Source organism: Bacillus sp. ISL-45 (assembly GCF_018613195.1).
Classification (GTDB): domain Bacteria; phylum Bacillota; class Bacilli; order Bacillales; family Cytobacillaceae; genus Mesobacillus.
Window position 1 is genome coordinate 1 of record NZ_JAGGQQ010000021.1, and the last position, 57671, is coordinate 57671.

Here is a 57671-nt window from a genome sequence, read left to right on the forward strand (position 1 = left end):
AGTAACGTCTTCTTCAGTGACATCTTCTTCAGTGACATCTTCTTCAGTGACATCTTCTTCAGTGACGTCTTCTTCAGTAACGTCTTCATCAGTGACATCTTCATCAGTGACGTCTTCATCAGTGACATCTTCTTCAGTAACGTCTTCTTCAGCAACTTCTTCTTCACTGACTTCAACAGACAAAGCAACAGCAGAATTTTCGTTAGCTTTCTCTTTAGCAACATCGCTTGCATTGAAAGCACTTGACTTCATTTTGTTAGCGATAGAAGGAGATTCCTTATCTTCTGTATCCTCTTCCTCTTCGTCTTCTTCTTCAGTTTTCACTGTTGCATCTGTATCAAGATCGATGTCTTCAGAATCAGAGTCATTTTCTTCGTCTTCTTCAGTTTTTACAGTTGCTTCTGAATCAAGGTCAATGTCTTCAGAATCCTCATCAGATTCTTCTTCATCTTCCTTTTTCATTTCAGTGTCAGCGTCAAGCTCAGCTTCATCTTCTTCTTGTTTTGTTGCTGTATTTTCTTCAAGCTCAGCAGTTTCTTCTGATTCAGCATCTTTTTCAGTGCCATCAGTCACAACTGGGTCTGCTTCAACAACTTCTTCAACAACCTCTTCAACGACTGGCTCCTGAGTAACAACTTCTTCAGTTGGAACTTCCTCAGCAGGTGCTTGCTGAACAGTTGAATGAACTGCTGCGTTTGGTGATGCGTGCTTTTTAGCCGTTTCACTTGCATGAGTGCTAGCCTGAGATTTCGCTGCTTTTTCCTTAGCTTCAGCTTTTGGTGCTTTTACTTGAGGCTTGGCAGCAGGCTTTGCTGGAACTGCCGGTTTTGCTTTTACATCAGCTTTTTTAGCAGACTGAACCTTTGCTGGTTTCACTGCGTGAGATTGTTCAACCTTAACTTTTTCAGGTCCTGCAGCTTGAGTAAATTGCCCTCCAGTCAGTACCCCGATTGACAATACTCCAGCTAACATAAAAGACTTCACAACTTTGGATCCATTCATATAGTTATTCATTTTAATAATTCGCTCCCTTTTAATTAACGTTATCCGTGGCTATTCCGTCGGTATACGGTAAAAAAGCAGGAGCTTTGTGCGGTGGCGGTGATGGCGGGGCATTGACCCATTGGCTTTGAAAAACAGCAACTCGCGATGTATATGGCTGCAGGAGATTTAAATTATATGATTCATCCCAAACAAACCACTTATCGTTAATGAAAGTGCTCGCGTTTCCATAACTTGTCCTGTCACTTGACGGCCCCCCTGAAGCCTTTGTGCGTGAAGGAGGGGTTGGAATGTTGTCACCCTTAGGATACCTCTCGTTTTTGGATGAATCCTTTTCATCATCTTTAACTAAAGGCATCTCTTTGCTTGCCGTCTTTGCTGTAGCTTTAACTACTGACGGGGTCGCTGCTGACTCCTTGGATGGCTCAACCTTTTCCTTTAACCCAGGTGATCTGCGCTGTGTTTCTTTTGCGTAATTACCCTTATTATGTATGGATTTTAAAGCATCTTTATTGCTATGTTTATTGCTTTGTTTATTGCTATGCTTTGTTTTATGTTTTTCCTGTTTTAACTTCTCGTTGATCAAGGCCTTAGCCTTTTGAGGCAGGGCCGCTTTCTCATTTTTCTTGAATGATTGAGCTTTCCTATTGGATTTCACTGCATCAGCGGGCTTCTCTTTCGGTATTGCCTCGTCTGGTTTTTGAACGCCTGGCTTCTCCACCGGCTGGTTTTTGACATCAGGTTTGGCTGGAGTTTTTTCAGGAGATTGTGCATTCTCAGCCTTATCTGGCAGAGTAACTTGTTCAGCCGCCACAGGCTTTTGAAGTTTTCCGGCATTTGGCCCTTTTTCAGCAAAAGCGATGTCAGGTACCAACATAGCTGCACCCGCAATAAAGCCAGTAATAATCAGTTGTCGGAAGTGCATTCTTTTTCACCTCCTTTCATAACGGTATTCTAACTTTCCGAAATAGCATTCTGGTTTTCAAACCTCTTTTTGTCGGTTTTTGAAGGATTTTATAATAAACCATTCTTTTAACCTACCAGGTTATTCAAAAAGATGCATAAAGACCTGGTACAATTTACCTTTCTTATAGGCACTTATTAATTGGGATGGAAAATTAATGGGATTATTCTTGCCCTTTTATAAAAAAGGAGTAGAATGTTAGTTATGCTTTAATCGTTTAAATGAAAGAAGGAAACATCATGAAAAACCTTAAAATCTATTTGATTCTTACTGGTGTCATGTTTTTGTGGGGATTGAATGTAACGGCTCTAAAGATTATAGTAGGGAATTTTCCGCCAATCACCATCACCTCGCTCCGCGTCTTCACAGCTGGGGTCTCGGTGTTTATCATTCTATTTTTCTTAAAAAAAGTCCGGTTGCCATCCAGGCAGGAGTGGATTTATATATTCGGCGGCGCAATCCTGAATGTCACTGGGCATCATTTATTTCTCGGCATTGGATTAAAAGTGACTTCGGCAGTCAACGGAGGACTAATCCTCGGCATGGGCCCATTGCTGACTGCTTTGATGGCGATTTTATTCCTTGGTAAACGGCTGACATTTATACGGATCCTCGGTTTTATTTTTGGGGGAATCGGGGTCTCTTTGACAGTGATGGCAGGGAGTACAGGACTATCAGGCATGTCGATTGGTGATTTTTATGTATTTCTCTCCATATTGTCTCAGGCAATCAGCTTCATCATTATTTCAAAAGCCGCAAAAACCCTGGATCCCCGTCTGCTGACGGGATATATGCTGATTTTTGGCTCAATCCTGATGTTTTTTATCGGACTATGGAAGGAGCCAAGTGGATTAGCAAGCTTAGGCAGTGGTTCCCTTGGGGTGTGGAGTGTGTTTTTTGCTTCAGCCATCTTCGCGACTGCAGTAGGGCACATGCTCTACAATTACGCAATTGGCAAAGCCGGACCAGCGGAAGCATCCATTTTCCTGAACTTGAATACATTCCTGTCAATCATGTTCGCAGCTATTTTCCTCGGGGAGCATATTACTTCTTCTCACCTGCTGGGATTAATTTTCATCGTTTCCGGTGTCATATTCGGATCAGGGGCACTTGAGGAATTGTTGCTGAGAAACCGGATAAAACGGAACGCAGCTTAATATTGAAATTAAATGCAGGGCTTCGGCTCTGCATTTTTATTTTTGCAAAAAGGAAACTCAACTAATATTCAAACTGCCGCCACTGGAATTAAATTGAACCCAACTGGTATTAAGAGCCATTTTATGTACCACGGGGAGCAGACCATATTCTAAATCAGATTCAACAGGAATAAAGCATTCAATCATTAAAAAATAGCTCAAGTTACAGGGAGCTGTATTCAATATCTCAAAGTGTCCATTTATCCAGAAAACTGTCCTGATTTTGCACACCTATCTCTAAAGATCTCTTTATTTATCATATACAGAACTTGGCACGATTCTTGCTTTATATAAAACTAACAAATTGGTAAAAGTGGAGGTCAGACAAAATGAAAATTAGTGATGCAAGGGCGATAGTTACAGGCGGAGCTTCTGGTTTGGGAGAAGCAACTGTCAGGAGAATTGTAGAGAAAGGGGGAAAGGCGGCAATCCTTGACTTGTCAGTGGAACGCGGAGATGCTCTCGTTAAAGAACTTGGGGAACAGGCAATATTCATTAAAACGGATGTAACAAGTGATGAAGAAGTAATGAATGCCATCAACAAAGCAATTAAATCACTGGGGTCGATCAACACGGTTGTTAACTGTGCAGGAATTGGAGTTGCAGGCAAGCTGTTATCACGGAAAGGTGTCCATCCTCTGGACATGTTCTCAAAAGTAATCTCCATCAACTTAATAGGAACCTTTAATGTCATCAGGCTTGCTTCAGAACAGATGTCTAAAAATGAGCCGAATGAACATGGTGAGCGGGGTGTCATCATTAATACAGCATCAGTTGCCGCGTTTGATGGCCAGATCGGGCAGGCTGCCTACAGTGCTTCTAAAGGCGGCGTTGTCGGGATGACGCTGCCAATTGCCAGGGAGCTTGCTGCCTATGGAATCAGGGTGATGACAATTGCCCCAGGGCTTTTCCATACCCCGATGTTCGATTCGCTCCCAGCGGAAGCAAGGGATTCTCTAGGCAAAATGGTGCCATTTCCGCAGCGTCTAGGTTATCCCGAGGAATATGCGATGCTTGCTGAAAGCATCCTGACAAATCCAATGCTGAATGGCGAAACAATCCGCCTGGACGGTGCCATCCGCATGCAGCCGAAATAATATCATTGCAACCCATTTATAAGGATTAAAGTTATACATTTTTAAAGCCTGCACCTGTTCGGGGAGCAGGTTTTTTACAGTCAATAAGTGTACCTTTCCGCAGCAGTGCTATATAATTGAAGTTATAATATTCAGAAATCTCTCATATAAGGAGGGAAATGAATGATTGAATTCAAGGATATTGTTACGCCTGTCGACTGCAAGGTCACGGAAAAAACAACATTAAGAGAGGCACTTGGAATTTTCAAAGAGATGAAATGGAATCTTCTGCCCGTCACAGACGCCGAACGGAATTTGCAGGGTGTTTTTACCCGGAGCGGACTTTATCAAATGATCCTGGATGGCAGTCCGCTGGAGGCACCAATCCAGCCATACATAAAGAAGCAAGCAAGGTCCATCCGTATTGACACCCCTTACCGTGAAATCGAGAGAATTGTTAAAACAAGCAAGGTTGGGACCGGGGTCGTGCTTGATGAGCAGGACAAGGTCATCGGTTTACTGACCAAGACCGATATGGTGGTCGCTCTGTTAAAATCTGCGAATACACTTAAGGACCAGCTGGAAACAATCCTGCAGCATTCCAATATCGGGGTTCTCATGACTGACGGCCGGATGAAGGTAGTGTATGCAAATGATGCTTTCGCCAAAATCAGCGGCCGGTCCGTTGATTCGATCATGTCCAGCGAAATCGGTGAGATTTTTCCCGGCTTGTTGAATGAAGACAATTCACCTCATCATTACGAAAAATTCAAATCGATTCTTCACATCTCTTCCTATGAAACAGTGAATAATGAAGAAGGGAAAATCCTGTTATTCCAGGATATTTCCGAATTTGAAAAAATGGCAGAAGAGCTGGAGACCGTCAAAAAGCTGAAGCTGACAATCGAGACGACGCTAGAGAATGCGTATGATGGAATCTTGATGACCGATGAAAAGAACATGATCACGATGGTCAGCCCGCCGCTGCTCGAATTGTTCAGCCTGGAAAAAACAGAAGTTTTACACAAACCAGTTGAGCAAGTGCTTCCGCAACTCAAACTTGAGAGTGTATTCAGATCAGAAATGGCAGAGGTCAGCAATTTTAACGAGATGAACGGAATCAGATACATAGTCCATCGAATCCCAATCAAGAAGGATGGCAAGGTAATCGGCGCGATTGGCAAAGTGATGTTCCGCCAATTGAATGAAGTCAGCGAGCTGTTCAAGAGACTTCAGAAAGCTGAGAACAAGGCTAGCTTTTACCATCAGCAGCTGCAGAAATCAGAGTCGGCCAGATTCACCTGGGATCATATTTTCAGCGAAGATCCTTATATGGAAAAATTAAAGAAAAGTGCCGCCAAAGCAGCGAAAGGCCGATCCACAGTATTGGTCAGGGGTGAAAGTGGAACAGGGAAAGAGTTGTTCGCGCATGCTATCCATAACAGCAGTGCCCGGAGTGAAGGTAAGTTTGTTGTTGTCAATTGTGCCGCTATCCCGGAGGACCTGCTCGAATCAGAGTTTTTCGGATATGAAGAAGGGGCCTTTACGGGGGCAAAGCAGCGCGGTAAAATCGGGAAGTTTGACCTTGCGAATGGCGGGACGCTTTTTCTCGATGAAATCGGCGATATGTCACTCTCCCTCCAGGCAAAACTATTAAGGGTCCTGCAGGAGCGGGAGTTTTACAGAGTAGGCGGAAATATAAGGGTGAAGGTCGATGTCCGTATTATCGCGGCGACTAACCGTAACCTGGAAGAAATGGTGAGGCAGGGGGAGTTCAGGGAGGACCTTTATTATCGCCTGAACGTCATATCGTTGACTATTCCTCCGTTAAGGGAACGTGTTCATGATGTCGAGTATTTGATCAGCGGTTTAATGAAAGAATTGAATTCGATGCTGGGCACGAGCATCACCGGTATCTCTTCCCCGGCAAAGACCGCACTGCTTCGCTATGAATGGCCGGGCAATGTAAGGGAACTGCGCAATGTCCTTGAACGTGCGATGACCTTTGCCGAGCATGGGAAAATTCAGGCTGAGGACCTGCCGGACTATCTAATCTCGCAACTATCCAGCCCGCTCGGAGAACAAATCAGCCTTGCAGAAGATGCCGAGCTCGGAGCCATCAGAAAAGCGCTCTCCCAGGCAAATGGAAACAAAGCAAAGGCAGCAAGACTCTTAGGCATCAGCCGCTCAGGCCTTTATGAAAAAATAAAGAAATACCAGCTGAGCGTATAGGAGCTATATGTATTCTAAAAAATACTGGCTGCTGATGCCGCCTTTCTTTTTGTTTGGACTGTTGCTTCTCGTCGTATTACCTGTGGAAAAAAGGCCATTTATATTTTGGGTGCCCCTGATTTTCTGGGCGGTATATTATGGGTGGGGTAAGCGCGGTCGAAAAAATGAAGATTAGCCTAGTAGATTTACACATATGTTTAGCAAACTGGAAAAAACACGTGTTTTTTTCCATTCGCCAATAAATCTTGGAAATCGACAATAAAGTTGTGAATTTCGCCAATAAAATCATAATATCGCCAATAAAATCATAATATCGCCAATAAAGTTGTGAACTTCGCCAATAAAAGTGTGAAAACCGCCAATAAATCTATAATGCCTCCAGTAATATCATCAATTAAGTACAAGAACTACCCAGTAAACTGCTAAACGAGCAATAAGATGAGATTTTTCCCGTTCAGTAACCACCATCTATTTAAATGTCCAAACACAGTGTCCATTTTTCGGACACTTTGCAGGGCAAACATCCAAATTCCTGCTTGGTTGTTGCTGTCATCTTCATTTTTGGAAAATTGGCATAATTATTGCATATAAAATGATGAAGGCGTTTTCAAATTAACCAGGGGGGAAGTTCGGTATGGATATCGGGTCATATTTAGCGCAAAATGCAAGGAAAACACCGGAGAAGCTCGCGATTCAATGTGAAGGCAGGAGCTATACATACAAGCGGTTTAATGAGGAAGTGAACAAGTTTGCCCACGGACTGCTTAGCCTGGGGGTTAACAAAGGCGACAGGATTGCTTTAATGATGAGAAACTCTGATCAGTTTGTATTTGCTTTTTTTGCTGGAGCTAAAATTGGTGCGGTAAACGTGCCGGTGAATTTCCGACTGACAGCATCCGAGGTCCATTACATACTGGAACAGTCTGGCGCTGTGCTGGTTATTTGCGATGATGAGTTCGAGGATATCATCACTTCTGCACGTGAAGGGACAAATACAGCTCATGTCATTTCGACTGGAACCCCTAGAACAGTTGGACATTATTCATTCGATAAAGTCCTTTCCGAAAATGCCGATGATCCACAAATTGAAATCAGCAATGATGATGACCTTGAAATCTTGTATACGTCCGGGACAACCGGCAGGCCCAAGGGTGCTTTGTTTGACCATAAACGAGTTTTCAATGTCGGCCTGACGATGATGATCAGCATGGGAATCAACCAGGAGGAAAGAATCCTCCATATCGCTCCGCTGTTCCACTCGGCACAGCTTAATCTTTTCCTGATATCAGGCGTCGTTCTTGGGGCAACCCATATCATTCATCGGGATTTTCATCCGGTTACAACGCTTGAAGCAATCCAGCAACATAAAATCACCCACTTTTTTGGAGTCCCGGCGATGTACAACTTTATGCTGCAGGTGCCGAATGCTTCTGATTATGACCTATCTTCGATTAAAAGATGCGGCTATGGTGCTGCACCAATGGCTCCGGAACTTGTCCGCAAAAGCATGGAGCTTTTCAGGACAGACCAGTTTTATAATCTATGCGGTCTGACTGAAGCTGGCCCTGGAGGCATATTGCTGGATCCGGAAGGGCATAAGCACCATTTTGGCAAGGGAGGAAAAGCCGCATTCCTGACTGAAGCTAAAGTGGTGAATGAAGAAGGGAAAGATATAAAGCCTGGTGCAGTCGGTGAATTCATCATCAAAGGTGAATCCATTATGAAGGAATATTATAAGAAGCCGGAAGAAACGGCAAAGACAATCAAAAACGGCTGGCTTTATACCGGGGACCTGGCGACGGTCGATGAAAACGGATATATCACTCTCGTTGACCGGAAAAAAGACATGATCATTTCCGGCGGGGAAAATGTGTATTCAATTGAAGTAGAGGAAGTCCTTTATGAACATCCTGCTGTTCTGGAGGCAGCAATCATCGGTCTGCCGGATGAAGTTTGGGGAGAAGCCGTCTGCGCAGTCATTGTGCCAAAGCAGGATGCAATAGTTGATGAGCAGGAGCTTAAGAGCTTTTGCCGCCAAAAACTTGCAGGCTATAAAGTTCCAAGAAAGATCTTCATCGAAGAGGCGTTGCCAAGGAATGCTTCTGGAAAAATACTAAAATACCAGCTTCGCCAGAAACTGAATGAAGTGAAGCTTTAATAGTTTGAGTGAGAGGGGAGTCAATTATGAAACATCCTTATTTAACAGATGACCATGAAATTTTTCGCAGGTCACTGAGGAAATTTTTAGAGAAGGAGGCATATCCATTTTACGAACAGTGGGAGGAAGAGCGACTGATACCGCGGTCCTTCTGGGAGAAAATGGGCGATCAGGGCTATCTTTGCCCTGATATCGATGAAGAATACGGCGGCAGTGAAGTCGACTGGGGATTCGCAGTTGTCATCAATGAAGAGCTTGAGCGGGTGGGCTCAGGCCTGGTTGGCGTAGGGCTGCATAATGACATCGTAGTTCCGTATATCACTTCCTATGGAACAGAGGAGCAGAAAAAACGCTGGCTGCCAAATTGTACCTCAGGTAAAACCATTACCGCGATTGCAATGACAGAGCCAGGGACAGGGTCGGATCTGGCGAACATACAGACAACAGCAATCCTTGATGGCGACCACTATATTTTAAATGGGCAAAAGACTTTCATCACCAATGGAATCCAGTCTGATTTGATTGTCGTAGCCTGCAAAACCGATCCAAAAGCGAACCCCAAGCATAAAGGTGTCAGCTTGCTGGTCGTTGAGCGGGATACACCTGGTTTTACCCGAGGGAGGAAGCTGAATAAAGTGGGACTGCACTGTCAGGATACGTCAGAGCTTATCTTCGAAGAGTGCCGTGTTCCAAAGGAAAACCTGCTGGGTGAGGAAGGGAAAGGCTTCCTTTATCTAATGGAAAAGCTCCAGCAGGAACGACTGCTTGTTGCGATTGCAGCCCAGACCGCATCTGAGGTCATGCTGAAGCAGACGATCGAGTATGTCAAAAGCCGGGAAGCATTTGGCAAGCCGGTCAGCAAGTTCCAGAATACGCAATTCAAGATAGTCGAGATGGCGACAGAAATCGAAATGGGCAGAGCTTTCCTTGACCAGCTGATTGCCGAGCATATCGAAGGCAAGGATGTTGTCACAAAGGTATCGATGGCAAAGTGGAAGCTGACAGACAGCGCGAGGAAAATTGCCGCAGAATGCATGCAGCTCCACGGTGGATATGGATACATGGAAGAATACGAGATTGCGAGAAGGTTTCGTGATATCCCGGTTGCCAGCATCTATGCAGGAACGAACGAAATCATGAAAACCATCATTGCTAAAAACCTGGGTTTGTAGAAAATCAGATTTTCAGAAAGGAAGATGAAAACATGCGTGAGGTTGTAATCGTTGAAGCCGTAAGGACGCCTGTCGGCAGAAGGAAGGGTTTATTGAAGGATATCAGGCCGGATGAGCTGGCTGCAGGAGTTTTAAAAGAGGTTGTAAAGCGGGCCGGAATCAATGCAGGACTTGTAGAGGATGTCATCCTCGGCTGTGTAACACAGTCAGGCGAACAGGCTGGAGATATTGCCAGGGTAGCGGCTTTGACAGCCGGTTTCCCGATTGAAGTACCAGGAACAACGATTGACCGCCAATGCGGATCGAGTCAGCAGGCAGTCCATTTTGCGGCCCAGGCGATCCTTGCAGGGGACATGGATGTCGTCATTGCCGGCGGCGTGGAGAATATGACACGTGTTCCAATGGGGTCTAATTATCAGGAAGCCAACCCTTTCAGCCCTAAATTAAGAGAACAATACGAGATGATCCATCAGGGATTATCCGCAGAACGGATTGCGGAGAAATATGGTTTTACCCGGCGGGAACTTGATGAGTTCTCTGCAGAAAGCCATCGCCGGGCTTTGAAGGCGCAGGCAGAGGGGTATTTTAAAAAAGAAATCATGCCCCTCGAGATCACACTCGAAAATGGTGAAACAACTTTGGTGACGGAAGATTCAGGGCCTCGCGAAGGAACGACTCCTGAAGTTTTGGCCGGGTTGAAAACGGTCTTTAAAGAGGATGGTGTCATCCATGCCGGGAACTCGAGCCAGATCAGTGACGGTGCAGGTGTCCTGCTTTTGATGGACCGTGAAAAAGCTGAAGAGTTAGGCTTGAAGCCGCGGTTCAAGGTTCACACCAGGGTTGTGGTAGGTTCAGATCCGACATTGATGCTGACAGGACCAATTCCGGCAACGGAAAAAGTCCTCAAAAAAGCCGGCCTGAAGCTGGAGGATATCGATGTCTTCGAGGTGAACGAAGCATTCGCTCCTGTACCGATGGCATGGCTGAAGGAAACGGGAGCGGACCCTGCAAAACTCAATCCGAATGGAGGAGCAATCGCGCTTGGCCACCCTCTTGGAGCGAGCGGCGCCCGCCTGATGATTTCGATGATGTCCGAACTTGAAAGGACCGGCGGACGCTACGGCCTTCAGACAATGTGCGAAGGGCACGGCATGGCAAACGCCACCATTATTGAACGTCTGGATTAAAAGAATGCCAACATTTATTGGCGCCTGAAAACAGCAAAAGTAAGAAAAATAGGTCACCAATGAGACTACTATAAACTGCTACTCTGTAAAGCATAAAATCGACATTTTATTAGGAGGAATGCAAATGAGCACAACGATCGGCAAAATCTTTGACCTGACGGTAATGAAATTCCCGAACAAGGAAGCCCTCTATGATGTCCGCAAAAATGTCCGCTTTACTTATAGTGAATGGAATGAGGAAGTGAACAGGCTTGCCAATGCGCTCCTTGCTGAAGGAGTGAAGAAAGGCGACCGGGTTTCTGCGTTCACATTTAATACCGAGGAATTGGGTACTGCGTTTTTCGCCTGTGCGAAAATTGGCGCAGTCTTCAATCCTATCAATTTCCGGCTGATGGGAGAAGAGGTCGCCTTTATCCTGGGTGACGCAGAGCCAAAGGTCATCCTTTTTGAAAAGGCGGTGGAGCCAGTCATCGCCGCTATTGAAAGGCGATTCCCGCATATCGCTTTCTGGTACATCGACAAAGATACACCAGAGTATGCCCAAAGCTATCATGAAAAAGTGAAAGCTGCGGAAACAAAGCCTGTTGATATTGAGGTAGATGAAAACGATCTGTACGCGATCATGTATACAAGCGGGACCACCGGCAGGCCAAAAGGCGTTATGCACAAGCACCGCAATATGGTCGAGCAGAGTATCATCGTTGTAGGTGCAACCAAACTAGGTGCAAAAGATAAAGGGTTGGTGACTGCGCCAATGTTTCACTGTGCTGAGCTCCATTGCGCATTCCTGCCTAGAATCCATGTGGGCGGCAGCAATGTCATCCTCCATCAATTCGCCCCAAAGAAGGTTCTTGAACTGATTGATTCTGAAAAAATCACGAAGTTCTTCGCGGCGCCAACAATGTGGAATATGCTTTTGCAGGAGAACCTGGAAGACTATAATATCGAAAGTCTGGAGCTGGGTCTGTATGGAGCAGCCCCTATGGCGCCTTCGCTTGTCCATGCCTGCCATGACAAGCTGGGCATCAAGCTGGTCCAGGCGTATGGGATGACGGAGATGGGTCCTGCGATCACCTTCTTATCTGAGGATGACCAGCTGACAAAAGCAGGTGCTGCTGGCCAGGCTTGCCTTAACCATGAGATCAGGATCGTCCGGCCGAACGAGGATGGCCCATCCGACCCCGACGATATCCTGCCTCCAGGCGAAAGCGGGGAAATTATCGTCCAGGGCCCATGCATGATGACTGGTTACTTCAATCGTGAAGAGGCTTCTGAAAAAGCGATGTATAAAGGCTGGTACCATTCGGGTGATATCGGCTACCTGGATGAACAGGGTTATCTTTGGGTCAAAGACAGGGTGGATGACATGATTATCAGCGGGGGTGAAAACATTTATCCGCGAGAGGTAGAAGATGTTCTCCATGCCCATGAAGGTGTCCTTGATGTCGCGATTGTCGGCCAGCCGGATGACCGTTGGGGCGAATCAGTAACTGCTTTTGTCGTGAAAAAAGATCACGAGGTCACCGAAGGAGATTTAGATGAGTGGTGCAAAAACAGTGACAGCCTGGCAAATTACAAGCGGCCGCGTAAATATATCTTTGTAGATGCACTCCCTAGGAATGCAAGCGGAAAGATCCAGAAGTTCATGCTGCGTAAGCAAATGGAAGAACTGTTTTCAAAAGGGCAGCCGACGTAATGGAAAGGATTTTTTAATATGCTGGAAGGAATTAAAATAGTAGACTTCACAAATTATATTCCCGGACCTTTTGCGACCTTGAGACTGGCAGAACTGGGGGCTGAGATTGTCAAAGTCGAAGCGCCGGAGGGAGACCCGGCAAGGAATACAGGAGAAGGCTATGTATTTAACGCCCATAACCGCGGCAAAAAGAGTATCGTCATCAATCTGAAACAGGCAGAAGGAAAGCTGCTTGCCCTTGACTTACTCGCCAGGGCGGATGTTGTTGTTGAGAGTTTCAGGCCTGGAGTGATGGATAAGCTTGGACTCGGGTATGAAGCAGTAAAAAAGGTCAACTCAGGAATCGTCTATTGCTCGGTGACGGGTTACGGCAGGAACGGGGAAATGGGCAGCCTGGGCAGTCATGACCTGAATTATATGAGCTTGAGCGGCGCTTTGGCCCAGATGAAGAACGATAAAGGAAGACCGGTTCATCCAACCCATACTTTTTCTGATTATATCGGGGGACTGGCGGCCAGTGAGAGAATCCTTGCTGCACTTGTTGCCAGGGGGAAAACTGGCGAAGGCAGCTATCACTGCATTTCCATTGCTGACAGCATGGCAGCCTTGATGGCAAACCATGTCCTGATTGAAAAAGAAACTGGCTATCAAAATGGCGTTTCTGTGCTGAATGGTACTGTCATTGGGTATGGGCTGTACGAAACAAAAGGTGCCCGCTATGTCAGCCTTGGCGCACTGGAACCAAAGTTCTGGCACAACTTTTGTCGAGCTGTCGGCCGGGAGGATTGGCTGTCCGCCCATTATTCCAGCCCGGAAAACACAAATCCTGTTTATCTTGAGCTTGTTGATTTGTTTAAAAGCAAGTCGCTCTCTGAATGGGCGGATTTTGGCATGAAGGTCGACTGTTGCCTTACACCTGTACTTGAGGCGGGAGAACTGGCTCACTATCCATATTGGCGAGAAAAGAATTTTGTATTGCCAGAAGGCCAAATTAAAATGCATGGAGATTTGCCAGCACAAGAGGATGCAGCTCCACCGAAAAAAGGAGAACAGACAGAAGAGGTTTTAAGAGATTGGCTCAGTATAAAAAGCAGCAATTAATAGAGGGAAATACCTAATTTAATAAGTGGAAGGGGAATGTCGGTTATGATGAATGTTCCATTGACAGTAGGATCGCTATTGGAAAGAGCAGAAAAATTTTTCCCGAAAAAGCAGGTGGTATCTCGTACACAATCAGGTATTCACCGGTTCACTTACAAGGAGATTGGCAAGAGGACACGCAGACTCGCCAGTGCGCTTGAAAAGCTCGGTGTGGAAAAAGGCGACAGAGTTGGCACTTTTGCCTGGAATCACCATCGCCATCTTGAAGTCTACTTCGCCGCTCCGGGTATGGGGGCAGTTCTTCATACCATCAACATCCGCCTGTCAGCAGAACATGTCTCTTACATTATCAATCATGCAGAAGACAAGGTGCTGCTTGTCGATGAGGATTTGGTGCCGCTGATTGAGCGGAGCAAGGACCAATTTAAAACAGTAGAGGCATACATCATCATGACCGACAAAGACGAACTGCCCGACACAACTTTGGAGCCAGTCTATTCCTATGAGAAGCTTCTTCGCGATGCCAGTCCTGAATTTGAATTCGTGAAAGATATTGATGAAAATGATCCGGCAGGGATGTGCTACACTTCTGCAACCACTGGCAATCCTAAAGGTGTTGTTTATTCTCACAGAGGCATTGTCCTCCATAGCTTCGCATTCGGGTTGGCGGATACAGCAGCACTTTCTGAAACTGATGTGGTACTGCCTGTGGTGCCAATGTTCCATGCCAATGCCTGGGGTCTGCCATTCGCTGCTACATGGTTCGGCTCGACTCAGGTGCTGCCTGGGCCGCTGTTCACACCTAAGCTGCTTGCTGATCTCATTGAACAGGAAAAAGTCACCTTCACCGCAGGAGTGCCGACGATTTGGCTCGGCCTACTGAATGAGCTTGAAAATGGAAGCTATGATACCTCTTCGCTCAGATCAATTGTCTGTGGCGGTTCTGCAGCGCCGCGTGGCATGATAAAGGCGTTTGAAACAAAATATAAAATTCCATTCCTGCACGCATACGGTATGACAGAGACCACTCCGCTGGCAACAGTATCACGCCTGAAGAGCTACCAGGTCGGCTTGGACGAAGATGAAATTTTAGATATCCGCTCAAAGCAAGGACTCCTTGTGCCTGGGCTTGAAATGAAAGTCATCGGCGGAAATGGCGAAGTGAAGTGGGATGGAGAAGAAATGGGAGAACTATTGCTGCGTGGACCATGGATTGCCGATGAATATTATAAGGATGAGCGTTCGGCAGATGCCTTTCGCGATGGCTGGCTGTACACCGGGGATGTGGCCACTGTTGATGAAGAGGGTGTCATCAAGCTAGTCGACCGCACGAAGGATCTGATCAAGAGCGGCGGCGAATGGATTTCATCGGTCGACCTTGAGAATGCCCTGATGGCTCACGAGGCTGTATTCGAAGCGAGTGTCGTTGCCGTCCCTCACCAGCAATGGCAGGAACGGCCGGTTGCATGCGTCGTACTGAAGGAACAATATAGAGGCAAGGTCGATAAGCAGGAGATTCTCGAATTCATCGCCCCGCAGTTCGCCAAGTGGTGGCTGCCGGATGATGTTGTATTCATGGAGGAGATCCCAAAGACCTCGGTCGGCAAATTCCTGAAACGCGCACTAAGAGACCAGTTGAAAGATCATCTGGTACAGAATTCTTAAAAATTATATGAAAAACATTAAAAGCAGCAACGTCTTAATAAACGGTGCTGTTTTTTAGTTGTAAAATAAAATAATTAAGCCTATAAAAAATTTCAGCACCTAAAAGCAAAATAAATTATTCTCTTTCAATTCAAAAAATTCACCAAAAGAGGTATTATAGAAGATATAAAAATTCGTAAGCCGAAATAATCAAGGTCGTTTCAACGGGGGTCTTATCTTCATGAGTATATTTTCGTTTGTAAAACCATATCGCATTCCGATAGCGGCTGCGTTAAGCTTGATGCTCGTCGAACTGGCGGTTGAACTTGTGCAGCCGCTGCTGATGGCTAAGATCATCGATGAGGGAATTGTCGCAAGGGACCTGGATACTGTCATCAAATTAGGTGCAGTGATGCTCGGGATTTCATTCCTTGCTTTTGCATCCGGTATCACAAATTCGTTTATAGCTGCCCATGCAGGCCAAAGCTTTGGCTATGATTTGCGGGAAAAGCTGTTTGCCAAGGTCCAGGCTTTTTCTTTTACTAACTTCAGTAACTTTCCATCATCATCTTTAATCACAAGGATCACTAATGATGTGACACAGCTGCAAAATACATTCTTTATGAGCTTGAGGATAGCATTGCGCGCTCCTCTGTTGGTCATCGGCGGAATCATTATGGCCATGCTCGTCAATGTGAAACTGTCGCTTGCATTTGTCATCATTATCCCGCCTCTGTTGATATTCCTGATATGGATCATGATCAAGGCTGCAGGTTTATTCAAGAGTGTTCAAAAGCGCCTGGACAAAGTGAACGGTGTCATGAGGGAAAACCTTGTGGGAATGAGGCTGATCAAGGCATTTGCCAGAGGTGGTTACGAAGGAACAAGATTTGAAAATGCGAACAATAATCTTAAGGATAAAACCATATTTGCTCTAAGGGTTACAGAGGTAACGATCCCTGTCCTGCTGCTTTTCATGAATCTGAGTGTCATTGCTGTTCTTTGGTTCGGAAAAATAGAAGTCCAGACTGGCAGCGTTTCTGTCGGTGAAGTGGTTGCGATTGTGAATTATGCAGCCAGGATCACCAGTGCTTTTTCTATGTTTTCATGGATTATCATGGTGTTTTCCCGTGCCCGGGCGTCTGCTGAGCGTGTGACCGATGTACTGAATGAGGAAATTGATCTTGAGGATACGATAGAAAGCAGTAAGGAACATGGGATTACTCAAGGGGGAATTGAATTTGACAAGGTTTCATTCCAGTTTCCGAACACCAATATTCCAATCCTTCAAAATCTATCCTTTTCGATTGACCCTGGTGAAACCGTGGCTGTACTGGGTGCTACTGGTGCCGGGAAGACATCGATGTTCCAGCTTATACCCCGATTATATGATGTAACGAGTGGGGAAATCCGGATAGATGGCAGGAGAATCAAGGACTTTAAACTGAAAAGTCTTAGAGAGGGAATTGGCTACGTTCCCCAGGAGGCTTTGCTGTTCACTGGTTCTATCAAGGAAAATCTTGCATGGGGCAAAAAGAATGCCACCGATGAGGAAATGGTTAAGGCTGCTTCTGATGCCCAGATCCATGAAACAATTGAAAAACTTCCTGATCAATATAATACACTTCTGGGACAAAAAGGAGTCAATCTGTCGGGCGGGCAAAAACAGCGCCTGTCAATTGCACGGGCTCTGATTAAAAATCCAAGAATCCTTTTGCTCGATGACAGTACAAGTGCGCTTGATTTAAAAACCGAAGCAAAGCTTTTGGATTCAATCACCAAATACCATTGTACAACAGTCATCATTACCCAAAAGATAAGCACCGCAAAGGAAGCGGATAAGATCCTGCTGCTTGAAGATGGCACTATAATTGGATATGGAGACCATGAATATCTCCTCAACCATTCTGCTCTATATCAGGGTATTTACGAATCCCAATTTGGGGAGGTGAAGGCAGGATGTTAAAAAGGCAGAGCAAGACTGAGCAAAAAAGTAATTCGGTAAGGGGAATTGGACCGACGGTAAAAAGAATTTGGTCATACCTCGCAGAACAGAGGAGCCTGCTGATACTGGTTCTATTAATGGTTGTGGCAAGTTCTGCACTTGGTTTATTGGGACCATTCCTTATTGGAAGGGGAATTGATGAGTATTTTGCGACAGAATCCACTGACGGATTCATCTTGCTGTTAGCCGGTCTTGGCATTGTGTATGGGCTGCACTCCTTATCCTTATGGCTCCAAAGCTATTTGATGATCGGGATTGCCCAGAAGACAGTCTATACAATGAGGGAACAGTTATTTACTCACTTCCATAAACTTTCGATTGATTTCTTCAACAAGCGCCAGCATGGTGAATTGATGAGCAGGGTAACCAATGATATTGAAAATGTCAGTGCAACGCTGAATTCTTCTGTCATCCAGATTTTTTCTAGTGTACTTACCCTTGTGGGAACTCTCGCAGTCATGATTTGGCTTAGCCCGCTGTTAACTCTTGTTACGATGATCATTGTGCCGCTGATGTTCATGGGGATGAAGTGGATTACGAGCAGGACAGGGAGGCTGTATAAAGAACAGCAGCGCCGGCTTGGTGAAATGAATGGATATATTGAAGAAACCATCTCTGGCCAGAAAATCATTAAATCCTTCTCGCAAGAACCAAAAGTTATTGAAGAGTTCCGTGTTAAGAATAAACAGTTGAAGGAGTCCGGGTATTGGGCCCAGACCTTTACCGGCTTCATTCCAAAATTAATGAATATGCTCAATAACCTGAGCTTCACCATCGTAGCGGCTGTTGGCGGCTACTTCGCGCTTAGAGGCTACGTATCGATTGGGACAATCGTTATTTTCACGGAGTACTCCAGGCAGTTCACAAGACCGCTGAATGACCTGTCGAACCAGTTCAATACTTTACTTTCTGCAGTTGCAGGGGCTGACAGGGTTTTTGATATCATTGATACCGAAGAGGAGGCAGTCGATGAGAAAGAAGCTGCCTCACTTCAGAACATCAAGGGTAAGGTCGAGTTCAAGGATGTATCTTTTTCATATGAAAAAGGCGGGGATACAGTATCTGATTTGAACTTTAAAGCTGAACCCGGCGAAAGTATTGCCCTCGTTGGACCTACAGGCGCTGGTAAGTCCACAATCATCAACTTGATTTCACGTTTTTATGAGCCAAATGAGGGACTCATTTTAATTGACGGATATGACAGCAAAAAAATCATCCGTGAAAGCTTGCGGACACAAATGGGATTTGTCCTCCAGGATTCATTCCTTTTCCAGGGCAGCATTAGGGAAAATATCCGCTACGGCAGACTGGATGCAACAGATAAGGAAGTAGAGCAGGCTGCGAAGGCAGCAAATGCCCATTCCTTTATCCAGCGGCTTCCAGAAGGATACGATACCGTGTTAAGCCAGGATGATGCCGGCATCAGTCAGGGGCAAAAACAGCTGCTGTCCATAGCGAGAGCAATCCTCGCTGATCCATCGATTTTGATTCTTGATGAAGCAACGAGCAGTATTGATACGATCACAGAGCTTAAAATCCAGGAAGCACTCCAGCATCTGCTGAAAGGCAGAACAAGCTTCATCATCGCCCATCGTTTGAATACAATTAAAAGCGCTGACCAGATTATCGTCATAGAAGATGGGCAGATCATTGAAAAAGGCAGCCATGACGAATTGCTTGTTCAAAAAGGTTTTTACCATAGTCTGTACACGAGTCAGCTGGAAAAGAAAATGTTAATGAACTATTAGGAAGCCACTAGGCTTCCTTTTTTTTCTACAAAAAGTGAATCGGTTTATGGAGGGAATCCGCCTGTAAAATATGACAAATTTCCCGGGCAATAGAGGATTCGTAAAAAGTTTGTCGTATTCCTAATATGAGACTTCAATTAGCATGACAGCATCCGTCCGTCCGTCCGGCTTTATGTATCCAACCCACTTCGAATGGAGAAGATGAAATGCTTGCTGAGAAACTTCTTTTAAACGTCCTTATTATTCTGCTGCCAATCTTCATTCATAGTGTTCTTTTTTATAATAAAAGCATCGGGAAATCTCCTTATTTGTGCGGAGTGCTTCAAAGTGCTGCTGTGTTTCTCTCCCTTGCTTTTTCGTATGAGGAAGGCGGATTGTTCTGGGATCTTCGTTACGTCCCAATGGTACTGGCCTTTTTATATGGCGGTCCTATTGCAGGTGCTATGGTTTGGGTTACCTACCTTGGAACAAGGACAATAATGGGCGGTGATCTTCTGCTCGGATACGCGAGCGGTTTTCTGGCAGCGCTGATTCCATTCATATTCATGAAAAAATTTTGGACGTTCGATGCAAAGAAAAGAATAAGGACAGTGGTCCTTGTTGGTTTATGGCCTTCGTTTTCCATGCTGATGATTCTTGTGGCCAGCATTATCATTAATGGTGCCATAGCGGAAGACACGAACCAAATTATGATGAATGTAGCCATTTTCGGTGCCATACAGGTTTTTGCGGTATGGATTGCGGCGATTCTGAATGAGTCCTTGATCGAGAAGGATTTAATGAGAAAAGAAATCTTTCGCGCTGAAAAACTGAATACACTGGGTGAATTAGCTGCATCAATTGCGCATGAAATCAGGAATCCTTTAACAGTTGTAAAAGGATTCCTGCAAATGATGCACAAACAAGAAAAAGGAAATAATCATTATTATTTGAGTCTCGTCCTAACAGAATTAGGCAGGGCGGAGTCCATCATTAATGACTATCTGAATTTCGCTAAGCCACAATTTGAAAAACTTGAAGATGCCGAACTGGCAGAAATCATTGCTGAAGTCACATTGCTTATAGAGGCATTTGCTGCAAAGGAAGGTGTGCGGGTGAATGTCCAGTTTGAATGGGCGATATATGTAAAGACGGACAGGAACCAGCTGAAACAAGCTCTAGTGAATATTATAAAGAACGCAATTGAAGCTACGGATGATGGAGGGGAAGTCAACATCAGCCAGGTGTCGGGCGTTAATGAAACATATATAGTAGTTTCGGATACGGGAAAAGGAATGGATAGTGCCCAACTTGCCAGACTAGGTACATTATTTTATACAACAAAAGATAAAGGTACGGGGCTCGGAACCTCCGTTTCAATAAAAATCATTGAGGCTATGGGCGGTACGATTTCATTCAAGAGTGAAAAAGGAGTTGGGACAGAGGTTACCATTATCCTGCCGACCTACAAGCAGGAACCATCTGATAACACTGAACATGACAAGGTGAATAACGCAATCTAAATCTCGCTTTTCACAATAGAAAAAGCGAACCGGAACCCGGTTCGCTTTCAAGTAACTTGCTACTCCACAAGATGTATAAAAAATCATCCATTATAAACTTTTGCCGCGGTACATAATTCCACTTGATCCATTTTTTAACCTAAACGACACAAGCCCTACCTCTCTTGCATCCTTACGGCTCCGAAGCCGATCCAGTGTGAATAAGTTGTTACCGAAAAAATAAAAGCAGAACGCCATTAATTGTTTACATAATAATTTATTGTGATTCAAGTTACTTCTTTTTGGCGAAGCTTTACTAGTGTATTTCATTTTCCAGCAGATGTCAATCATTTTTGCGAACAGTTTTGAAATCCTTACTTCTTACGCAGGTTTTCCTGTGCCATTTTAACGAGCTCGCGAACCATATTTCCTCCCAGTCTGCCGCCAACCCTCCCTGCTTCCCGGGTCGGAAGATTTCCGTTATATCCCTTGTTCAAGGGAACTCCAATCTCCCTGGCCGTCTCGTATTTGGCATCCTCCGGTTTCATTGTTCCGGCTACTTGAGCCTTCAAGTCATCCAATGCCTTTCTAGCTTCAGGTACAAGTATTTTATTCCTCCTTGCCATTAGGAATCCCTCCGTGTTGTTAAATATCACTCCAATTAGGAATAGTATTTGATTTGTTCATGTAAATTATTTACGCCTTCGTTAATGAATATGGTTTGCGGCTTTAGAAGTAAGGGTAATATTAATAGCGATTATTTATCACCATACTTATCCACAGGTAAAATCACTATTTTTCGAGTACTCCACAGACTTATGCACATTATCCACAAAAATGATGTAAAAAAGTTAGCGTATTAAAAATCTAATAATAGTAAGCGGTCGGAAGAGTTATTAACATTGTCCACAGTTGTGTTAATAACTGGATCATATTATTTTTGAACAATTGGTGAAAGTCATTGTATAAGTTGGAGAGAAAGCGTATAGTGAAGATATCAAAAGTTAGTGAAAATATTCACAATGTATATCCCCATGCTAACTGTTGATATTCCCCTTCCCCTTAAAAGAGAAAGCAGAACCCATGATGGATTCTGCTTTCTTTTTTTATGGGTTATTTCCGGTGTTTTTTTGCACGTTCGTCAGCAGCCTTAGATCGAGCCATTGCCTCAAGGTCCTCATGATCGGCAAGGTCCCTGTCAAATTCTACGTCAAGTCCATCAGATTTCATATTTTTAGGCACCTGAGGAAGAGAAGCTTTGTTTCGGTCACGTGTTTTATGTCCATGAGCACGACCCATTCGAAAAAACCCCTTTCACGATAAAAGTACGGAAATAGGATCATTTCCGTACTTTTATATTCCGCAATAAAGGGGTGCTTAATGCTTATTATCTCTTTCCATTTGTATAGCCGCCAGCTCTGTCGGCTTTCTTGAATTCATGGCTGTATGTAACTTCCTGCATGCTTGATAAAGTGCTTTTAGTCTTGTCTCGTTTTTTCTTATCCATTGGTTACCCACCCTTTCAAATTGTTTTACTTTACCAGTATTTCCTTTTTGAAAGGGATTAAACAGCATTATTTGCCGAAAATTTCTATAAGTGCATCTTGGAGTTCGGGATACCTGAATGTAAATCCTTCTTTTAGGAGTTTTTCAGGAAATGCACGCTGTCCTTTCAATACAAGGATGCTCATTTCTCCCAGCAGTACTTTTAAAGCAAATGAAGGCACAGGCATCCAGTGGGGGCGTTTTATGACTCTGGATAAGGTTTCACCGAATTGCTCCATCTTTACCGGGCAGGGGGCTGTGAAATTTACAGGGCCGCTTACTTTATTATTTTCGATTGCGAAAATAACACCTCGTACCACATCCTCTATATGAATCCATGAAAGCCATTGCTTTCCGGATCCGATTTTTCCTCCAGCAAAAAATTTATATGGGAGGACCATTCGCGGCAGGGCTCCGGCAGTTTTATCAAGGATGACTCCAAAACGGCAAAAAACGGACCGGACACCCATAACATTAACCTGGGCTGCTGAAGCTTCCCATTGATCGACCGTTTCGGCAAGGAAGTCACTGCCTTTATGTGATTGTTCCGTAAATTCTTTGTTTACAGATGTGCCATAATAGCCTACAGCACTTGCGTTGATTAAAACAGAAGGTTTTTTCGGCATCATTTCAATAATCCTTTTGACTTCATCAGTTGCCTTCAGCCGGCTGGCAATAATTTTATGTTTATACTCATCCGTCCATTTACTATTGATTGTGGCCCCAGCAAGATTGACAATAGTATCAATGCCTTCCAGTTCCTTTTCAGGTTCGTCTCCAGGATTGAGCCATTGGACAAACTTTGGGTTGCTGCTTTGTGATTCACCTGGATTCCGAGTTAATATATAGACTTGATGGCCTTCTTGTATCAAATAACTGCTCAGAGCTTTGCCAACAAGTCCAGTTCCTCCGGTTATCGCTACTTTCATCAAACCCCTCCTCAATAAAGCCTCTTGTTAATATAGTACTTCTTTTAAAATGATAATCCTCCTTTGAATGTGTTAAAGTTTCATTAGAGGTGAAAATCACATGCCAGTGATCACAAAGATTTCTGTTCAAAAACATAATAAGGAAAGATACAGCATTTTTACCGACAGCGGCAGAGGGGAAGAGTATGCCTTCAGCGTTGATGAAGATGTGTTGATTAAGCATAACCTGAAAAAAGGGATGGAGCTCGATGATTTTTCAGTAACAGAGATGCTTTTCCAGGATGACATCCGGAAAGCTTATAATGCAGCCATCAATTATTTAGCCCATCGCATGAGGTCTGAAACTGAAGTACGTGATTACCTGTTAAAAAAAGAAATGGCTGAACCAGTTATAAAAGAAGCAATCCATAAATTATATGAATTCAAATTCCTGAATGACGAGGAATTTGCCAATGCCTTTGTCCGTACTCAGCTGAATACGACTGACAAGGGAGCAGAGGTGATTAAGCAGGAATTGAAGAATAAAGGAATATCACCTGATCTCATTTCAAAGATCATTGAAGAAGTTTCATTTGATGAACAATTAGAAAAAGCGATTAAGCTTAGTGATAAATATGCACAGAAAAATAAGAAGGATTCATCCAAAATCCTGAAACAGAAAATAGAGCAGATGCTTCAGCGTAAAGGGTATTCCTTCGCGATTATCAGGGCTGCCCTGCAAGAAACAAATGTGGTGAAGGAAGAAGACGATGAAATGGATGCATTAAGGGTCCAGGGGGAGAAGCTGCACAACAAATACAGTAAACTGCCGGAACGGGAATATAGACAGAAGCTGAAGATGGCGTTGTACCGCAAAGGGTTCCCAATGGAAATGATTGATGATTTCATTTCTGAAAAAGAGAATGAGGAATAAAAAAATCATGACATGTGTCATGATTTTTTAGATTCTATAACAATTTCGTCTTTGTTCAGATTTTCGATTATGATTTCGGCTACCTCGGCAGCTGACCGAAGTCTTGCTGGGTCAGCCACATGTTCACTATCATCCCAGAATGGAGTATTCATTCCCCCCATATAAGCAGCAACGAATCGGATTCCGGTTCCTTCATACTCCTTCTGCAGGCTTTCAGTAAAACCCCTGACAGCGAATTTACTGGAGCAATAAACAGCTTCATTCTTTTTCCCGCGCAGCCCGGCAGTAGAAACAATGTTTAAGACCAGCCCTTCATGATTCTGTTCCAGATAAGGGAGGATGGCCTTCGTCAGATTAATGGTGCCAAATACATTCGTCTGGAACATCTCCTCGATTTCAGTATCTGAGACTTCGGAGAACGGGCCGAAGTAACCAAGACCTGCATTATTCACGAGACCGAAAATTTCATGCTTTTTACTGATCAACAGAGCTTTTTCCTTGATATCCTCAAGGTTTCGAAGGTCAAGTTGGATTGCCGTGGCACTTCCTCCTGACTTCTCGATTTGCTCTTTGACTACATTTAGCTTTTCTTCAGTTCTTCCTGTTAAGATCAAATGGTAACCTTGTTTGGCCAAAAGCAAGGACAGCTCTTTTCCCAGGCCAGTACCGGCACCAGTCACAATGATTGCTTTCATGATAGCCTCCTTAATATAACATGCTATAATTTAGTTATATCTTAAATGCTTGAATGTTAAAAGCGAGAACAATCCAGGAGTGATTATAAATGAGCAGGGAAAAGCGTTACAGTGAGTTATCTGCATACGAATTGAACCAGGAAATCGCCAGTCTGCGTGATAAAGCTAGAAAGGCAGAGCAGATGGGGATGGTAAGTGAGCTTGCCGTTTACGAACGTAAAATTGCTATGGCCAAATCTTACATGTTAAACCCGGATGATTTTAAATCGGGTGAAATCTATGGGATTGATGGGGACCCGGGCTCCTATTTCAAAATTGATTATATGAATGGCATTTTTGCCTGGGGTGCTCGTCTTAATGGAGATGGAAAAGAAGAAGCACTGCCGATTTCCTTATTATTGAAATTGGAGCAAAACCAGAATTAAGTATCTGGTTTTGCACCTGGGTTTGGGTTTTTGCTGATTTTATAGCATCCTGCTGTTCAGTGTGAGCTTTTAATGGTCTTTTATAACCGCTGAAGTGTCATCTTCACGGTGAGATGAGGCGTACATGCGCTCTTGCGGATGAGTATTGATTGTACCATCAGCTCTTCTTGAAGCATATTCAGCTTTTGCCCGGGGTTCGCCCTCAAGCTTATTGTTGTTCTGGTTTGGGAAGTTGGTTACTTTATTTCGCATATTGCCCTCCGTGACGGGTAAAATTACGTGTATGCCAAAACAGCTGCACGCATTTATAGTATTGGATAAAACCAATCATTCATAACTACATTAAAAATTGGCAAAGAGGTGTTCACAATTGCAGGAAACTCTTGAGAAGCTGGCAAGCCTGCTGCAGGAAAAAAATAATGGGATCACTTATGAGCAGGCATTGACATGGGTGGAGCTTTTATGGGGAGACTTTGAGTCAACCTACGCAAAAGCTGGACATAAATATATGGGCAGCGAAATGACTGAAAAAGTGGTCCGTCAATGGATCGAAAATTACGGGGGGCAGCTACATGAATTTGTCGCCAGGAACCCGAAGTATAAGCATTTATTGAATGCTGAGTAAATGAGAATCCCCATTTTCACGGGGATTTTTGTTTTGCCAAGGTGAGGATAAAAAAGCCGAAATGCGCCTAGTCAGAGGGAGAAACCAGAAAACCGGTAACATAAACAGTGGATATGTGCCCGGTTAGAGGGAGAACCAAGAAAACTGGAAACAAAAACAGTGGATATGTGCCCGGTTAGAGGGAGAACCCAGAAAACCGGTAACAAAAACAGTGGATATGTGCCCGGTTAGAGGGAGAGCCCAGAAAACCGGTAACAAAAACAGTGGATATGTGCCCGGTTATAAGGAGAACCCAGAAAACCGGTAACATAAAATATTTTTTTAAAAGATACCATCCCTCTCCATATTCTCTGCGGAAAATCCGCACAAAAAAACCGGGCAATATACGCCCGGTCTTAGCCTTCTCCAGGAAGGAATTCCAATTTCTTTCTTAGTTTTTCCTCACTATAGATCCACCCTGTGTAGGAGCTGAGAATTTCCAGGTCCTTGCTTAGATTCACGACAGCGACGAATGGATAATGCCCGTTACTGCGATAGCGCAGGTCAATGAACCTGACCTCGTAATAGTCATCATATTCATCGCATTCCCAGCGGTAGACTGGAGAGAAGGACAGGAACGCTGACAGGTTCTTGTCTTTTTTTGCTGCTTCCAATACCTCGGTTTCCGGGACAGGCACACGATTGAATTGATCGAGAATCCTCACATGATGCTTGTGTCCGCGGCCGACAAAGAACTGGTGCTTGTTCATTACTGCGACCCGCCAATGATTAAACCTCATGGTCGGGGCGATGATGATCTCAGTTGCATCTGGAACAATATTTTCAACTGCCCTTCTGATGCGAAACTTCATGATAAAGCGGTAAATATAGTAGAACACCAGGATGGCATAGATCGTTAAAAAGGTATATCCAGGATGATATCCAAATGCCCAGAGGAACAATCCGACGACATGAAGCGCAAAAATAATCGGGTCGAATGTATTGATTACCCCCAGAGCGACCCATTTCGACGAGAAAGGACGCAAAGCCTGTGTCCCATAGGCATTGAAAATGTCGACAAAAACATGAAGGAAAACGGCAATAAATGTCCAAATCCATAAATGCAGCAAATTTGCTTCTGGGTTGAAAAAGTAGATTGTCCCAGAAATAAGCAGCGGCCACAGGAGGACTGCTGGAATCGAATGGGTAATGCCGCGGTGGTTCCGGATATAGACAGCATTATTCCTCAATTTCAATACAGTATCGATATCAGGGATTTGCGATCCCACAAGTGTAGCAATCAGAACACTTGAGGCAGTGGCGGTGCTTCCGCTAACAGCAGGATCAAGCGTAGCTAACCCGCCTAGAGCGAATCCCATCACAACATGGGTTCCAGTATCCATGGGAACAGCCTCCTTTTTATAAAATTTATTTTATGCAAAACCAGCGCTTGGAAGGTAAAATTCCTTGTCACAATATGAATAATAGTTTACTTTTAAAGGGCTGTATCAATCAGTCCCTTCAAGAAACACATAAAGGAGCTGAATAAATTGATCCAGATGATTGTTCAATATGAAGTAAAACAAAATCTGCTTAGCCAATACCGTGAAATAATCGATAAGATCTCAACCATGCTGCCTGATTTTGAAGCTGATATGTTTTCATGCAGCCAGTCGGATGAGCGTAATATGTTCATCGAATCATTCTATGTCCCGACTGAAGCCCATTACCATGCGTTGAAAAAAATGCGGCTATCCCGGAACCATTCCGTTTTCGGAATCCTTGAGGACTTTGTTCCTGGCGGATTGGAACGAATAGGCTTCATGGCGATAAAGCAGAAGCGTTAATATTATATTCCCAAATTACCGGAAAGTTTAACACCTGGAGGAACAAAAGTGGCAACTGACATCAAGAAATGTATAGATAAAATGGATATAAAATCCTTTCAGGATGACTTGATAGGATGGTTTGTAAGTGAGCAGCGAGAACTGCCATGGAGAAAGGACCAGGATCCTTACAAAGTGTGGGTATCAGAAATCATGCTCCAACAAACAAGAGTAGATACTGTCATCCCTTATTTTAATCGATTTTTGGAAAATTTTCCAACAATAGAGGCGCTTGCAGCCGCTGATGAAGAAAGAGTCCTTAAAGCATGGGAAGGTCTCGGTTATTATTCCCGTGTCCGTAATTTACAATCCGCTGTAAAAGAAGTTAATGAAAGGTACGGCGGCAAAGTTCCAGATTCACCAGCAGAAATCTCTGCATTAAAAGGTGTAGGGCCCTACACTGCCGGAGCAATCCTCAGTATCGCCTATGGAAAACCTGAGCCAGCGGTGGATGGTAATGTCATGAGGGTATTATCACGTATCTTATTGATTTGGGAGGATATTGCCAGGCCTGCATCCCGTAAAATTTTTGAAACGGCAGTAAGGGAGCTGATCTCCCACGAAAATCCCTCCTATTTCAATCAGGCGCTGATGGAGCTTGGGGCCCTTATTTGCACTCCGACCTCCCCTTCCTGCCTGCTTTGCCCGGTCAGGGAACACTGCGAAGCTTTTCACGAAGGCGTGCAGAGTGAATTGCCCGTTAAAACTAAAAAGAAAAAGCAGAAAAATGTTCAGCTTGCTGCCGGAATTTTTAAGGACGAGGAAGGAAGAATCCTCATCAGAAAAAGACCTGGAACCGGCTTGCTGGCAAACCTGTGGGAGTTCCCGACTGTTGAGCTGAGCCTCGACTTCCAGAGACAAAGAGACCAGTTGTCAGAGCATTTTGAAGAGGCTTATGGGTTAACGCCAAAGATGCATGAATCCATAGGGGAAATCGACCACGTGTTTTCGCATTTGATATGGAACATACAGGTATTCAGCGGACAATTTACGGGCGAAATCTACGAGACGTCACAGCTTAAATTGGTTACCGAGAAGGAAATCCAAGAATTTGCATTTCCAGTACCATACCAAAAAATGCTGAAGCGCTATCTGGAATATAATAAGGCTGACTAACCAACGGGTTAGCAGCCTTATTTATTTGAAAGAATTTTATACTCAAAGCGCTTTTCGATCTTAATCGTAGCTCACTTTCGTTCCATGAGTGTAATCAGCTTCGCCGCGGTTCAAACCACCCCGGTTTTCAATTTCTTCAACGATTTCCCTGTGGATCGTCTGGCCTTCAGCATTCAGGTAAGGAACCATTTGCTGGAGAGAGTGATGGAAAAAAGCAAGCTCGCTATCCTTCCAATCGGTTTTGGGAATCATCGATAATTCGGTCATATCACGTCCTACATACATTCGGGAATCATCCTTTCCTAAGATTATTAACCTAAAGATTAGTGTTTTCAGTACGGTGGTTTTTTATCAAAGGTTTCATTGACAAGGAATAAATCCTTATTGTCTTATATACCTGAAAAGGCTAAAATGAAACAAAATTAAGATTCTGCTATTCTTTGCAGGAGCTGGATAGAAAGGGATTTTTTAAATGACACAAAAAGTTGCACTTATTACCGGAAGCAGCCGGGGAATCGGAAAAGCGGCGGCCCTCAAACTCGCAAAAGAGGGATATGACATCGTCGTTAATTATGCCCGCAGCAAGAAGGCAGCCCAGGAAACAGCAGAAGAGATCGAAGCACTTGGCAGAAAAGTCCTTGTCGTTAAGGCGAATGTCGGGGATGTCAGCAAGATAAAAGCAATGTTCGAACAAATTGAGGCGGAATTTGGAAGGCTCGATGTCTTTGTTAACAATGCAGCTTCAGGTGTGTTGCGGCCGGCAATGGAGCTTGAGGAATCACATTGGGACTGGACGATGAACATCAATAGTAAGGCTTTGTTGTTCTGTTCACAGGAAGCGGCGAAGCTGATGGAGAGGAATGGCGGAGGTAAAATTGTCAGCATCAGTTCTCTTGGCTCGATTCGATACCTTGAAAATTATACGACAGTGGGGGTTTCAAAGGCGGCTCTGGAAGCATTGACACGCTATCTGGCCGTAGAGCTGGCGCGTAAAAATATCGTTGTCAACGCTGTTTCAGGCGGGGCGGTGGATACCGAAGCACTGACGCACTTCCCGAATAGAGAGGAACTCCTTGCCGAGGCTAAAGAGAAAACACCTGCCGGAAGGATGGTCGAAATCGAAGATATGATCAATGCCATCATGTTCCTGCTTAAGGATGAATCGAGCATGATCCGGGGGCAGACAATCATCGTCGATGGCGGTATCTCTTTATTGGTGTAAGAAGAATGCTGTTGGATGAATTTGGTATAAAAAAGTCGGATAGCACCTTCAACGGATGGTTAATCTATTATTCGTGGAGGTGATAAACAATGGCAAAACAACCTAACCAATCTCAAGCTGGAACTAACATTCAAGAAGTACGCCAGCAAAACGCTCAATCTGCTGGTCGCCAGGGCCAATTCGGCACTGAATTCGCGAGCGAAACTAATGCTCAAGAAGTACGCCAGCAAAACCAGCAAGCTGAAGCTCGCAAAGGCCAAAACTCTGGCCAACAGCGCTAATCACCTTAATGAAAGGCACTCTCATTCGCAGAGTGCCTTTTTCTATTGTTGCTGGATCCGAAACAGATGAGAAGGATGGTTTAACTGCCACAGATTCGCAATTAATCAAATATCCTCCATTCGACAAAGGTTCCAATTCCTCTACATAACTAGTCAAAGGATTTTCATCGCCACCCAAGAATACTTTTAAAAGATAAATTTTACAGGCGGTGGAAAAGCATGGATAAATTTAACGATTTGGTTTCTACACAAATGCAAACGATGGAAAAACTTCTATATCTGCAGTCTGAATTGGAAAGATGCCAGGAGATTGAAAAGCAGCTGGATACCCTTAAGCAAAGCGCTGAACTAGAGGATCTTCGGATGGAAATTGACCGAAAAAAGCAGGATCTTAAGGAGATACACCAAATGTTTGAAAAGCAGACGGAGGAAGTAATCCATACTTATCAGGAGCTTGCCGTTACCTTTCGTTAAGACTTCTCTGTTTATTTGATTGGAATAAAAAATAGTGGACTTTTATAAAAATTCAAGCAAGTTTATTGGGCGATCGAGGAAATCGGTGGCTCTTTTGTTTTAAATTCTCTCGTTAACCGTTATAATAATAAAAAATAGGAATCGTTCTTTGTTGCCTTTTGTCGTTTTGAAGGAAATAGATACATATACATTAATAGGTTGCAAAGTTTCCGGGAAAGGAAAGTAGGGGAGAAGAACATGGGCGTACCCACAGAAGGTGAACCGATCCAAATCCATAGTTATAAGCATAATGGGCACATCCATCGAGTCTGGGAAGAAACTACCGTCTTAAAAGGAACGCAAAATCTTGTGATAGGCGGAAATGATCGGACAGTCGTGACTGAGTCAGACGGCAGAACTTGGATTACGAGAGAGCCTGCAATCTGTTACTTCCACTCTCAGCTGTGGTTCAACGTTATAGGCATGATTCGGGAAGACGGCGTGTATTATTACTGCAATATCAGTTCTCCATTTATTTTTGATGGAGAAGCGCTGAAATATATTGACTATGATCTCGATATTAAAGTTTTTCCTGATATGACGTTTAACCTGCTCGATGAAGATGAATATGAGCGCCATCGTAAAGAAATGCAATACCCTGAGGTAATCGACAAGATATTAAAATATAATGTTGAAAAGCTAAAACGCTGGATCAGGCAAAGAAAGGGTCCCTTTGCGCCAGATTTCATCGACATTTATTATGAACGGTATTTAACCTATCGTCGTTAACCATACAGGGTAGACAAGCATCAGCCTGTTGATTGATTCAACAGGTTTTGTTTCGTGCAGACAGCAAGGCAAGGCTCCATAAGGGGGAACTTTTTAAATGGGCAGCATCCGCAGATACTTAAAATTCGTCAAACCATATCGGCTGCAAATCATTGGAACAATCATAATCGGCATCCTTAAATTCGCGATTCCGCTGTTGATTCCGCTTTTAATTAAATTTGTCCTTGATGATGTGATCGGAAATGAAACACTGGCCAAGGATGAAAAAATAGACAAACTGCTTTGGATAATGGGCATCATGATCGTTGTTTTTGTCGTGCTCAGGCCGCCTATTGAGTACTATCGTCAATATTTTGCCCAGTGGACAGCGAGCAAAATCCTTTATGATATAAGAGACAGACTGTTTACCCATATGCAGAGACTCAGCTACAAATATTACTCCAATACGAGAGCAGGAGAGGTCATCTCAAGGATGATCAATGATGTCGAGCAGACAAAGACCTTCGTGGTTACTGGGCTGATGAATCTGTGGCTTGACGTTGCTACGATATTAATAGCAGCTGCTATCATGTTCTCGATGGATGTCCAGCTTACATTTGTTTCATTGATCCTGTTCCCTTTTTACGCTTTTTCGGTAAAATTCTTTTTCGGGAACCTTCGGAAGCTTACGAGAGAACGGTCACAGGCACTCGCGGGGGTACAAAGCTATTTGCATGAAAGAGTGGCTGGTATCTCGGTCATCAAAAGCTTTGCGATTGAGGATTATGAACAGACACAGTTTGACCAGCAGAATAAAAACTTTCTAACAAAAGCGCTTGACCACACGAGATGGAACGCAAAAGCATTTGCGGTAGTCAATACGATTACAGATATAGCGCCACTGCTGGTTATTGGGTTTTCCGGTTACCAGGTCCTTCAAGAGAATCTGACCATAGGGGAAATGGCGGCTTTCATCGCGTATATCGACAGACTGTATAACCCTCTGCGCAGGCTTGTGAATTCATCAACTACATTGACACAGGCGATCGCATCAATGGACCGGGTTTTTGAGTTCATGGATGAAAAATATGATATCAAGGATTCTCCTGATGCCATTGAACTGAAACAAGTGCATGGGGATATTTCTTTTAGAAATGTAAGCTTCTCTTATGAGGAAAACGGGGAGACGGTTCTAAAGAAATTGAATATAGAGGTTAAGAAGGGAGAAACAATTGCATTGGTCGGCATGAGCGGCGGCGGAAAATCCTCGTTTGTCAGCCTGATTCCAAGATTCTTTGATGTTACCGAGGGTGAGATTCTCCTCGATGGTAAGGACATCCGTTCGTTCAAGGTCCGTTCCCTGCGCGATAAAATTGGCATGGTTGCGCAGGATAATATTTTATTCAGTGAATCCGTCAAATCGAATATCCTTTTAGGAAGGCCGGGAGCTAGTGACGAGGAAGTAATTCAAGCTGCAAAAGCTGCAAATGCCCACGATTTTATTATTAATCTGCCAGAAGGCTATGATACGAAAGTCGGGGAAAGGGGCGTCAAACTTTCCGGAGGCCAAAAGCAGCGAGTCGCGATTGCGCGCGTATTCCTGAAGAACCCGCCAATCTTGATTCTTGACGAAGCAACATCAGCGCTTGACCTTGAGAGTGAACATCTTATTCAGGAAGCAATCGAGAAGCTGGCAAAAGACAGGACAACATTCGTTGTAGCCCACCGTTTGTCCACGATTACACATGCCGACAGGATTGTCCTGATCGAGCACGGGGAAATCGTCGAAGACGGCAGCCATGATCAATTGATCGCAAAGCAGGGCGGCTACCATAGACTCTTCCAGGTCCAACAGCTTGAAAGTTAAATTATCCACCAAAAACCGAAGCTTTTCGCTTCGGTTTTTATTTTGCTTATTATACTACATCTATTCCCCGACATTGTTCGGGGAATTTTTTATTGTATAGGAAATTTTAAAAGCATTTTTGTGTGAATAACTACATGTGGGTGTCTTAATCCAACTCCAGCGCTTAGCCCCTCGAGATGCTTGTCTAGTGTCGCCTCCTAGAAACTCCGAAACTTCAACTCCGCCGGCAGAAGCAAAAAGCGCTTCTTTGTCGGAGTCTCCAGTTTCTGCGTTTCTAAGCAGTCGGCTATACTTTTCGAGTTCGGTCCTGCCAATGAAGTCAAAGAACGACTTCAATGTCAGGCCCTCCCAGGCTGCTAGATCCGCCAGCCACAGGATAAGGAAAGCTTCGAAGCGAATCAACGCACGACCGAAAGCGGTAGCTTTTGGGAGGACGTGGCGTCATAGGCGGGCAGCGCTTGTCGGGGCTCAACGAGGCGCTTGCGCTTTTTGTTCTTCTAAGAGAGATTCACTAGAAAAAATATTACTTCCTCCGCATTTCTATAGTGTCGTAATTTATCAGCTTTTGACATACAAATAGTACCAAATGCCTAAAATTATTCTAAATTATTATTATATTTAAATAATTAAGAAAAATCAGTAGACTATCCTGGTGCATTTAATATAAAATGTTTAACACAGACATAAGTCATTTTTATTCAACAATAATATTTCGGTAATAGAAAGGAGTAGAAAAGTGGTACATGCTCCGGTTTTAGATGTAAAAAACTTAAGGACATCATTCATCACTAAAGATGGAGAGATTCCTGCAGTCGATGATGTAAGCTTTTCAGTTAACAAAGGAGAAATCCTTGGCATAGTCGGAGAATCGGGCAGTGGAAAGAGTGTTACTTCCTTATCAATCATGAAGCTGATTCCCCAGCCTCCAGGAAAAATTGCTGGAGGAGAAATCCTTCTGAATGGGGAAGACCTTGTTCACGCTTCTGAAAGGAGAATGCGTGAAATCCGCGGAAATGAGGTCGCGATGATTTTCCAGGAACCGATGACTTCGCTGAATCCATTATTCACAATTGGTGAACAGCTCGTTGAGGCTCTCAAAATACATAAAAAGCTCGGCAAAAAGGCTGCTTATCAGCAGGCTGTGGAGATGCTTAAACTTGTCGGGCTGCCAAGGGCAGAACAAATCATTAAGGAATATCCTCATCAGCTGTCAGGAGGAATGAGACAGAGGGTCATGATTGCAATGGCACTGAGCTGCCACCCGCGGCTGCTCATTGCGGATGAACCGACAACGGCGCTTGATGTGACCATCCAGGCGCAAATTCTGGCGCTGATGAAGGATCTGAACGAAAAGCTCGATACAGCGATTATCATGATCACCCATGATCTCGGTGTTGTCGCAGAGGTTTGCCAGCGTGTCGTTGTCATGTATGCCGGGAAAATCGTGGAGGAAGGATTGGTCCAGGATATTTTTAAAAATCCGAAGCATCCTTATACGCTCGGCCTCCTAAAATCGATCCCGGATATCAGGGATAAGCAGGAAAGATTATACTCCATTCCTGGTAACGTTCCGAAGCCAGGGTCAATTAAGGTCGGTTGCAGGTTTGCGGCTAGATGCGAATTTGTCATGGAAAGATGCCTGGGCGAAGATCCTGAACTCTATGAAACTGGCAGGCCAGGCCATACTGTTCGTTGCCTGCTGCATGAGAAGGAGGGAGTAGCCAATGGCCGAAGTACTGTTAAAAGTTGATGGATTAAAAAAATATTTCCCTATTAACGGGGGAATCCTTGGCAAGCAGACTGGAAGCGTCAAAGCTGTTGATGATATCAGCTTTTGGGTGAATAAAGGTGAAACACTTGGTCTTGTTGGTGAGTCAGGCTGCGGGAAATCAACTACTGGCAGAATGTTGATGCGTCTGATCGATCCGACAGAAGGGCAGGTCGTTTTTGAAGGAAAAGATCTTGTGACCCTTTCGGACAACGATATGCGCAAGGCCCGCAAAGATATGCAGATGGTCTTCCAGGATCCATTTGCCTCACTGAATCCAAGGCATACAGTTGAGAAAATCCTCGAGGAACCTTTGATTGTCCATGGAATCGGAACCAAGAAGGAACGCAAGCAGATGGTCAAGGAAATGCTTGAAGTAGTAGGTCTCAGCAGCTACCATGCCAAAAGGTATCCACACCAGTTCAGCGGCGGACAGCGCCAGCGGATCGGGATTGCCAGGGCCCTGATGACAAGGCCGAAGCTAATCATAGCCGATGAACCTGTGTCCGCACTCGATGTTTCGATTCAATCACAAGTACTGAATCTGCTGGAGGACCTGCAAAAGGAATTCCAGTTGACTTATATTTTCATAGCCCACGACCTTGGAGTGGTAAGGCATATTAGTGACAGGGTAGGGGTCATGTATTTAGGAAGACTCGTAGAGATCACGGAAGCCGAGAAGCTGTACGAAAAGCCGCTCCATCCGTACACGAGAGCCCTGCTTTCAGCGGTACCGATCCCGGATCCTGATGTAAAAAGGGAACAGGAGCTGCTGACAGGGGATCTCCCCAGCCCGGCGAATCCACCGCAAGGATGTGCATTCCATACAAGATGCAAGGAATGCATGGAAATCTGCAAGACTGATAGACCTGTATTGAAGGAAATTGAACCTGGTCATTTTGCTGCCTGCCATCTATATTCCTGATAATCAGGAATTATTTCATTCCAGGAAATCTGGAATCGATTTTCATTCCAGACAGGAATGTCTGCAGGGAAAACAGCATAGATGATAGATATTATGGACTGGATATATAAAACCAGTCCGAAAAAACAAGGGGGAAGAATATGAAAAGGCGTTTTGGATTAATGTTTTTTGCTTTTATCCTTATCCTTAGCTTAGGGCTTGCCGGCTGTAATAATGAATCCGGCGGGAAGAAAACTGGCGGTGAGTCTGGTTCTGATGGTGGATCATCATCCGGTGGAACTCTTGTATTTGGCCGCGGCGGCGATTCCACATCGCTTGATCCGGCTGTAACAACTGAAGGCGAAGCTTTCAAAGTAACAAAGAACATCTACGAAACTCTCATCGAGTTCGGTGAGCAGGATACAGAGATCCACCCGGGGCTTGCAGAAAGCTGGGAAGAGTCTGAAGATGGTCTGAAACATACACTTAAACTTCGTAAAGGTGTTAAATTCCATGACGGCACTGACTTCAACGCTGAAGCTGTAGTCTTCAACTTCGAGCGCTGGAAGGCCGGCAATAAAGAACAATTCTACTACTATAACTCACAATTTGGTGACGTAATCAAGGAAGTTAAGGCAGTGGATGAGCATACAGTTGAATTCACATTGAACCGTATTCTTGCTCCATTCTACAAAAACCTTGCAATGTCTCCATTCGGGATTGCAAGCCCTGCTGCAATCGAGAAGCATGGTGATAAGTTCATTGAAAATCCAGTAGGAACTGGACCATTCAAGTTTAAAGAGTGGAAACGAAATGACAGAGTAACGCTTGTGAAAAACGAAGAATATTGGGAAGAGGGCCTTCCAAAGCTTGATGAAGTTATCTTCCGTGTGATTCCTGAAAACTCTGCACGTTTGAATGCATTGAATACTGGTGAAGTGGACATTATCGATGGAGTGAACTTCAGTGATGTCGAAGCGATTGAAGGAAATGCGGACCTGCAAACCTTCTACCGTCCTTCTCTGAACGTTGCTTACCTGGGATTGAATAACGAACGCGGGCCTATGAAAGACAAAAAGGTTCGCCAGGCATTGAACTATGCGGTCAATAAGCAAGCGCTCATCGATGCTTTCTATGCTGGTGCTGCTGAGCCTGCGAAAAACCCAATGCCGAAATCGGTAGCTGGCTACAACGATGATGTAGAAGCTTATGAATACGACCCAGAGAAGGCAAAGGAACTTCTTAAGGAAGCTGGATATGAAGATGGTTTTGAAATGGAACTATGGGCAATGCCAGTTGCAAGACCTTATATGCCAGACGGAAAGAAAGTTGCTGAAGCACTTCAGAAAGATTTTGCTGAGGTTGGCGTAAAAGCAAAAATCGTTTCTTATGAGTGGGCAACATATCTAGAAAAAGCACGTATGGGTGAAGCAGATACATTCTTGCTTGGCTGGACTGGTGATAATGGTGATGCTGATAACTTCCTGTATGTCCTTTTAGACCAGGATAATATCGACAGCAATAACTACGCACGATACGCTAACCAGGAAGTACATGACCTATTCATTAAGGCTCAGTCTACAAATGACCAGGCTGAACGTGAAAAACTGTATAAAGAAGCTCAATTGTTAATTAAGGAAGATGCTCCTTGGATTCCGCTTGTCCACTCTGAACCTGCACTTGCAGGAAGAGCAGACGTTACTGGCTTCAAGGCACATCCAACAGGATCTGACCTGCTTGCAACGGTTGAATTCAAAAAATAATGCATCAGGAAAAGGGAGAACATATGCATTCTCCCTTTTCTTTTGAAAAGAGAAATATCAAATCAATTTGAATAATGTCTAGCTCCGGCGCCTAGCCCCTCGAGTCGCTTGTCTAGCTGCGGCTCCTAACTCCTCGAGACGTTTCGGTCCTGCCAATGAAGTCAAAGGGCGACTTCACTGTCAGGCCCTCCAACGCATGTCGGAGTTGGGCAGTCGCCTCCGCTTTTCGAATTGTCTAGTGTTGCCTCCTAGAAACTCCGAAACTTCAACTCCGCCGGCAGAAGCAAAAAGCGCTTCTTTGTCGGAGTCTCCAGTTTCTGCGTTTCTGGACAGTCGGCTATACTTTTCGATTTCGGTCCGCCCACTGAAGTTAAAGAACGACTTCAGCGGTCGGCCCTCCAGCGCTTGTCGGGGCTGACCAAGGCGCTTACGCTTTTCATCAAGAAATGAGGTGGGAAGGTGTTTGCCTATTCTGTCAGAAGGATTTTTTCACTAATTCCTGTACTATTGGGTCTTTCACTTATTGTATTTTTTATGATCAGAGCGATACCTGGCGATCCCGCCCAAGTCATTCTCGGGCAGCTGGCCACTAAAGAAGCAATTGCAGATTTAACAAGAGAGCTAGGGCTTGACCAGCCATGGTATGTACAGTATTTTACTTATCTTGGAGGGCTGCTGACGGGTGATTTAGGAGAGTCTTTAAGGACGAAATCAGCGATCAGCAGTGAAATCTTACCTTATCTGGCGGCAACGATGGAATTGTCTTTTGTTGCAATGTTAATTGCGATTGTCATTGGAGTAAATGCCGGAATCATCAGTGCGTGGTTCCAAAATTCCTGGTTTGATTACGGGGCGATGATCTTTGCGCTTATCGGTGTATCGATGCCGATATTCTGGCTGGGTTTAATGGAACAGTGGCTGTTCGCCATCAATCTTGATATCCTGCCGACTTCCGGGCGTGAAGAAGTGCGGAATCCGGTCGATGCAATCACCAACTTTTATATCATTGATACTCTGATTCAGGGGCGTACCGACCAGTTTGTCGATGTCCTGAAGCATCTAGTGCTGCCTGCGATGGCGCTGGCAACCATCCCAATGGCCATCATTGCGAGAATTACTCGTTCCACGATGCTAGAGGTGATGAGGTCAGATTTCATCAGAACGGCAAGGGCTAAGGGGTTGAGCATGTTCTGGGTTGTCTATAAACACTCATTGAAGAATGCTGTCATCCCTGTATTGACTGTCATTGGTTTGCAGACAGGCCTCCTGCTTGGAGGGGCTATCCTGACAGAAACTATCTTCAGCTGGCCGGGAATTGGCCGCTATATCTACGAGGCGATCAATTATCGTGATTATCCGGTTATCCAGTCTGGAATACTTGTCATTGCCTTGATTTTTGTAATGATCAACCTGGTAGTTGACTTATTGTACGCAGCAATTGATCCTCGGATCAAATACCGTTGATGGAAGGGGAGAGAGCAGATGGAGATTTCAACTCAAAAACAAATACAGCCGCCAACCGTGCAGGTAGAGGAAAAAGTGGCGTCTCCCTGGGCAGAAGCATGGTATAGCTTCAAAAAAAATAAGCTGGCTCTAGTAGGTACAGTAATAGTATTGTTTTTTATTTTGCTGGCGATCTTCGCTCCTTTAATAGCACCAGAAGGAATCAATGAGCAAAAAATGGAGGTTCGTCTCCAGGCTCCTTCAGCAGATCACTGGTTTGGTACGGATGACTTTGGTCGAGACATTTTATCAAGAGTTATTTATGGAGCGAGGATTTCTTTATGGGTAGGAACATTTGCCGTAATGGGATCCATTGTTATAGGCTGTTTGCTGGGAATCCTTGCAGGATACTACGGCAGATGGGTCGATACAATCATTTCAAGAACATTTGATATTATGCTGGCATTCCCAAGTATCTTATTGGCTATAGCAATTGTAGCGGTTCTTGGACCTTCGCTACGGAATGCGCTGATTGCGATTGCGATTATCAATATTCCAAACTTCGGCAGGCTGATCCGTTCCAGGGTACTCAGCGTAAAAGAGGAGGAATACATCATGGCAGCCAAGGCGGTAGGTATGAAGGACAGCAGGATTTTGTTCCAGCATATCCTTCCGAACAGTATGGCGCCAATCATCGTCCAGGGCACGCTGGCGATTGCCACGGCAATCATTGAGGCGGCTGCGCTTGGATTCCTCGGATTGGGTGCGGACGCGCCAAATCCGGAATGGGGAAAGATGCTGGCAGATGCGAAAGACTATATGATCCAAGCCCCATGGACCATGATTTTCCCAGGTCTGGCAATCATGCTGACAGTATTGGGATTTAACCTGATGGGCGACGGACTCAGGGATGCATTGGATCCTAGAATGAAGAGTTAGTGCAATGATATGCAACAGGAAAAAGCAGCTGATAAACCAGCTGCTTTTAAATTTCTGTATTTTGATCCATCGTTACATTGCTGTCATCTTTATGGTAGGACTGGAAGCTGGTGACGAGAGTATCCAGATGCTCCACCTGCTCGCCATATTCCATGATGATCGACACGAGCTGCATGACATGATACAGCATCTGGCTGTTCGTTTGAGCCAGTTCATTTCTCTGCGCTAAAAATAATTCAAACAGCTGCTTTTTGTTCAGGCAAACCTCACCCTCGATATAGGATGCTTCAGGTCTTACTTTGCCGACGTACTTTAGCATCACCTGCTCATGATGATTGATCAGGCAATCCAGCTGATGCTGGATGACTTCCTGGAATTCAACAGGAAGCTGGTTGAATTCATTCTCATAGCGGTGAAGCCTTTTTAGCGTCTCAAGCGATTTTTTAACCGTGGTGATCATCTGTCTGTAAATGACAAGCTTGCGTGATTTAGCAAGAGGGTTATTTTTAAAATAATCCCGTTCTTCCTTATACATCATATACAGCTGATCTAGCTTGATGATACCCTCTCGGAGTTTTTCAATATCTGCCTTCAAAAGCTGATGCTCGGAGGCGTGACGCGTGCTCAGCCTGATCCACTTCGTAATTTCCTCTGATAAAATAGAACTCTTGTAATACAGCTTATTCTCATATTTTGGCGGGAGGAACACAAGGTTCACAATGAATGCCGATACAACCCCAAGCATAATTGTCGAGAATCGGATCAGTGCGAACTGGATAAAATCATCACCAGGGGTCTCCATGATCGCTATCAAAGTAACAAGGGAAAGCGAAATGGTATTTTCCAGTCTCAGCTTAAGGTTTAATGTGATCACGAGTACTGCGGCAAGTCCGATAATGAAGATACTGTTGCCAAATGCCATAACGAATAACACGGCGGTAGCGGCCCCAATCAGATTGCCCTGGATATGTTCAATAATCGATTGATAAGAGCGGTATACAGTTGGCTGCAAGGCGAAAATCGCCGCAATGCCGGCAAACACCGGAGATGGAAGATCGAAAATATGCGATAAAAATAATGCAAGTGTGATGGCAATTCCCGTTTTCAGTATGCGGGCACCAAGTTTCATGGGAAGTGGATTCCTTTCATTCAGAGACAGAAAATCTCATTCATTAATTTATACTTTAAACCATTTTGTTCAAAACTAAACAATTATGTACTATACAACGGATTACCAAGAAGTTCAAGCGACAATTTTACGAAAAATAAGCCTTTTTTTAATGTAAGTGGTTACAAGTCGATTAGAGAGGATTTCCCAAAATCACAATTTCCTGAAATAATACTCAATAATGAGGGGATATTCCTGAAATAGTGAAGGATATTCCTTAACAAGTAGATATATTCCTTAAAAACAAATTATATTCCTGAAAATCAAGAGGATATTCCTGAAAGTTCATTGTATATTCCTGAATCAGAATTATTCTAATCCTGACCAAAATAAATGGCTCCGTCCAAGTGACGGAGCCATTTTCATCAATCATTCAGTTGATACTGCTGGGTCTGCCTGCTCTTTGACAGGAACGACCTGGATAAAGTGATCTTCCGGATGTTCCAGCAGAAGGGCGAGGTCAGCAGCTTCGTTTTCCTGGCCATGGTTTTTGACCATTTCGATGTAGTTCACCAGCAATTCTTTCACATCGCTGATGCCTTTTGGTGAGAGGGTCTCAATGGAAACCTTCGCGCCTTTGGCGATTCGGCGGGCGATGGCTTCTTTTGTCAATCCCATCTCCGGCTGGTGCCTCAGATAAACGACACCGCCTGTCATGCCTGCACAAATCCATGGTCCCGGATCTCCGAGAACGAGTCCGCGTCCGTTCGTCATATATTCAAAAGCAAAGCCTTTGATATTGGCGTTTGTTCCAAGATTCCCGAATTCTTTTTTAGGAATAGGCTTTTTCACCTGACCGCCGATGATCATATCGGCTCCCGATAAACGGATTCCTGCACGAGCATCTGCATTGCCCTGTGCTACGAGCAAGCCTTTCTGCGCCCCGTACCCAAATCCTTTTCCGACGGAACCGTTGTAGAAACCTCCGTCCTTGCCAGGAGATTTTGCGATCAAAATTGCGCCTCCGAATGACGTTTTGCCTACTCCGTCCTGGCCGCCGCCATCAATTTCTATACTGATGCCGTCTGTGTTGTAAGCGCCAAGTCCATTACCGAGGATGGAGCCTTTGTAACGGAGTGAGACTGGCTGCAGCTTTCTGTAGGAGCCGTCAAGACGTCCGCGGACCCTGTGACAGGAAACCCTGCTTGCAAGCACTCGCTGCTCGGCAGTAACAGCCTGGAATTCACGTGACTGATGAAGCTCCTCATCGACAGCATCAAGGTATTCAGCGCCTGCTGCAACTTGAAGCTGTGCAGAAGCAAGGGAAGCGGCAGCTTCTTTTTGATGCGTGATTTGGCCAATTTCAAGCGGCTTCAGTAAATATGTTAAATCAAGCAGGTCTTTACCTTTAATTTGTTCAAGCAAGTCTGAACGGCCGACTGCTTCCTGCAAATTCTTGATTCCTGCAGATGCAGCGAGGGCCTTAAGCTCATTTCCAAAAGCAGTGAACAAGTTCATGATGCCCTGGACGGCAAGGTCGAACTGGCGCGGTACAAATCGGCGCAGTCCATGTTCCTTCGCCTGTGCCTCGGAATCGATCTGTGTCGCGATTCCTACATGGCAAGTATCTAGATGGCAGCCGCGGCAAGTTGTACAGCCGATGGCAAGCATTGACAGCGTACCGAAGCCGACGCGGTTTGCACCTAGAAGCATATATTTAATGACATCCTGAGCACTCTTCACACCACCATCAGCCCAGAGCTCGACATTGTCGCGCAATCCGGCTTCAAGCAGGGCGTTGTGTGCGGCTTTGATGCCGATTTCTGCCGGTAGCCCAACATATTGAAGGGCGTGAATACGGGCGGCACCAGTACCGCCATCGAAGCCGCTCAATGTGATGATATCCGCACCAGCTTTTGCGATACCGACTGCGATCGTACCGATATTCGGAACAACAGGGACCTTAACGGCAACGCGTGCCTGGTCATTGGCTGTTTTCAACTCATGGATCATTTGCGCAAGGTCTTCGATTGAATAGATATCATGGTTGTTTGATGGTGAAATCAAATCTGACCCAATCGTGGCATTCCTTGCTTCCGCGATTTTAGCCGTAACCTTCGAACCAGGAAGGTGTCCGCCTTCACCAGGCTTTGCGCCCTGGCCAATCTTGATTTCCAGAAGGTTGGAGGAGTTCAGTAATTCAGCATTCACACCGAAACGTCCTGAAGCCACCTGTTGGCCGCGAGTGCGCGGGTACTTGCCAAGCATATCCTTTATTTCGCCGCCCTCGCCGTTCATGCTGACCATGTTAAGACGGTCGGCACCTTCAGCATAAGCGCGGAAAGCAATTTCATTTTGTGAACCGAATGACATCGATGCGATGACGAACGGCAGGCTGTGGTCGCCAACACCAATTTCAACTTCCTCCGGTGAAACTCCTGAATCACCCTTCTTCAATCCAGTCAAATGACGGATGGTTGTCGGGTTGCTGTCTTCCTGCTCGGAAATTTTCTCGCGGTAAACGCTGTAATCTCCTGTGGAAGCAACCTCGCCAATCGCCTTCCAGATACGAGGGAAGAGGTGGAAGGTTTTGCCGATTCGTTCTTTTTCATTCTGGAAATCTTCTGCTCTTTTTAATGCATCTTCTTTCATTGCTTCGAAACTGTATGCAAGTTCATTGGAACCAAAGAAGTTCACGATCACCAAATAATCTGCTACTTCATCATTCAGGCCAATCGCCGAGAACAAACGTCCGTATCCCCGCAATTCATGGATACCAATAGTAGAAATTACTTTCTCAAGACCCTTTGTCAAGGCACTATATAGGTTAACGAGCGGCTTAACGGACTCATCAAGCACTGTCATGAACATATAGTACGGGCTGACTGCATCGGCACCAAGGCCAAGGGCAACAATGATATCATGCAGCGATCTTAACGAAGCAGAACGCAGCAGGAGTGAGCAGTCGCGGCGCAACCCTTCTTTTACAAGAGCCTGATCAATCGCCGAAACGACAAGGTGCGGATCTAGCCACAGTGCATTTTCCTGATGGGACATTGCGTCGTCAAGCACAAGCAGTGTTTTGCCATCCCTAACAGCAGCAATTGCCTCAACAGCAAGCCTTTCAAGGGCTTCTTTAACGGTTTCATCATTGTGGAAGACCGTTTCGAGATACGCTGCAAGTTTATCATCCTGGTAGCACTGAATGACCTGGTCCATGCTTGGCTGGCCAGTTTCCAATGAAACCTCGTAGCCCGCCTTTCCTTCTACCAAAAGAGGCGTGATCAATTCTACGACTTTACCTGTCTCCGATTTGCCGAAAAGGGTAGGACGCTTGCCGAGAACAGTCCGTGTTGAGAAATGTTCAGCTTCACGGTCGCGGTCTATAGCGGGATTCGTTACGACAGCAACACTTTCTTTGATGAAATCTGCGATATTCTTTCGTTCTGGATTCATCGCAGCAAGCGGCGCGTCGTGTCCGAGCGAGCGGATTGGCTCTGCGCCCTTTTCAGCCATCTGTTCGACAAGCTGAACATGGTCACGCTCCCAGCCAAATGCTTTATATTGTCCGTTATGGATTTTATCCGGATATGTCATTGTAACCGTCTTGCCAAGCTGTGGGCCCCCTAGGCGATGGCGGGCTTCCTGGAAAGCAAGGCGCTCTGAAAAACGCTTGAATACTTCACCCTGGAATTGTTCCATTTCAAATACTTCAATTGTGTCACCATTCCATTTCAGGCCGACCTTCTCGCCTGGTGCAAGAGGTTTTGGTTCACCTGTATACTCGGTTGACGGGATGATTCCCGGCTCTGATGAAAATAGGTATGAGCTTTCTGTGTCTACCATCCAAAGCGGGCGGAGGCCCAGTGCGTCTACACTGAATACCGCTTCATCAGCAAAGCGTGAAATGATGCCAGCAGGTCCCTGGGCGAAATGGCCCCATGCTTCGCGTATATAAGTATATAAATCTTGCAAATGTTCCGGATAAGCTTTGATTTCATTGATGATTGGCGGGAACATCATGTCCATTGCCTCAAATAAAGAATAACCATCACGACAAATAAACGTTTCAATTGTCCGGCTGAGATCCTGTGAGTCACTTCCGTCTTTTACAAGCGGCACATTGACCATGCGCGCTTCATCGCGAAGTCTAGCGATTGTATTGATTTCACCGTTATGGCCAAGGACGCTGAACGGCTGGACACGGAAAAAGCTTGATAGAGTATTAGTTGAATAGCGATTGTGTCCAAGTGTCATGGTGGATGCCACCAGCGGGCTGGCCAGGTCATGATAGTATTTAGGAAGAATGTCTCCTGCGCCCATTACCTTATAAACAGCATGGTATTGGCTAAGGGAGGCCACATGAACCTGATCGTTTTTCTCAAAATCTACGATCATATCAAACAATTTGCCGGAAAGCTCCTGACCTGCTTGGTCTGCAAGGCAAGCGAACTGCCAGAATACAGGGTTTTCCTGAATCGCAATCGGTCCGAGCGCACCAGAATCAGTGACTTCGACTGATGAAAAAATCAGCTCCATATTCTGTTCTGCTAGCTTTGCCTCAAGCTCATCCTGAATTGCCTTTGCCTGCTCCGTCCTTGTGATAAAAACATGTCCGACCACAAAGTTTTCTTTGTCGACGGCATTAGCTTCTGCACCTGCTGCTGCAAGCTTTTCCTTCCAGAGAGTGCGTGGAATGTCAATGTGCACGCCAACGCCATCACCTTCGCCATTGATAAAACCAGCACGGTGGTTCATCGTGACCAGGCCGTTGATACAGTGGAAAATATTCTCGCGCGTAGGGGTTTTCTTCTTTTCAATGCTGGCAACGATTCCGCATGCATCATGTTCGAATCTTGAAAAGTCTTTAAATTGGGAAGGGTTCCATTGTGTTGTCATAAAAATCGGCTTATAAAGGGTTCCTTTAAGCCGGTTCACCTCCTGAAAAAATAATCTATAACTTGTCGTTTGATAGCTTGGTACATGAGGGTATAACCTTAGACGGGAATTTAAAGCAGGGATTTAAAGCGGCCACTTGAATGGCAATCTTAAAATATTAATAGCAATCATATCATAAGAATTTTCAGAAATCAATTAATTATACATTAGTTTGGATGAAGGATTCTCGTGAATGGGGAGATGGGAATAAAACACTCCTTTAAATGTAAACGTTTTCATTTCGAATGATAAAAATAACAGACATCAAACTGATGCCTGTTATGTATAAAAAACTGTATATTTATTCATTGGCCATTGAATAAAATGTCTGGTCAACAGCATGAAGGGTTGCCTCGATGTCTTCCCTTGAATGGGCAATGGTCACGAACCATGCCTCATATTTGGAAGGAGCAATGTTGATTCCTTGTTCAAGCATCAGGTTGAAGAAGCGCGCAAACATTTCGCCATCAGTGTTCTCTGCCTGCTCATAATTCTCGATTTTTTCAGTTGTAAAGTAGATGGTCAATGCGCCCTTCAGACGGTTAATCGTGATAGGAAGGCCATGCTTGCTTGCTGAAGCAGTGATTCCTTCTTCGAGCATCGTACCGAGCTGGTCCAGATACTCATAGACACCGTCTTGTTTCAATACTTCCAGGCATGCGATGCCTGAGAGGATGGAAGCCGGATTTCCAGCCATTGTACCAGCCTGATAAGCAGGACCAAGCGGTGCCACCTGTTCCATGATTTCTGCACGTCCTCCATAAGCGCCGATTGGCAGGCCGCCGCCAATGATTTTGCCCATAGCCGTCAAGTCTGGCGTAATACCCAGCAAGTCCTGTGCTCCGCCATACATGAAACGGAAAGCAGTGATGACCTCATCGAAAATGATCAGCGAGCCAGCCTGATGGGTAAGCTCCTTCACTTCTTCTAAAAAGCCAGGTTTAGGCTCAACAATTCCGAAGTTGCCGACAATCGGCTCCACAAGTACCGCTGCAATCTGGTCGCCCCATTTTTCAAGAGCTTCCTTGAAAGGTCCAATATCATTGAATGGCACTGTGATGACTTCCTGGGCAATGCTCTTTGGAACTCCCGCCGAGTCTGGAGTCCCAAGAGTGGATGGTCCGGAGCCTGCAGCAACCAGAACCAGGTCAGAGTGTCCATGGTAACAGCCTGCAAATTTGATGATTTTATCCCTGCCCGTATATGCTCGAGCAACACGGATGGTTGTCATAACCGCCTCTGTACCGGAGTTGACAAAGCGGACTTTATCAAGCGCTGGCATAGCTTCCTTAAGCATTTTGGCGAATTTGACTTCATGTGGGGTCGGCGTGCCGTATAGGACACCTGTTTCTGCGGCCCTTTTGATCGCTTCTGTAATATGCGGGTGAGCATGTCCGGTAATGATCGGGCCATATGCCGCTAAATAATCGATATATTGATTGCCATCCACATCCCAGAAGTAAGCTCCCTGGGCACGCTCCATCACGATAGGGGCTCCGCCGCCCACCGCCTTGTACGAACGGGATGGGCTATTGACACCGCCTACGATATGTTCAAGAGCTTCACTATGTATCCGCTCGGAATTCGTTCTTTGCATCGTAAAACCTCCTACTATATTACTGCTTTTCTATTTTATCATTATTTCTCGTTTTTACAGATTGTTTCACTTTTCGTTCATTTTCAGCGAAAAAAGAAGCCCGAAAGCAGTGAACTACTTTTCGAGCTTAGGCGGCCAGAAAAAGGCCTTTTTGTATTTGTTATAGTGAACGAGCGGTTGTTGTTCCAGCAGGTCTTGATTGATAAAAGGAATGAGCAGCTCTTGGGTGATCTCTGCACTTGCCTGCTGAAGCTCCCATTTTGTATGGTGGATATCCCCACGAACCAGTTTGCTGCTGCGTTTTGTCCACAGACAATATCTTTCTGTTAGCCAATGTTCCAACGTCTCTGGTTTTGCGGAAAATACCTGAGTTTCTGGTATATATCGCAGCTCCATTTTTGCGTTTCCGCCATCAGCCTGTACACGTCTGGAAATCATCTCAAATTGGTTCTTTTCCTGAAAGCTGATGTTTGCTTGTTTATAGTTTAGGCCGAAAACTGCCTTTGCTCCAAGAACTGCAAGTAAGTGATTGGCATCCAGCAAAAAGAAATAGACACCAGTCCTGCCGCCGTATTTTACATATGTCCTCACATTTACCTCTAGGTAAGAACTAACGCCCGGAATGGATGGAGTAAACCTTCCACGGGTATTCTTAACCTGGAAAGGGACAATTCCAATCCATGCGCTGCCATCAAAAGTGTCAATCTCAAGCTCTTGAGGAACATGCTCCCTTAATGAAGCGGCAGGCACTGGCCAGTGAACAAATAAGGTGTGATGCCATTCCTGTGTCATGACCCATTTCATATCCGGCAAAGGATAGGGGCGGTGGCTCTGGACCAGCAATTCCTTTTCCATTTGATACTCCTCCTTTTTGTGGTTAAAATACCCTTCAACAGCCAGGAGTAATCAGGCATAGCATTTGTTTTAGCCAGAAGGATTGGCTAAACTGTTTGAGTGACCAAAGGAGGAAATATTCATGAACGCGATTGAAGTGAACGGGTTGCGGAAGGAATTCAAGGCTTATTCAAGCCGTTCCGGATTATCGGGAGCCTTCCGTGATCTTTTTACACGTAATTATAAAATCGTTCCTGCAGTGAACGATATCAATTTTAACGTCAAACAGGGAGAAATGGTCGGTTACATCGGCGAAAATGGAGCCGGGAAATCGACAACCATCAAAATGTTGACCGGGATTCTGACCCCGACTTCAGGGAGTGTCATCGTCAATGGCATGAATCCTCACAAGGAAAGGGAAAGATTCGTCCAGACGATTGGGGTCGTATTCGGCCAGCGTTCTCAGCTCTGGTGGGACATCGCTGTCCAGGAATCGTTCCGTTTGTTGAAGAAGGTCTATAAAGTCTCAGACGCTCAATATAATGAGCATATGGATCATGTAATCAAGACACTTGATCTGGAGCCGTTGCTAGATAAGCCTGTAAGAAAGCTGTCGCTTGGCCAGAGAATGCGCTGTGAGCTTGCTGCCGCGCTGATCCATAACCCTCCGCTCCTTTTCCTTGATGAACCGACAATTGGTTTGGATGTGCTTGTGAAATTAAAAATCAGAGAGTTTTTGAAGGAAATCAATGAAAAGTACAATACGACGATCCTTCTCACGACTCATGACCTTACCGATATCGAAGCATTATGTGAGCGGGTCGTCATGCTTGATGAAGGAAACATCATCTATGATGGCGCGTTGAAAAACCTGAAGGAAACGTGGGGCGAAGGGAAGGAAATCAGCTTTGAGTTCCTTGAAAAAGCCGACGTCAGCCGTCTGGAGACTTTGACAGGTGACCTTGATATCAAGTGGGAGCTGGATGAAAGAAAACAGATTTTCACTGCGGTGACAGGGGACGATGAGGAAACGGTATCGCAGGTAATCGCACGTACAGTTGCCGCCTATAAGGTTAGGGATGTAAAAATCAATGAGCCTTCCACAGAAGAAATCATCCGCAATATCTATGATAAAGGGATGACAAAGCATGGATAAATATATCGAAATGATTCGCATCCGATTTTTGATGATGTTGGCGTACAGGACCAATTATTATACAGGGATCTTGATTTACAGCATCAATATCGGAGCTTACTACTTTCTTTGGAATGCGATTTACGGCGGGAAAAGTGAAATCGAAGGCTTGAGTGCCGTCCAAATGACGACATATGTGGCGGTTGCCTGGATGGCAAGGGCGTTTTATTTTAACAATATCGACCGGGAAATGGCGACCGAAATCAAGGAAGGCAAGGTTGCCGTCGAGTTGATCAGGCCATATAACTATCTCGGAATGAAAACGATGCAGGGACTGGGCGAAGGCATATTCAGACTGTTCTTCTTCTCGGTGCCAGGCATGGTCATTGTTTCCTTGATTTTCCCTATGGAGTTTTCAGCAGATGCGGCGACCTGGGGATTTTTCATGATTTCGATTGTGCTCAGCTTTCTCATCAACACACAATTGAACCTGCTGACGGGAATTACCACTTTCTTTCTATATAATAATACAGGCCTGATCCGAGCCAAGCGTGTACTGATTGACTTGTTTTCAGGATTGCTCCTGCCGATCAGTTTTTTTCCTGGATGGGCACAGGATATCATGCGCTTCCTTCCGTTCCAGGGCATCAGTTATATTCCAAGCATGATTTTTACCAATGGATTTACTGGAAGCCAGGCAGTTGAAGGGCTTCTGCTCCAGACTGCATGGGTTTTAATACTGGTGCTCCCGATCCAGATTCTATGGTCCGTTGCTAAAAAACAACTGATCATACAGGGAGGGTGACGAATGTTTTACATCAGCATGTTTTTTCAATATGTCGCCCAGTATATGAAGACTAGGCTCGAATACCGGGCAGATTTGATTGTTGAGATCTTTTCAGATTTATTGTTCCAGGCTGTCAACCTGATTTTTATCCTGGTGGTATTCGATCATACCGAATTCCTGAACGGCTGGAGCAGGGATGAAATCATCTTTATTTACGGTTTTTTCCTTGTGCCTTATGCCCTGTTCTCCGCTTTTTTCAATATTTGGGATTTCAATGAACGGTATATTGTAAAAGGTGAGCTGGACAGGATTCTGACAAGACCGATTCATAGCTTGTTCCAGATCATTCTCGAAAGGATGGAGCTGGAGTCATTGTTCGGGGCCGTAACCGGACTGGCTGTCATGTTTTATGCCGGTAGCCGGCTTGGTCTTGAGATGAGCTGGTCAGATCCTTTCCTGTTCATTTTATTCGTCCTGGGCGGGGTTCTTGTATACGCCGGCATATTCGTTATGATTGCCTGCATCAGCTTCTGGGCAGATGCTCGGACCTCGATCATGCCGATGATGTACAATATTGGCAACTATGGACGCTACCCGGTAGATATCTATAACAAGGCAATCCGGTTTGTATTGACCTGGATTTTGCCATTCGCTTTCGTCGGCGTCTATCCGGCAGCTTACTTCCTGGGCCGCGATGAGTGGTACGGTTACTCATTTTTGACACCAGTGATCGGGCTTGTGTTTTTCAGCCTGTCTGTTTTCATCTGGAATGAAGGCGTGAAAAGATACCGGGGAGCCGGGAATTGAATAGTTTGATATCAAGCTGCGGCCGAGTGTAGGCCGTGGTTTTTTGTTTTGTGGGTAGTACCCGAATTTATTAGCTGATGGATACGTGAAACGGGCTTGTAGTGGGGAAAGCGCTATCCATGGGCTTGATGGAGACACATTTGGGGCCACTCGAAGGAAAAAACGTTATCCATGGGCCCGATGGAGACAGGAAAAGAGGGAATCAGTAGAAAAAGCGCTATCCACAGGCTTGATGGAGACACGAAAAAGATCCACGCGAAGGAATAGCACTATCCATAAGCTTGATCGAGGCTGGATCAAACAATCCCTCGGCATTATTGAAGGACTTGCTTGCATACTCGATATTTCACCAGCGTATAGTGAAGGGAGAGAAGCAGGAAATGAGGCTTGCGCATGCAATTTTACATTTCGGTCATTTTAATCATTTTAGCGATATTTTTGAGTCTGAGAACATTATTTATTCCTCACAAGATAAAAGGTAAACAGGTCTCGTTCGAGAATTTCGTTACACTTGCCCTGATTTACGCTACGGTAATGGGGGCATTTGGGCTATTGTATTATTTACTGGACCTGAAAGGGATTTGGGTGCTGTCCGATGTGAGCATGCGCCCGAGCACCTCTTCATATGAAAGGATGTCAACGAGTATGTACTTCAGTGCTATTACGTTATTTTCCGTGGGCTATGGCGATATAGCACCGGTTGGAATAGGGAGGGGAATCGCTGTTTTGGAAGCACTCATTGGCTACACGATTCCAGCCGCCTTTGTCACAAGGGCGGTGTTTGACCAGAAAAGATCTTAAGGGTCATCAAATTCTGTCTTATTTGTATTCCGGGCTCAAATTAGTTACGCTAATAAAAATAGAACTAATTTTGGAGGGATACATTATGACACTAGAACTTGGAGGAAAAGCACCGGCATTTGAACTGCCGGCCAGCAATGGGGAAACCGTCAAGCTATCTGATTATGCAGGAAAAAATGTGGTCCTTTATTTTTACCCAAAGGATATGACTCCTGGCTGCACAACGGAAGCATGTGATTTCAGGGATCACCATGAGAGTTTTGAAGGAGTGGACGCAGTTATTCTTGGAGTGAGTCCCGACCCAATCAACCGCCATGAAAAATTCATCGAAAAGCACGGTCTGCCATTCTTGCTTTTGGCTGATGAAGACCACAAAACTGCCGAGGATTATGGAGTTTGGAAGCTGAAGAAGAACTTTGGCAAGGAATACATGGGAATTGAGCGTTCAACCTTCATCATTGATAAGAATGGCAATCTCGTAAAGAAATGGAGAAAAGTAAAAGTGAAAGGCCATGTTGAGGAGGCCCTTGAATATATAAAAGAAAATCTTTAATCAAAGGACAGCCGGGAGAAAGGCTGTCTTTTTGCTGATTTGGCTAAATCTATAAGCTATAATAGGGTATGATAATAAAAAACTATGACCAGTCAGTCATTCTTATTTTTTTAAGTTGGGGAGGCTTTAAGAGTGAAGGAAAAGGAAAAAGCAATCATCGAAGCAGCGATCAAGCTTTATGCGACTAAAGGATTTGCATCCACTTCGATCCAGGAAATTGTTTCGGAAAGCGGGATCTCCAAGGGAGCATTCTATTTATACTTTAAGTCAAAGGATGCTTTGTTGATCGCGATTCTTGAATATTATTTTGATTATATACAAAGGAAGCTTGAAGCGTATGAGCAAAAGCAGCTGCCTCCTAGGGAAAAGTTTTCATTACAGCTGGCTGCGTTATTCAATACAATGCTTGAGCATAAAGAGTTCATCATCATGCAATCTAGGGAACAGGCAATTCCGCTGAATGAAGAGGTAAAGGACTTGATGATCCGCAAGTATTATGAAGCCCAAATGTATTATCAAAGAAGCCTTCGTGCTATATATGGACCCAAAGCTGAACCGCATCTTTGGGATTTGGCTCTCATGCTAGAAGGGTTCTTTAACTCATATGTGAAGCTGCTGATTTTTAATCCTGAGGGCTTCAGGATTGATGAATTAGTGGAATATTTACTAAGAAGAGTCGATTCATTAGTGGATGGCCTGGAAGGAGAGGAACCGGTAGCCTCCGAAGAAAAAGTCCAGGAACTTATAAATAAAACAAAGGCGTTCTTCCTGGCGGATGCCCAGGGTATTAAAACGATCCTCAAAAAAATGAAACATACGATCTCCAATCTGGAAAATACCGAAGATTTGAATGTTTCACTGGAAGTGCTTGAAAGTGAAGTGGAAAGGGAATCGCCGCGTATTCCAGTGATCCAGGGGATGTTATCAAACTTCAAGGATGAACAATCGCTGGATGCCTACCGGGAGGCCATTGCAGAGTTTTATGGTCTGAAATGATAAAATTAACCGCCTATTTTTATCAATACAGGCTTCTGTCCATTCATTTTAGCTCTAACTGAATATCATTGTATTAGGGCATACCTCCTCAAACGATTTAGCGGGCTACAATAGCCCGCCTTTTTTTTATTGTAACTAAATGCTTGTAAGTTGTTTAATAGAGTGAAAATTAATACAATTATTTATATGACAATAGAACGAAGGGTTTGGTCTATATGAAAATTTACTCCTCTATTCTGCCTGCTGAGGCTTTGCAGGATGATGTGAAAAAGGAATTTCCGCAAGTCAGCTTTGAGTTTCAGAAAGGGATAAAGGAAGATCTATTTTTGGAAGCTGAAATCTGTCTTACATACGGTGAGGATTTAACTGAAGAACTTATATACAAGGCAGACAAATTGAAATGGATCATGGTCATGTCAGCCGGACTGGATCGGATGCCATTCGCGGCCTGCAAAAAGCGCGGGATTTTGGTTACTAATGTCAGGGGGATCCATAAAATCCCGATGGCTGAATTTACAATTGGCATGATGCTGCAGCATGTAAAGCAAATGAAATCCCTTTTGGCAAATGAACAGACCAGGACATGGGAGCGGAAATTGCCGATGGGAGAATTATACGGCAAGACATTGCTCATTCTAGGTATAGGTGCTATTGGCGGAGAAGTGGCGAGACTGGCGAAAGCTTTTAATATGAAAACAATTGGTGTGAATCGGAGTGGGCGTGAAGCCGAATGGGCTGACGAAATATTCACGATGGAAAACTATCGAGGGGCCTTGCCTCAAGCAGATTTCATTGTCTCAGTATTGCCAAGCACAAGCGAAACAAAGCATTTTCTGGATCTCAGCGATTTTGACATGATGAAGGAAACAGCGGTGTTCATCAATATTGGCCGCGGTGATTTGGTCACGGATGAGGTTTTAATTGCTTCGCTTCAGGAAAATAAGATAGCACACGCGTACTTGGATGTATTTTATGAAGAACCGCTGGAAGAAAGCCACCCATTCTGGACGATGGATAATGTAACGGTAACGCCGCATATTTCAAGTCTTACGAAAAATTATCTGCCACGCTCTTTTGAAATTTTTAAACATAATCTGCATACATATATTAAAAATGGATCGGATTATTTCAATGTAATTGACATGGACAGGGGGTACTAGGGGATGAAGATTTATACGAAGACTGGGGACAAGGGAACAACGTCCCTTATTTATGGAACAAGGGTAGCTAAGAATGATAAACGTGTAGAAGCTTATGGTACATGTGATGAAACGAATTCAATGATTGGGCTGGCTTTAAGTTATTTGAACGGTGAATATTTCAGCGGCAAAGAAGATATGCAGGAAATATTCCATAAAATCCAGACAGCATTGTTCCATGTCGGTGCTGAACTTGCTACACCTTCAGGGAAAAATGTAAAGTGGACTCTTGAGGAAAAAGACATCAAAGAGCTAGAGGCGAAGATTGATGCCTGGGATGCAGCTCTTCCGCAATTGTCGAACTTTATTCTCCCTGGAGGACATCAGGCCGGAGCGGCTTTGCATGTAGCAAGGACTGTAGCAAGAAGGGCAGAACGACAGGCTGTTGAACTGGGCGAAGAGGTTAACCCGCTTGTCCTCTCCTATTTAAATCGACTCTCTGACTTCCTGTTTGTTGCAGCGAGATATGTGAACATGCATCTGGGGTCAAAGGAACAAACTTTGCACCAGGATTAAACAACTGCAGCATTTGTGTATGTTTGTGAAGTAGCAATATTGACAAAAGTGGAATGAAATTAGTACACTATTTATAAATATTATAAAATAAGAATTATAATCTAAAGTAAAGTGAGGTGCATGGCGGTGGTACAGAGTCAGTTAAAAGAAGCCCTGGATACCTTGAAGGATACAGGAGTCCGTATTACTCCGCAACGTCATGCGATACTCGAATTTTTAATAAACTCAATGTCGCACCCTACAGCTGATGAGATATATAAAGCGCTTGAAGGAAAATTCCCGAACATGAGCGTAGCGACAGTTTATAACAATTTGAGAGTATTCCGTGAAGTTGGATTGGTAAAGGAACTGACATATGGAGATGCTTCAAGTCGTTTTGACTTTGTGACTTCCCATCATTATCACGTTATTTGTGACAAATGCGGGAAGATCGTCGACTTCCATTACCCAGGACTTGACGAGGTTGAACACCTGGCTTCCCATGTAACGGGTTTTAAAGTCGGTAACCATAGAATGGAGATTTACGGCACTTGTCCGGATTGCTCCGCGAAGGAAGCTCATTAAACTAACACTGATGGCAAAAGCTATCAGTTTCTTTTTTTAGATCATTGAGCAGGCCGGCTAGGGTTCTTTTCGAAGGATTTCTGAATAAAGATTGCATTTATTGATTGAGAAAGCAACAAAGCTGCGAAAAGAGCCATATAAATAGAACTCGGCTTCCGCCGAGTTCTATTTTTTTTGCTTTCGGTTGTATTGTTCATCAAACTCTTTGCCCTCAAGAGATGGGTCTAGAGTTAACGGTTCATTGCAGTACATGCATATATCTACACGGCCGAGCATTTTGGTCTGTTTGCCACAGTTAGGGCAGACTACTTGGACTGTTTTAGTCGATAACATTCCAATCCAAAAATAAACAACAGTGCTAGCAATGATGAAAAGCAATCCAAGGATCATGAAAATGGTCATGACCAATGGGGAGTTCCGAAAGAAAATGCCTGCGTACATTACGATGAAGCCAATGAAAATCAGGCTCAGCGCAAAGGTGCGGATTTTATTTATTTTATTAGAATACTTAGCCATGGAATTTTCCCTCCCTAAAATCTAACTATATCATATCTTATACGCCAAGATAATCATAAAAAAGTCTAAACTCATGTCGAAAATTGTCTAGAGAAAATGCAGGAGATCTTATATAATTGTCGAACATATATGCTAACAAACAAATGGAGGAGTTTATTATGGAGGATATCCTTCGTTCGATTTATCAAGAACGTGCAAGCCATCCTAATACTGTAGGAGTAGTGGTGGTCGAGAAGAGGCAAAAAGCCCTCGCCGCCACTGATACTTTTGATGTTATCCTGCTTATTATAGTAAAAGAAAATAATGATCCCGTCTTTGTAAAACATTATTCTTATGAAGATAAAAAAGCAGCGATGCATATAGTGACAGAAAAGCAAATCAATGATTGGCTGTTAATAGGAAATAACAAAAAAATATTTGATTGGCTGTACAACGGGAAGATCGTTTTTGACCGGAATGAACGGATTGCCAGTCTAAAACACGAACTCAGGGAGTTTCCTTTCTTTGGCCGAAAGATTAAGATGGGGATCGAGTTTGCGAAATTAATCAGAAGGTATTCTGATGGGAAAGTACTCTTTGACAACTTCAACTATCTGGATGCTTATAATCATGTGGTCCATTCGCTGCATCACCTGGCAAGGTTAGCGGTCATCGAAAACGGGTTCCATCCAGAAGTCACTGTGTGGCATCAGGTCAAACAGATTGAACCGGAAATATACAAATTATATGAAGAGTTGATTTGCAGTGAGGAGTCCATCGAAAAGCGGCTGGAGCTATTATTCCTGGCCAGTGAATTCCTGATTCATAAAAGAACGAAGGTCGGGTGCCAGCATTTGCTTGAGGTGATGGAGAGTAATGAACATTGGTCATTCAATGAATTGATGTCACATCCTGAGTTGGCACCCTACTCTGTAGACCTTGGTATTCTTGTGGAATATTTAATAGAAAAGAAAATCCTTGATGTAGTCAAAGTCGAAACAAAAGGCCAAGGCATTTTCCATAGATATTATCAATCTACAGAAAAATTATCCTAAAAAAATAAAAAACCTATTGACCATTTAAAAAATACTTGGTATATTAATAACCGTCGCTGCGGAACACAGCAAAAACATTTTCGCGGCAGACGGTTGAAAACTT

Annotated in this window: 53 protein-coding genes; 37 read left to right on the forward strand and 16 right to left on the reverse strand. The window is 44.5% G+C overall.

Going from position 1 to position 57671, the window contains the following annotated elements; translation table 11 throughout:
• Together J7E35_RS21230 and J7E35_RS21235 are read right to left on the reverse strand one after the other, a co-directional pair.
• Positions 1–1014: hypothetical protein (locus J7E35_RS21230; RefSeq protein ID WP_214783790.1), on the reverse strand; the 1014-nt coding region annotated here is incomplete at its 3' end.
• Positions 1015–1033: 19 nt separating this feature from the next.
• Entirely contained in the window at positions 1034–1927 is an 894-nt protein-coding gene (locus J7E35_RS21235) for a hypothetical protein (RefSeq protein WP_214783793.1), read from the reverse strand.
• 278 nt (positions 1928–2205) lie between these two features.
• On the opposite strand from J7E35_RS21235, the gene J7E35_RS21240 reads away from it, so the two are divergent.
• The 12 genes from J7E35_RS21240 (at position 2206) to J7E35_RS21295 (ending at position 20683) form a co-directional block, all read left to right on the forward strand.
• Positions 2206–3123, forward strand: coding sequence for a DMT family transporter (locus J7E35_RS21240; protein ID WP_214783796.1), 918 nt, complete (start codon positions 2206–2208; stop codon positions 3121–3123).
• Positions 3124–3491: 368 nt separating this feature from the next.
• Positions 3492–4259, forward strand: a complete 768-nt coding sequence (locus tag J7E35_RS21245) for a 3-hydroxyacyl-CoA dehydrogenase (RefSeq protein WP_214783799.1) — start codon at positions 3492–3494, stop codon at positions 4257–4259.
• Between the two features lie 162 nt (positions 4260–4421).
• On the forward strand, positions 4422–6470 hold the full coding sequence (locus J7E35_RS21250; RefSeq protein ID WP_214783802.1) for a sigma-54-dependent Fis family transcriptional regulator: 2049 nt from the start codon (positions 4422–4424) through the stop codon (positions 6468–6470).
• 634 nt (positions 6471–7104) lie between these two features.
• On the forward strand, positions 7105–8628 hold the full coding sequence (locus J7E35_RS21255) for a class I adenylate-forming enzyme family protein (protein WP_214783805.1): 1524 nt from the start codon (positions 7105–7107) through the stop codon (positions 8626–8628).
• Positions 8629–8654: 26 nt separating this feature from the next.
• Entirely contained in the window at positions 8655–9800 is a 1146-nt protein-coding gene (locus J7E35_RS21260) for an acyl-CoA dehydrogenase family protein (protein ID WP_214783808.1), read from the forward strand.
• A 32-nt stretch (positions 9801–9832) separates the two neighbouring features.
• Positions 9833–10987 carry a thiolase family protein gene (locus J7E35_RS21265; protein WP_214783811.1) on the forward strand — a complete coding sequence of 385 codons (1155 nt, stop codon included), beginning with the start codon at positions 9833–9835 and terminating at the stop codon, positions 10985–10987.
• Positions 10988–11111: 124 nt separating this feature from the next.
• Positions 11112–12683, forward strand: a complete 1572-nt coding sequence (locus J7E35_RS21270; RefSeq protein ID WP_214783814.1) for a fatty acid--CoA ligase — start codon at positions 11112–11114, stop codon at positions 12681–12683.
• Positions 12684–12701: 18 nt separating this feature from the next.
• Positions 12702–13784 (forward strand): CaiB/BaiF CoA transferase family protein, encoded by a 1083-nt coding sequence (locus J7E35_RS21275; RefSeq protein ID WP_214783817.1) that lies wholly within the window; start codon positions 12702–12704, stop codon positions 13782–13784.
• 45 nt (positions 13785–13829) lie between these two features.
• Positions 13830–15449 carry a long-chain fatty acid--CoA ligase gene (locus tag J7E35_RS21280; protein ID WP_214783820.1) on the forward strand — a complete coding sequence of 540 codons (1620 nt, stop codon included), beginning with the start codon at positions 13830–13832 and terminating at the stop codon, positions 15447–15449.
• A 220-nt stretch (positions 15450–15669) separates the two neighbouring features.
• Positions 15670–17394 carry an ABC transporter ATP-binding protein gene (locus tag J7E35_RS21285; protein WP_214783823.1) on the forward strand — a complete coding sequence of 575 codons (1725 nt, stop codon included), beginning with the start codon at positions 15670–15672 and terminating at the stop codon, positions 17392–17394.
• Entirely contained in the window at positions 17388–19181 is a 1794-nt protein-coding gene (locus J7E35_RS21290; RefSeq protein ID WP_214783826.1) for an ABC transporter ATP-binding protein, read from the forward strand. The genes J7E35_RS21285 and J7E35_RS21290 overlap by 7 nt, the downstream gene beginning before the upstream one ends.
• A 206-nt stretch (positions 19182–19387) precedes the next feature.
• Positions 19388–20683 carry an ATP-binding protein gene (locus J7E35_RS21295; RefSeq protein ID WP_214783829.1) on the forward strand — a complete coding sequence of 432 codons (1296 nt, stop codon included), beginning with the start codon at positions 19388–19390 and terminating at the stop codon, positions 20681–20683.
• A 353-nt stretch (positions 20684–21036) separates the two neighbouring features.
• On the opposite strand, the gene J7E35_RS21300 is transcribed toward J7E35_RS21295, so the two are convergent.
• From J7E35_RS21300 to J7E35_RS21315, 4 genes are all read right to left on the reverse strand, one after another.
• On the reverse strand, positions 21037–21288 hold the full coding sequence (locus J7E35_RS21300; RefSeq protein WP_214735529.1) for an alpha/beta-type small acid-soluble spore protein: 252 nt from the start codon (positions 21286–21288) through the stop codon (positions 21037–21039).
• Between the two features lie 487 nt (positions 21289–21775).
• Entirely contained in the window at positions 21776–21961 is a 186-nt protein-coding gene (locus tag J7E35_RS21305; protein WP_214735528.1) for a YfhD family protein, read from the reverse strand.
• A gap of 88 nt (positions 21962–22049) precedes the next feature.
• A complete protein-coding gene (locus tag J7E35_RS21310; protein ID WP_214735527.1) occupies positions 22050–22169 on the reverse strand; it encodes a YfhE family protein in 120 nt (39 codons plus the stop codon).
• A gap of 67 nt (positions 22170–22236) precedes the next feature.
• Complete coding sequence (locus J7E35_RS21315; protein ID WP_214783833.1) at positions 22237–23136, reverse strand: TIGR01777 family oxidoreductase; 900 nt, start codon at positions 23134–23136, stop codon at positions 22237–22239.
• Between the two features lie 100 nt (positions 23137–23236).
• Here J7E35_RS21315 and recX point away from each other — a divergent pair, with 100 nt between their 5' ends.
• Positions 23237–24049, forward strand: coding sequence for a recombination regulator RecX (recX, locus tag J7E35_RS21320; RefSeq protein WP_214783836.1), 813 nt, complete (start codon positions 23237–23239; stop codon positions 24047–24049).
• A gap of 17 nt (positions 24050–24066) precedes the next feature.
• Here the strand turns inward: recX and J7E35_RS21325 are convergent, their stop codons facing one another.
• Positions 24067–24744, reverse strand: coding sequence for an SDR family NAD(P)-dependent oxidoreductase (locus J7E35_RS21325; protein ID WP_214783839.1), 678 nt, complete (start codon positions 24742–24744; stop codon positions 24067–24069).
• An 89-nt stretch (positions 24745–24833) separates the two neighbouring features.
• On the opposite strand from J7E35_RS21325, the gene J7E35_RS21330 reads away from it, so the two are divergent.
• Positions 24834–25169 (forward strand): YfhH family protein, encoded by a 336-nt coding sequence (locus tag J7E35_RS21330; RefSeq protein WP_214783842.1) that lies wholly within the window; start codon positions 24834–24836, stop codon positions 25167–25169.
• Between the two features lie 69 nt (positions 25170–25238).
• On the opposite strand, the gene J7E35_RS21335 is transcribed toward J7E35_RS21330, so the two are convergent.
• The gene (locus tag J7E35_RS21335) at positions 25239–25421 is read right to left on the reverse strand and encodes a small, acid-soluble spore protein K (protein ID WP_023625563.1); all 183 of its coding nucleotides are present in this window, start codon (positions 25419–25421) and stop codon (positions 25239–25241) included.
• Between the two features lie 118 nt (positions 25422–25539).
• On the opposite strand from J7E35_RS21335, the gene J7E35_RS21340 reads away from it, so the two are divergent.
• A complete protein-coding gene (locus J7E35_RS21340) occupies positions 25540–25794 on the forward strand; it encodes a YfhJ family protein (RefSeq protein WP_214783845.1) in 255 nt (84 codons plus the stop codon).
• 395 nt (positions 25795–26189) lie between these two features.
• On the opposite strand, the gene J7E35_RS21345 is transcribed toward J7E35_RS21340, so the two are convergent.
• Positions 26190–27176 carry a metal-dependent hydrolase gene (locus J7E35_RS21345; RefSeq protein WP_214783848.1) on the reverse strand — a complete coding sequence of 329 codons (987 nt, stop codon included), beginning with the start codon at positions 27174–27176 and terminating at the stop codon, positions 26190–26192.
• Between the two features lie 147 nt (positions 27177–27323).
• Here J7E35_RS21345 and J7E35_RS21350 point away from each other — a divergent pair, with 147 nt between their 5' ends.
• Positions 27324–27620, forward strand: a complete 297-nt coding sequence (locus J7E35_RS21350; protein WP_214783851.1) for a hypothetical protein — start codon at positions 27324–27326, stop codon at positions 27618–27620.
• A gap of 81 nt (positions 27621–27701) precedes the next feature.
• Positions 27702–28775, forward strand: a complete 1074-nt coding sequence (mutY, locus tag J7E35_RS21355) for an A/G-specific adenine glycosylase (RefSeq protein ID WP_214783928.1) — start codon at positions 27702–27704, stop codon at positions 28773–28775.
• Positions 28776–28835: 60 nt separating this feature from the next.
• Here the strand turns inward: mutY and J7E35_RS21360 are convergent, their stop codons facing one another.
• On the reverse strand, positions 28836–29060 hold the full coding sequence (locus J7E35_RS21360; RefSeq protein ID WP_214783854.1) for a hypothetical protein: 225 nt from the start codon (positions 29058–29060) through the stop codon (positions 28836–28838).
• Between the two features lie 187 nt (positions 29061–29247).
• Between J7E35_RS21360 and fabL the strand changes: the two genes are divergently transcribed.
• The 5 genes from fabL (at position 29248) to J7E35_RS21385 (ending at position 33366) form a co-directional block, all read left to right on the forward strand.
• Positions 29248–29997, forward strand: a complete 750-nt coding sequence (fabL, locus tag J7E35_RS21365) for an enoyl-[acyl-carrier-protein] reductase FabL (RefSeq protein ID WP_214783857.1) — start codon at positions 29248–29250, stop codon at positions 29995–29997.
• A gap of 89 nt (positions 29998–30086) precedes the next feature.
• Positions 30087–30278 (forward strand): gamma-type small acid-soluble spore protein, encoded by a 192-nt coding sequence (locus tag J7E35_RS21370; protein WP_192469469.1) that lies wholly within the window; start codon positions 30087–30089, stop codon positions 30276–30278.
• A gap of 219 nt (positions 30279–30497) precedes the next feature.
• Positions 30498–30752 carry a YgaB family protein gene (locus tag J7E35_RS21375; protein ID WP_214783860.1) on the forward strand — a complete coding sequence of 85 codons (255 nt, stop codon included), beginning with the start codon at positions 30498–30500 and terminating at the stop codon, positions 30750–30752.
• 237 nt (positions 30753–30989) lie between these two features.
• Positions 30990–31520 carry a nucleoside tri-diphosphate phosphatase gene (gene ntdP, locus J7E35_RS21380; protein WP_214783863.1) on the forward strand — a complete coding sequence of 177 codons (531 nt, stop codon included), beginning with the start codon at positions 30990–30992 and terminating at the stop codon, positions 31518–31520.
• A gap of 97 nt (positions 31521–31617) precedes the next feature.
• On the forward strand, positions 31618–33366 hold the full coding sequence (locus J7E35_RS21385) for an ABC transporter ATP-binding protein (protein WP_214783866.1): 1749 nt from the start codon (positions 31618–31620) through the stop codon (positions 33364–33366).
• A 60-nt stretch (positions 33367–33426) separates the two neighbouring features.
• Here the strand turns inward: J7E35_RS21385 and J7E35_RS21390 are convergent, their stop codons facing one another.
• On the reverse strand, positions 33427–33702 hold the full coding sequence (locus J7E35_RS21390; protein WP_214783869.1) for a hypothetical protein: 276 nt from the start codon (positions 33700–33702) through the stop codon (positions 33427–33429).
• Positions 33703–34102: 400 nt separating this feature from the next.
• Here J7E35_RS21390 and J7E35_RS21395 point away from each other — a divergent pair, with 400 nt between their 5' ends.
• The 5 genes from J7E35_RS21395 to J7E35_RS21415 all read left to right on the forward strand — a co-directional run bounded on the left by J7E35_RS21395 (position 34103) and on the right by J7E35_RS21415 (position 40183).
• Entirely contained in the window at positions 34103–35116 is a 1014-nt protein-coding gene (locus tag J7E35_RS21395) for an ABC transporter ATP-binding protein (RefSeq protein ID WP_214783872.1), read from the forward strand.
• Positions 35091–36059, forward strand: coding sequence for an ABC transporter ATP-binding protein (locus J7E35_RS21400; protein WP_214783875.1), 969 nt, complete (start codon positions 35091–35093; stop codon positions 36057–36059). The genes J7E35_RS21395 and J7E35_RS21400 overlap by 26 nt, the downstream gene beginning before the upstream one ends.
• A 140-nt stretch (positions 36060–36199) precedes the next feature.
• Positions 36200–37801, forward strand: coding sequence for an ABC transporter substrate-binding protein (locus J7E35_RS21405; protein ID WP_214783879.1), 1602 nt, complete (start codon positions 36200–36202; stop codon positions 37799–37801).
• A gap of 459 nt (positions 37802–38260) precedes the next feature.
• A complete protein-coding gene (locus J7E35_RS21410) occupies positions 38261–39265 on the forward strand; it encodes an ABC transporter permease (RefSeq protein ID WP_214783882.1) in 1005 nt (334 codons plus the stop codon).
• Positions 39266–39283: 18 nt separating this feature from the next.
• Positions 39284–40183: an ABC transporter permease gene (locus J7E35_RS21415; RefSeq protein ID WP_214783885.1), complete on the forward strand. Its 900-nt coding sequence runs from the start codon at positions 39284–39286 to the stop codon at positions 40181–40183.
• Positions 40184–40229: 46 nt separating this feature from the next.
• On the opposite strand, the gene J7E35_RS21420 is transcribed toward J7E35_RS21415, so the two are convergent.
• The 4 genes from J7E35_RS21420 to J7E35_RS21435 all read right to left on the reverse strand — a co-directional run bounded on the left by J7E35_RS21420 (position 40230) and on the right by J7E35_RS21435 (position 48681).
• The gene (locus J7E35_RS21420) at positions 40230–41312 is read right to left on the reverse strand and encodes an FUSC family protein (RefSeq protein WP_214783888.1); all 1083 of its coding nucleotides are present in this window, start codon (positions 41310–41312) and stop codon (positions 40230–40232) included.
• A 408-nt stretch (positions 41313–41720) separates the two neighbouring features.
• Positions 41721–46190 carry a glutamate synthase-related protein gene (locus J7E35_RS21425; RefSeq protein WP_214783931.1) on the reverse strand — a complete coding sequence of 1490 codons (4470 nt, stop codon included), beginning with the start codon at positions 46188–46190 and terminating at the stop codon, positions 41721–41723.
• 340 nt (positions 46191–46530) lie between these two features.
• Positions 46531–47826 carry a glutamate-1-semialdehyde 2,1-aminomutase gene (locus J7E35_RS21430; RefSeq protein WP_214783892.1) on the reverse strand — a complete coding sequence of 432 codons (1296 nt, stop codon included), beginning with the start codon at positions 47824–47826 and terminating at the stop codon, positions 46531–46533.
• Positions 47827–47940: 114 nt separating this feature from the next.
• The gene (locus J7E35_RS21435) at positions 47941–48681 is read right to left on the reverse strand and encodes a YqjF family protein (RefSeq protein ID WP_214783895.1); all 741 of its coding nucleotides are present in this window, start codon (positions 48679–48681) and stop codon (positions 47941–47943) included.
• 121 nt (positions 48682–48802) lie between these two features.
• On the opposite strand from J7E35_RS21435, the gene J7E35_RS21440 reads away from it, so the two are divergent.
• The 9 genes from J7E35_RS21440 (at position 48803) to perR (ending at position 56018) form a co-directional block, all read left to right on the forward strand.
• A complete protein-coding gene (locus J7E35_RS21440; RefSeq protein WP_214783898.1) occupies positions 48803–49816 on the forward strand; it encodes an ABC transporter ATP-binding protein in 1014 nt (337 codons plus the stop codon).
• Positions 49809–50600 carry an ABC transporter permease gene (locus J7E35_RS21445; RefSeq protein ID WP_214783901.1) on the forward strand — a complete coding sequence of 264 codons (792 nt, stop codon included), beginning with the start codon at positions 49809–49811 and terminating at the stop codon, positions 50598–50600. The genes J7E35_RS21440 and J7E35_RS21445 overlap by 8 nt, the downstream gene beginning before the upstream one ends.
• 3 nt (positions 50601–50603) lie before the next feature.
• Positions 50604–51389 (forward strand): ABC transporter permease, encoded by a 786-nt coding sequence (locus tag J7E35_RS21450; RefSeq protein WP_214783904.1) that lies wholly within the window; start codon positions 50604–50606, stop codon positions 51387–51389.
• A gap of 393 nt (positions 51390–51782) precedes the next feature.
• Complete coding sequence (locus J7E35_RS21455; protein ID WP_214783907.1) at positions 51783–52190, forward strand: potassium channel family protein; 408 nt, start codon at positions 51783–51785, stop codon at positions 52188–52190.
• 85 nt (positions 52191–52275) lie between these two features.
• On the forward strand, positions 52276–52743 hold the full coding sequence (bcp, locus tag J7E35_RS21460; protein WP_214783910.1) for a thioredoxin-dependent thiol peroxidase: 468 nt from the start codon (positions 52276–52278) through the stop codon (positions 52741–52743).
• Positions 52744–52875: 132 nt separating this feature from the next.
• Complete coding sequence (locus J7E35_RS21465) at positions 52876–53739, forward strand: TetR/AcrR family transcriptional regulator (protein ID WP_214783913.1); 864 nt, start codon at positions 52876–52878, stop codon at positions 53737–53739.
• 215 nt (positions 53740–53954) lie between these two features.
• Positions 53955–54899 (forward strand): D-2-hydroxyacid dehydrogenase, encoded by a 945-nt coding sequence (locus tag J7E35_RS21470; RefSeq protein WP_214783916.1) that lies wholly within the window; start codon positions 53955–53957, stop codon positions 54897–54899.
• A gap of 3 nt (positions 54900–54902) precedes the next feature.
• Positions 54903–55454, forward strand: a complete 552-nt coding sequence (locus J7E35_RS21475; RefSeq protein ID WP_214783919.1) for a cob(I)yrinic acid a,c-diamide adenosyltransferase — start codon at positions 54903–54905, stop codon at positions 55452–55454.
• A 120-nt stretch (positions 55455–55574) separates the two neighbouring features.
• The gene (gene perR / locus J7E35_RS21480) at positions 55575–56018 is read left to right on the forward strand and encodes a peroxide-responsive transcriptional repressor PerR (protein ID WP_225650525.1); all 444 of its coding nucleotides are present in this window, start codon (positions 55575–55577) and stop codon (positions 56016–56018) included.
• 165 nt (positions 56019–56183) lie between these two features.
• Here perR and J7E35_RS21485 read toward each other — a convergent pair whose 3' ends face one another.
• Complete coding sequence (locus tag J7E35_RS21485; protein ID WP_214783922.1) at positions 56184–56534, reverse strand: YgzB family protein; 351 nt, start codon at positions 56532–56534, stop codon at positions 56184–56186.
• A 158-nt stretch (positions 56535–56692) separates the two neighbouring features.
• Here J7E35_RS21485 and J7E35_RS21490 point away from each other — a divergent pair, with 158 nt between their 5' ends.
• Positions 56693–57568, forward strand: coding sequence for a nucleotidyltransferase-like protein (locus J7E35_RS21490; protein ID WP_214783925.1), 876 nt, complete (start codon positions 56693–56695; stop codon positions 57566–57568).
• The last annotated feature ends 103 nt before the right edge of the window (positions 57569–57671 follow it).

Bases quoted from the DNA above. Each gene is read 5' to 3' on its own strand.
- J7E35_RS21235 (WP_214783793.1), bottom strand. From the start codon at position 1,927: ATGCACTTCCGACAACTGATTATTACTGGCTTTATTGCGGGTGCAGCT.
- fabL (WP_214783857.1), top strand. From the start codon at position 29,248: ATGACACAAAAAGTTGCACTTATTACCGGAAGCAGCCGGGGAATCGGA.
- J7E35_RS21260 (WP_214783808.1), top strand. From the start codon at position 8,655: ATGAAACATCCTTATTTAACAGATGACCATGAAATTTTTCGCAGGTCA.
- J7E35_RS21250 (WP_214783802.1), top strand. From the start codon at position 4,422: ATGATTGAATTCAAGGATATTGTTACGCCTGTCGACTGCAAGGTCACG.
- J7E35_RS21255 (WP_214783805.1), top strand. From the start codon at position 7,105: ATGGATATCGGGTCATATTTAGCGCAAAATGCAAGGAAAACACCGGAG.
- J7E35_RS21285 (WP_214783823.1), top strand. From the start codon at position 15,670: ATGAGTATATTTTCGTTTGTAAAACCATATCGCATTCCGATAGCGGCT.
- J7E35_RS21455 (WP_214783907.1), top strand. From the start codon at position 51,783: ATGCAATTTTACATTTCGGTCATTTTAATCATTTTAGCGATATTTTTG.
- J7E35_RS21445 (WP_214783901.1), top strand. From the start codon at position 49,809: ATGGATAAATATATCGAAATGATTCGCATCCGATTTTTGATGATGTTG.
- J7E35_RS21275 (WP_214783817.1), top strand. From the start codon at position 12,702: ATGCTGGAAGGAATTAAAATAGTAGACTTCACAAATTATATTCCCGGA.
- J7E35_RS21370 (WP_192469469.1), top strand. From the start codon at position 30,087: ATGGCAAAACAACCTAACCAATCTCAAGCTGGAACTAACATTCAAGAA.
- recX (WP_214783836.1), top strand. From the start codon at position 23,237: ATGCCAGTGATCACAAAGATTTCTGTTCAAAAACATAATAAGGAAAGA.
- perR (WP_225650525.1), top strand. From the start codon at position 55,575: ATGGCGGTGGTACAGAGTCAGTTAAAAGAAGCCCTGGATACCTTGAAG.
- J7E35_RS21485 (WP_214783922.1), bottom strand. From the start codon at position 56,534: ATGGCTAAGTATTCTAATAAAATAAATAAAATCCGCACCTTTGCGCTG.
- J7E35_RS21450 (WP_214783904.1), top strand. From the start codon at position 50,604: ATGTTTTACATCAGCATGTTTTTTCAATATGTCGCCCAGTATATGAAG.
- J7E35_RS21420 (WP_214783888.1), bottom strand. From the start codon at position 41,312: ATGAAACTTGGTGCCCGCATACTGAAAACGGGAATTGCCATCACACTT.
- J7E35_RS21470 (WP_214783916.1), top strand. From the start codon at position 53,955: ATGAAAATTTACTCCTCTATTCTGCCTGCTGAGGCTTTGCAGGATGAT.
- J7E35_RS21435 (WP_214783895.1), bottom strand. From the start codon at position 48,681: ATGGAAAAGGAATTGCTGGTCCAGAGCCACCGCCCCTATCCTTTGCCG.
- J7E35_RS21385 (WP_214783866.1), top strand. From the start codon at position 31,618: ATGGGCAGCATCCGCAGATACTTAAAATTCGTCAAACCATATCGGCTG.
- ntdP (WP_214783863.1), top strand. From the start codon at position 30,990: ATGGGCGTACCCACAGAAGGTGAACCGATCCAAATCCATAGTTATAAG.
- J7E35_RS21290 (WP_214783826.1), top strand. From the start codon at position 17,388: ATGTTAAAAAGGCAGAGCAAGACTGAGCAAAAAAGTAATTCGGTAAGG.
- J7E35_RS21400 (WP_214783875.1), top strand. From the start codon at position 35,091: ATGGCCGAAGTACTGTTAAAAGTTGATGGATTAAAAAAATATTTCCCT.
- bcp (WP_214783910.1), top strand. From the start codon at position 52,276: ATGACACTAGAACTTGGAGGAAAAGCACCGGCATTTGAACTGCCGGCC.
- J7E35_RS21245 (WP_214783799.1), top strand. From the start codon at position 3,492: ATGAAAATTAGTGATGCAAGGGCGATAGTTACAGGCGGAGCTTCTGGT.
- J7E35_RS21490 (WP_214783925.1), top strand. From the start codon at position 56,693: ATGGAGGATATCCTTCGTTCGATTTATCAAGAACGTGCAAGCCATCCT.
- J7E35_RS21240 (WP_214783796.1), top strand. From the start codon at position 2,206: ATGAAAAACCTTAAAATCTATTTGATTCTTACTGGTGTCATGTTTTTG.
- J7E35_RS21270 (WP_214783814.1), top strand. From the start codon at position 11,112: ATGAGCACAACGATCGGCAAAATCTTTGACCTGACGGTAATGAAATTC.
- J7E35_RS21425 (WP_214783931.1), bottom strand. From the start codon at position 46,190: ATGACAACACAATGGAACCCTTCCCAATTTAAAGACTTTTCAAGATTC.
- J7E35_RS21330 (WP_214783842.1), top strand. From the start codon at position 24,834: ATGAGCAGGGAAAAGCGTTACAGTGAGTTATCTGCATACGAATTGAAC.
- J7E35_RS21305 (WP_214735528.1), bottom strand. From the start codon at position 21,961: ATGGGTCGTGCTCATGGACATAAAACACGTGACCGAAACAAAGCTTCT.
- J7E35_RS21440 (WP_214783898.1), top strand. From the start codon at position 48,803: ATGAACGCGATTGAAGTGAACGGGTTGCGGAAGGAATTCAAGGCTTAT.
- J7E35_RS21375 (WP_214783860.1), top strand. From the start codon at position 30,498: ATGGATAAATTTAACGATTTGGTTTCTACACAAATGCAAACGATGGAA.
- J7E35_RS21335 (WP_023625563.1), bottom strand. From the start codon at position 25,421: ATGCGAAATAAAGTAACCAACTTCCCAAACCAGAACAACAATAAGCTT.
- J7E35_RS21325 (WP_214783839.1), bottom strand. From the start codon at position 24,744: ATGAAAGCAATCATTGTGACTGGTGCCGGTACTGGCCTGGGAAAAGAG.
- J7E35_RS21310 (WP_214735527.1), bottom strand. From the start codon at position 22,169: ATGGATAAGAAAAAACGAGACAAGACTAAAAGCACTTTATCAAGCATG.
- J7E35_RS21475 (WP_214783919.1), top strand. From the start codon at position 54,903: ATGAAGATTTATACGAAGACTGGGGACAAGGGAACAACGTCCCTTATT.
- J7E35_RS21430 (WP_214783892.1), bottom strand. From the start codon at position 47,826: ATGCAAAGAACGAATTCCGAGCGGATACATAGTGAAGCTCTTGAACAT.
- J7E35_RS21295 (WP_214783829.1), top strand. From the start codon at position 19,388: ATGCTTGCTGAGAAACTTCTTTTAAACGTCCTTATTATTCTGCTGCCA.
- J7E35_RS21300 (WP_214735529.1), bottom strand. From the start codon at position 21,288: ATGGCAAGGAGGAATAAAATACTTGTACCTGAAGCTAGAAAGGCATTG.
- J7E35_RS21405 (WP_214783879.1), top strand. From the start codon at position 36,200: ATGAAAAGGCGTTTTGGATTAATGTTTTTTGCTTTTATCCTTATCCTT.
- J7E35_RS21415 (WP_214783885.1), top strand. From the start codon at position 39,284: ATGGAGATTTCAACTCAAAAACAAATACAGCCGCCAACCGTGCAGGTA.
- J7E35_RS21280 (WP_214783820.1), top strand. From the start codon at position 13,830: ATGATGAATGTTCCATTGACAGTAGGATCGCTATTGGAAAGAGCAGAA.
- J7E35_RS21265 (WP_214783811.1), top strand. From the start codon at position 9,833: ATGCGTGAGGTTGTAATCGTTGAAGCCGTAAGGACGCCTGTCGGCAGA.
- J7E35_RS21345 (WP_214783848.1), bottom strand. From the start codon at position 27,176: ATGGATACTGGAACCCATGTTGTGATGGGATTCGCTCTAGGCGGGTTA.
- J7E35_RS21360 (WP_214783854.1), bottom strand. From the start codon at position 29,060: ATGTATGTAGGACGTGATATGACCGAATTATCGATGATTCCCAAAACC.
- mutY (WP_214783928.1), top strand. From the start codon at position 27,702: ATGGATATAAAATCCTTTCAGGATGACTTGATAGGATGGTTTGTAAGT.
- J7E35_RS21315 (WP_214783833.1), bottom strand. From the start codon at position 23,136: ATGAAAGTAGCGATAACCGGAGGAACTGGACTTGTTGGCAAAGCTCTG.